Genomic DNA, 57,671 nt, shown 5'->3' with positions numbered 1-57,671 from the left:
CGCCTTCCTTGGTAAGGGTAGCTTGTAGAACCATGGTCTCCCAGGTTTTAGGCTGTGTTGCGCGGGTAAAGATGAAATTCCCCATGCTATATGCGATCCATTTCCCATTCAGCTGCTCAAATCCTTGTAACACATGAGGATGACCACCGACGATTAGATCAGCGCCTGCGTTCACGAGAGCTTGGGCTAATTCTTTTTGGTGCTCCACAGGAAAATCTACTTTTTCCTTTCCCCAATGAGCGATGACAATGACTAGATCAGCTTTTTTCTTAGCAGCTTGTACGGCTTCCACTGCACGTTTGGAATCATACATGACCGCTAGTCCTACCTTATTTTTTCCTGCGTACCAACTGGTTTCAGGAACGACACGACTGAATCCGAAGAATGCCATTTTTACACCATTCCGTTCCACAAAAACAGGGGAATAGGCGCGGTCTGCGTTTACGCCAGCTCCTACATACTCCATTTTCTCCTTGTCTAACGTGTACATGGTGTCTAATAACCCGTCTTCTCCCTGATCCATAGAGTGATTGTTGGCTAGATTCACTAGATCAATTCCTGATGCTTTCATAGCAGTAACTGCTTCTGGTGATGATTTATACACAAACTGCTTGTTAGCTGCTGGAGTACCTTTTTCAGTAATAGGGGTCTCCAGATTACCGATTGTGTAGTCATCTGCTAAAAATAGATCTTTTACATGCTTGAAAGCATAATCGTAGCCTTTATCTTTTAATAAAGTCTCTACATGTCCAGACATCATAATATCGCCTACAAAGGTAAGACGAACATTCTTGGAAGTAGCATCTGTTGAATCCGAAGAAGCATTGTTTTGAAAGGAGAAGAATTTGTCAATTTTTCCCGGTAGATAGATACAAGCGACGACGAGCAGACCTACTGTTAACAGGATGGTGTTTATCAATATAATTAGGCGGAGTCGCTTCCGTTGCTCTTGCTTTTTTTTGTTACGTTTGATTTGAAGACGACTCAGTTTTTGTTGATCCATTATTCACCTCAGGAACTAGATTCTTTGTCTACATATAAGACGGTAAAGATAAGAAAAAGTGACAAATTAAGGGGTGGAGTCAAGAGTACTCAGAGGAAAAAATAAATGAACAGAATAATCAGTTGATTGGAACATTTAATAACTCAACATAAATGTAGAAGCATTTTGGGTTACCTATTTATTCTAAGAAAAAATGTGTCCCGAAAGGTTACAAATACCTTACAAAATGCCTGTATATAATATAGAAAAACATAAAAAGAGGCTATGGGTAGCCTCTCCCTTGCATGATTTTATCATGCATTTTTCATATGGTTTTCTAAACATCCTTCTTTAATCTTGCATCCAAAACAAAGGTTCCAAATGGAATAACGGATGCAAGCACAGCGCCAATCACACGTATGAACGACCATCTTAGAGCAAAAGTAGCATGTGCCACAACAAATAAATAGAGAACAAACAGAACACCATGCAAGGGACCAATCACTTGTACTCCAATTGGCAAGTCAGCATAATATTTTAATGGCATCGCGATAAACAGCAGGAGTAAGAAGGAAAGACCTTCTAAAAAACCAATCACACGAACACGTTCCAAGGGAGTTTTTAACATAGATTGATTCGACCCTCTCTTTCAATATAAACAAATGTTTATTAGTTAAGATAGTTAACACTATTTTATTACAGTTTTCTTTAGAAAGTCCACGTGTTGTCCAGTCAACTTGTGAAGATTTGGTGATCGGAAAAATAGAAATCCAGATAAGAGCAGCAAAATGAGGCAAATACCAAATAAAGTTTGCCCACCAAAAGTAAGCAGGACGACACCGCCTAAGAAAGGGCCAAATGTGCGAGAGATATCCCAGTGAATTCCGTGCAAAGAAAAGTAACGGCCACGTTCCTCTGGCGGAGCTATCTCTGAAATGTACGTATGCAAACGCGTTAACCCGATTGTTTCTCCTACGGTCCAAAATAATTGCACCACGATAAGTACAACGATACTTTTAGAAAAACCATAGGCAAGAGCGGTTACCATAAAGCAAGAGCAGGATAACAACATTACTCGTTGAAAGGAAATATGCTCAGTTAATTTGACTAATGGGAGTTGTAATGCCACGGCTAAAATTGCTTTAATTGTTGAGAGAGTCGCAATAATGGACACATAGTTAACAAAGCTTTCTTGTAAATATATCCGAAAGGTAGTCTCGGTTTGAGCATAAAAAAAGCTGATCGGTAGCGTGTAGACCATTAGGATTAGGACGTGTTTATATCTAGTGATTAGTGCAGTAATTCGATGAGACGAAAAGAAGCGATGCTTACCCGCCGGTACAGGAGGGACATGGCTTGATGCACCTGAACGCTGGGAAGATCGTGTTTCTTTGTTTTTCGTTTCCAACGCCTCAGCTTGATCAGATGATGAACGAAAAGCAGAGGAGACAGGAGCTGTTTCGGGTAATTTCCACCAGCAAACAAGCATGTAAATAAATAATGAAAAGGCTTCTATACCAAACAGCCAACTAGGATCATAGTGGAATAATAGCATTCCGCCTACAGGACCTAATGCAAGACCAATATAGCTAATGGTATTGAGCAATCCGAACACTTCCACACGTTGGCTATCTGTCGTTACATCAGCGATTTGAGCACGTTGAGCAGGAACAAATAGAGATTGACCTGCCCCATGTAACATGTAAAGCAGGGCAAAACTAAGAACAGAGTCGGCCAACATAAATCCAGACATTGCTATACTTTGCATGGTTAGGGCAAGTAACATCACGGGTTTGCGACCTAAACGATCGGTAATACCGCCTCCGAGCAATGTAACAATGATGTCAGTCAACGGTTGTAATCCGACGATAAGCATGGGTACTAGCACAGCCCCGTCTAATTTGTCGTGTAAGTATAATAAGAAAAATGGGGCAAGCATCGAGCTCGATAGGCTGGTGATGAATGCTCCAAACATTCTGATCCAGATGGTGATATGATAACGTTGAGTCCAATTTTTTTTCATTGGGTTAGTAAATTTCATGACTTGATCCCCCTTTGTTTTGCTGATTGTATGGCATGCGGGGAACAAGAAAAAGAGAAGAAGAGGAAGCTCTATTTTTTCCTCTTTTATAAAGGGGCACATCTGAGGAGAAATAACTTGTGGGGGTAACTCAATAGATAGTAAAAAAATATTGATATAGTAATAGAGAGTGCATGAAAAGGAAGAAGAAATATGTATATTATAGATGATTATATTAGGTTTCGAACTGAACTGGTTCATATTCCATTGAAAGAGCCTGTTTCAATTTCCCTTGAACAAATTTCTACTCTATTATGCTGTACAACTCGTAATAGCAAGTTTATTTTGCAAAAATGGATTGCTCTTCAATGGATTACATGGATACCTGGCAGAGGAAGGGGAAACCGTTCCAAGCTTACTTTTCTAGTCGAGCCAGATGAAGTATTAGTTAGCCACGCACAACAGATGATTTATTCAGGGCAGGTAGCAGATGCCTTGTCACTCATGCAAAAATTTACGGCTACTCTTCCAAAAGCTAGCGAGCGATTTCAGCGCTGGTTTCGAGGACAATTTGGATTACAGTGGGAAAGGGAACAGGATAAAAGAATAGAGACGTTGCGCCTTCCCCTAGGCGAACCATTAGCTATAGTCGATCCTATCCATGCATATTTACGGACAGAATGCCATATCAGTCAGCATATTTGTGAAACGTTGCTTCGCTATAATAAAACATCGGGCAGTATGGAACCACATTTGGCATATCATATCGAAAAAAATGAGCTTGGGGATCGTTGGTTGATTTATTTACGCAAAGGGGTCCTATTTCACCATGGGCGGGAAATGGTAGCAAGTGATGTAATCTTCAGTCTCAATCGGTTAGCTAGGGAAAATTCCCCTTATCAGTGGCTAATGCGAGAGATAGTAGAGATTATTCATCATAATGAACGTGTTATTGAGATAAAACTCTCAGGTCCTCAACATTTATTTGGACATTATTTAGGAAATGAACATCTAGCAATTGTACCAAAGGATTACGTAGAGCAAGTGGCTGAGGACTTTGCTAGAATGCCTATAGGGACTGGGCCATTTAAACTTATCCGTAACGATGATGGACTAGTAATACTTGAAGCATTTGAAAACTATTTCGGAGTGAGACCTCATCTCGACCGTGTGCAATTCATTTCTATGCCGAGGAAAGTAGTTGAAATAGAGCCAGAGAAGATAACAACATACGGTATGTGGTACGAGCTGGATGAGCCAGAGGAGCAGTCAAAAAATCACGTAGGCAATTGGCAACGGTTAATCAGCAATGATTGGTGTGTCCAATACTTGAGCTGCAATCAACGAAAAATAGGTCCGATTACATCACTTTCATTTCGCCAAGCTTTGCAATTGATCTTGTCGCCTGAACAGATGGTATATGATTTGGGAGGGGCACGTCATGAGATAGCTATGTGTTTTGCTCCGTGGAAGCGAGATAGCTTATTTTTTGAAGAGAGGCAGAGAAAATCTGATCTACATCTTTATGAACGTGTACGGCTTTTACTCCAACAGAGCAACTATCAAGGAGAGGTCATACGCTTGCATACCTTTACAGATCGAGATCATGTGGAAGATAGCGAATGGATTAGAGAGCAGTGTGGGATGTACGGCATCGTTATTGAAATCCATTATTATCACGTGGGTGAGCTACTTCAACCAGCCACTATTGAGCAAGCGGATTTAATTCATGATAGCGCCACGGTAGGGGATGATACAGAGCTATCTTTACTAGAATTGTTTTTATCACATAACAGTTTTGTCTATGCTCATTTAAAGGATGAGGATCGGCAAAAAGTTGACATAGCTATCACTCAACTACAAAGCCTTTCCTCACCAGTAGATAGACAGCAAGCGATCACCAAAATAGAACAAATGTTGCAACAAAATACAACTTATCTACCCCTTTACCGTAATCGGATAGGACTAGTGTTTGACCCGCGGTTACAAGGAATCAGAATAAATCGTCAAGGGCACGTAGATTATCGTACATTGTGGTACAAGGATTTGGGTTAAGAGAACAGGGGCAAGATAAAAAAGCTTGTAATCCCCTTTTCTCTTGTAGAAATGTCATGAGAACGACAGCAATGGTAAAGATAATGGTATATCTCGCCACACGTAAAATGTATTCCATCCAACTAAGCTCTTGGGTAGCAAATCCACCTGAAAAAAGATGGATTTCACGTTTCTCTGGCACAAATAGAATCATGATGGCTAAACCAACAAGAAAGCCGTATTTTGCACTTTTGACCAACTTATTTTCCATAAGTGAGCCTCCTAGCCCTATTTTTTCCACTGTTATTTTAACAGTTTTTTCCTCATAACTCGTAGAAACATGCAAAAAAGATCATTTTTTGTAGAATTCGAAGTGGAAGCACGGGTGCTAGGAAGGTATGATGGAATGGACATTGTTATTGATGCAGTGCCTGATGCCTGAGAAGGAGGACTTACCGTGGCGAATTTTGCCGAAAGACGAATTTATTCCCCTTATATGATTTTTTCTAGGGATGAGTGGAGAGGGCTACGAAATGAGACGCCTTTATCCATCTGTGAAGAGGATTTAGCCGAACTAGCAGGGCTTAATGAGAAACTGTCACTACAAGAAATAAGTGAAATCTATCTGCCTCTCTCCAGGCTGTTAAATTTATATGTAGCAGAATCACAGGAGTTGTATAAGGCTGCCGATACCTTTCTTGGAAATCGCTCAGAAAAGGTTCCATTTATCATTGGTATCGCTGGCAGTGTAGCCGTTGGAAAAAGCACCACGGCACGCGTTCTGTTATCCTTGTTGAAACGCTGGCCTAATCATCCTAAGGTGGAGCTGGTTACTACGGATGGCTTCCTTTATCCCAATGAGGTATTGGAAGAACGTGGTCTGATGCAGCGAAAAGGCTTTCCTGAAAGTTATGATACAACAAGGTTGATAAATTTTTTAGCAGATGTAAAATCGGGCGTTAAAGAAGTGAGTTGTCCACTCTACTCCCACTTGACCTACAATATTTTGCATGACCAAGAACAAATCGTTTCCCAACCTGATATCTTGATTGTGGAAGGGTTAAATGTCTTGCAGGTGGGACGAACGATGGATAATATGCCACAGGTGTTCGTTTCCGATTTCTTTGACTTCTCTATCTATGTAGATGCAAATGAAAAAGACATACAGGAATGGTATTTAAATCGCTTTCTGTTGTTAAGACAGACGGCTTTCCAGAAACCAGCCTCCTATTTCCACCGATATGCAAAGCTATCCGATCGTGAGGCGTTGGAGGTAGCGCAAAACATCTGGCGGGAAATAAATGCTGTTAACTTACATAAAAATATTTCACCTACACGCTATCGAGCTGATTTGATTTTGACTAAGGGTAATCAACATGCTATTGAAGAGGTAATGCTACGGAAGTTATAGGCTGACGTAAAGATTTGTCACAGAGAATACAACTGTATACCGAAGACTAGCAAATCATTGTCTTTTCCAAAAGTTATCAGTAAGATAAAGAAGGACAAGTCTCCTGAACGAAAAAAGAGGCTTTTCGCGTATGTACATAGGCGGAGCAAATGCTCACGCTAAACCATAAGAAGGAGTTGTGTCACATGTCAGCCAATGAAGCATTGCTCACGTTGGAAGGATGGTTTACCTATCATGACTTCCGTAAGATCAACTGGGAAAAATGGAAAAAAGCATCTATCGAGGATCGCCAAGCAGCCCTTGACGAACTAACTTCCTTAATGCGCGTATGGAATGATGCAGAATCCGAGACTGATGGTAGCACGGCTGTGTATTCTGTGCTTGGACATAAAGCTGATTTATGCTTTATCTTCCTACGCCCAACAATGGGTGAGTTGGATGAGTTAAAAACAGCGATAAACAAAACCCGTTTTGCCGATTATACAAAGACGGATTACTCTTATATTTCCGTGGTAGAGTTAAGCAACTATGTGAACAACCCTGGTCAAGATCCTAAAGCGAATCCGCATGTGCGTGAGCGTTTATATCCAATTTTGCCAAAATGGGATCACTTCTGCTTCTACCCTATGAACAAGAAACGTGGAGAAAAAGATAACTGGTATTCAATGACGATGGACGAGCGTCGCGAATTGATGCAAACTCACGGTTTGACTGGTCGCAAGTATGCCGGTAAGATTAAACAAATTATTGGTGGTTCTGTGGGTTATGACGATTGGGAATGGGGCGTTACTTTGTTTGCTCATGATCCAATTGAATTGAAACACATTGTATATGAAATGAGGTTCGATGAAGTAAGTGCTCGTTATGGTGAGTTCGGTATCTTCTTGGTTGGTAACTATGTAAATGAAGAAGCGCTACAGAAGATGTTTGCGCTGTAACAGAAATAAATGAGTCTTGAGAGAAACCGGTGAGCAATGGCTTATCGGTTTTTTGCTTTTTTACCTTTTTGCACAATTTCAGATGGTCAGACCTGTTGGAATGAGGCAAACTGGTATATGATAGATACAAGAGTGAACTGACAATGAATACGGCTCTGTATGAGCGATCATAGACGGGGGACTAACGATGAGTATCATTCAAGAAACACGTCAGGAGAAAGATTTTCTTGGAACAAAAGAGGTACAATTGCATGCTTACTATGGCATTCAAACATTGCGTGCTGTAGAGAATTTTCCGATCACAGGATATCGTATCGATGGTGAACTAATTAAAGCGCTAGGTTATGTAAAAAAAGCAGCCGCTCTAGCCAATATGGAAGTAAAACAGCTTCATTCCAAATTAGGTGATCCAATCGTACAAGCTTCTCAAGAATTGATTGATGGCAAATGGCATGAGCAATTTATTGTCGATCCCATCCAGGGTGGTGCGGGCACTTCTATTAATATGAATGCAAATGAAGTGATTGCCAATCGTGCGTTGGAGATTATGGGTGCCGTGAAGGGCGATTATTTTACACTTAGCCCAAATACGCATGTAAACAAAGCGCAATCAACGAATGATGCAATTCCAACTGCCGTTCATATTGCCGTTCTGCGTTTAATCAATCAGTTGCTAGGCACCATGGAGTCATTGCGGGATGCCTTCTCAGATAAAGCAAAGCAATTTGACCATATTATTAAGATGGGCCGCACTCATTTGCAGGATGCCGTTCCTATTCGTATGGGCCAAGAATTTGAAGCATATAGCCGTGTTTTGGATCGAGATATTAAACGAATTGGGCAAACACGTCAGCACCTTTATGAAGTAAACATGGGAGCAACAGCAGTAGGAACGGGTCTAAATGCCGATCCAATCTATATTGATCGCGTAGTTAAAATTCTTGCGGAGTTGACCGAATTACCACTGGTTAGTGCAGAGAATCTGGTGGATGCTACGCAAAACACTGATGCTTATACAGAGGTGTCTGCGTCTCTAAAAGTTTGCATGATCAATATGTCTAAAATTGCTAATGATCTACGCTTACTAGCATCCGGCCCACGTGCTGGATTGGGTGAGATTAGCTTACCTGCTCGTCAGCCGGGGTCTTCGATTATGCCAGGCAAAGTAAACCCAGTGATGGCAGAGGTGGTTAATCAAGTGGCATTCCAAGTAATCGGGAACGACCACACGATCTGTCTGGCGTCTGAAGCAGGTCAATTGGAGTTAAATGTGATGGGGCCTGTGCTAGTATTTAACCTGATTCAGTCCTTGACTATTATGAATAATGTATTTACAGCGTTCCAGAAGAATTGTCTGGAAGGTATTGAAGCAAATATAGAGCGTTGCCGCCAATATGTAGAAAATAGCGTGGGAATTATTACTGCACTAAATCCGCATTTGGGTTATGAACCAGCAGCACGTATTGCAAGAGAGGCGACACTAACTGGCAGATCAGTACGTGAGCTTTGCTTGGATTATAATGTGTTAACAGAAGAAGAACTCGATATTATTTTAGATCCTTATGAAATGACGCATCCGGGAATTGCTGGTGCATCCCTATTGGATCGAGAGTAAACGACAGTAGAGAAACGTCATAGAAAAAACAACGTAATAAAAGGATGGGCGGTCAATTCCGATAGCATATACGGAATGATCGCCTATTTTTCTACCTGTTTGAAACACAGGGATAAAAGGAGGAACTCAATGCTAACTCAGCAACAAGTAGCAGCTATACAGGCAACATTTGCCCATGAATTAATAGCAGGGACAATAGTACATGAAGCAGAGTTTACGATGAGACAGCAGCAGTTACAGATGACAATTCATCCTGAGCTTGCACTGGTGGTATCTCTCGATCGTTATCCTGATTTGGCTACAAGCTATCCTTTCGTCTGGCGGCAAAAGATTGGACAGCAATTACTTGAGGTGTTGAATCAAGCTTTGTCTGTTCCATTTGTGTGGTGCTGGGTTTCAGAAGGGGTTATTGTGGTTCTGATTGAGTTGTTAGATGATGGGTGCAAACTACAGGCTACTGCTGATCAAAAGGCTCGTCAGATAGCTTCTGAGATTGTTCAACATGCCGATGAAAAAGGGATATCGGTCTCCATTGGTATTGGGAGCGCTTATGAGAATCCGCTTTTCATGCAACATTCTTATGAAGAAGCACAGATGGCTTTAAAAGATCGTTTTTTCCAAGGGAATCAGTTGATATTACCAACAACGGCGAAGCAAGATAGGGCAAGCAAAAGTGGAAAAAATCCCTCCATACCGAGCAAGAATCGCGCAGATGTCATTGCCAGTGTGAGAATTGGTGATGAACGAGCTACCATCGAAGCCTTGCATACATTACTACATAACATGACGATTATGGAGCATCAGGATGTGGAGAGCTTTCAATCGGAAGTGGTAGAAGTAATAACAGCTATGGCGAGGACGGTGCTGGAGCTCGGTGCAGATGCTTCGACCATTTTAGCCGAGAATGCGAGATTCATTCAGGACCTCTATAAAACGATTCGCTACGATACCTTCTTACAAAAAGTGGAGCGGTATAGCATAAGCTTAGTTCAACAAGTGGAACAACTGGACATGAAAAGATATTCACCAGTGATTCGCAAGGCGATTACTTATTTGAAGGAACATGTTAGCAAAAAAGTAAGACTGCAAGAAGTAGCACAAAATTGCTGTTTGAGTGTTTATTATTTTAGCCATCTTTTTCAACGAGAGACGGGATACAGCTTTATTGAGTATGTTCATCGAATTAAGCTGAAAAAAGCTGTTATCTATTTAGAAACAACAGATTTATCTATCCAAGAAATTGCTTTTGAATTAGGATTTGAAGATGCTAATTACTTTAGTCGTTTGTTCAAAAAGCAAATGAATATGAGTCCACGTGAATATCGCACAGCAAGATTGTGCTAGTTTTTCGCAAATTACACTAGATGAATCGTAAGCACTTTCCGTTAAAATGAAGAAAATAAACAGTTTTTTGGGAAAAATCACGTAGTTATAGAGAGTAACATCTTGGTAATGGAACAGAAGCCATCTATGTGACTGTCGATATGGATGTGCTAGATCAATTCTATGCGCCAGGAGTGCCCGCGATGGTACCCGCTGGAATGACCACGTGGCAATTGTTATGCCGTCTATTTACTAAGGATTCATCCTAAGGTAAAAGGCTTTGATATCGTCTGTGTTGACACGTTGCAGGATCTGCGGCGAGCAACGGTACGAGCTTCTTTATATACGATTTTGACTTTTTTAGCAGGATATGCCAATCGAATTCACAACTAGAGATCCCATTGTGTTTGTAAGAAATGTTTGCCTATACGAAAGGGGAATGTAAGATGACATCAACCAACAAAAGAGTAGTGCGAGCTCCACGTGGCAATGAGTTAAGTGCGAAAGGCTGGGAACAGGAAGCGGCTTTACGCATGCTCATGAACAATTTGGATCCAGAGGTTGCAGAGCGTCCCGAAGATTTGGTTGTATATGGTGGCATTGGCAAAGCAGCACGTAACTGGGCTAGTTTTGACAAAATCGTTGAATGCTTAAAAGAATTGGAAGCAGACGAAACGTTGTTAATTCAATCGGGTAAACCGGTGGGAATATTCCGTACACATACTCAAGCTCCACGTGTGTTGTTGTCTAACTCTATGCTGGTTCCTGCATTTGCAAATTGGGAGACATTCCGAGAATTAGATCAAAAAGGCTTAATGATGTACGGACAAATGACAGCAGGTAGCTGGATTTATATTGGAACACAAGGAATTCTGCAAGGGACATACGAGACTTTCGCAGAAGCCGCACGCCAGCATAATAACGGCACACTGAAAGGTACGATAACACTAACAGCAGGTTTGGGTGGAATGGGTGGAGCTCAACCGTTAGCTGTCACAATGAACGAAGGGGTGGTCATCGCAGTTGATGTTGACGCTACTCGCATTCAACGGCGCATTGATACTCGCTACTGCGATGTAATGGTACGTGACTTAGATGCAGCATGGGAGATGGCGACAGAAGCGAAGAACGAAGGCAGAGCACTGTCCATCGGTTTGGTCGGCAATGCCGCAGAGATTTTCACAGAGATGGCTACACGTGGCTTAACCCCTGAATTCGTCACTGATCAGACTTCTGCACATGATCCATTGAATGGATATGTACCAACTGGTTATGAATTAGATGATGCGTTAGCATTGAGAGCGAGTGACCCAGATCAATACATCCGATTGGCAAAAAGCTCAATGGCCACCCATGTACAGGCAATGCTTGATTTGCAAAAGGCAGGTTCGATCGTTTTCGATTACGGCAATAATATTCGTCAGGTTGCTTTTGATGAAGGAGTAAAAGATGCTTTCAACTTCCCAGGCTTTGTACCAGCCTATATTCGCCAATTATTTTGCGAGGGAAAAGGGCCTTTCCGTTGGGCAGCTTTGTCAGGTGACCCAGAAGATATCTATAAAACAGATGAACTTGTGTTAAAGCTATTCCCAGAGAATGAACATCTCCGTCGCTGGATTACCATGGCTCAAGAAAAAGTAGTATTCCAAGGCTTGCCAGCCCGTATCTGCTGGCTGGGATATGGAGAACGTGTCAAAATGGGGCTTGCCATTAATGAAATGGTGCGAAGCGGAGAGATTTCTGCACCAATTGTTATTGGACGAGATCATTTAGATTGCGGTTCGGTTGCTTCTCCTAATCGTGAGACGGAAGCCATGAAGGATGGCAGTGATGCGGTAGCAGACTGGGCGATTTTAAATGCGTTGGTAAATACTTCAGCGGGAGCTAGTTGGGTATCCGTGCATCATGGCGGCGGTGTAGGCATGGGTTATTCCTTGCATGCTGGAATGGTAGTTGTGGCAGATGGTTCCCTGGAAGCAGAAGAACGACTGAAACGTGTACTTACAACCGATCCGGGTATGGGAGTTATCCGCCACGCTGATGCAGGTTATGATTTGGCAGTTGAAACTGCAAAAGAGCGCGGAGTACGAGTACCAATGCTAGACATTTAATAAAGGCAAAAAGGAGCAATTGGTAAATAGGAGGGGAAGCAGGATGTCGCAAATCGACTTGCTCGTTCATAACATCAAAACGCTCGTTACTATGGCTGGGCCAGCTCAGGCACGTTGTGGAGCTGAGATGAAAGAAATCGGATTGGTTCAAGATGGGGCGATAGCCATAGCAGATGGACGAATCGTGGCTGTCGGAAGGGAACAGGACGTTTGGCAACAAATCCAAGGTTCTGTCATTCGAAATGAGTGGGATGCTGACGGCAAACTCGTTACACCTGGCCTAGTCGATCCGCATACGCATCTTGTCCATGGTGGCTCACGGGAACATGAATTGTCTCTCAAATTAAACGGAGCAAGCTATCTGGAAATTTTAGAACAGGGTGGGGGCATTTTAAGTACTGTGCGTGCTACTCGTGCGGCTACGGAGCAGGAGCTTTTTCTGAAGGCGAAAAAGAGTCTGGATCAAATGCTACAATTCGGGGCAACTACAGTAGAAGCAAAAAGCGGTTATGGACTTAGTGTAGAAGAAGAACTAAAGCAGCTCCGCGTAACCCGTACATTACAGGAAGCGCATCCGGTCGATTTGGTTTCTACTTTTATGGGAGCGCATGCAGTACCAACGGAATATAAGGGCCGAACAGATGAATATGTTGCTTTGGTCATTAACGAGATGCTACCTGAAGTAAAACGTGCTGGATTGGCTGAGTTCTGTGACGTTTTTTGTGAGCATGGGGTGTTCAGTGTTGAACAATCCAGAGCCATTATGCAGGCAGCCCGTAAGCTCGGTTTTGGACTGAAGCTGCATGCAGATGAAATTGAGCCGTTGGGTGGAGCAGAATTAGCCGCAGAGCTAGGCTGCATTTCCGCTGAACATTTGTTAGCCGCAAGTGATGAAGGCTTGCAGGCGATGAAAGAAGCAGGTGTTGTAGCAGTTTGCTTGCCAGCTACTTCCTTTAATCTTCGACTGACGAAACATGCTCGTGCAAGAAAAATGATCGAGCTAGGTGTACCTGTTGCACTCTCCACTGATTACAATCCGGGCAGTTCACCTACAGAGTCTTTACAACTCGTCATGACACTGGGGTGCCTAAATCTTGGACTAACGCCGGAGGAAGTACTGACGGCCATGACGATAAATGCCGCCCATGCCATTGGACGTGCAGAGCAGGTTGGTAGTCTAGAGGTAGGTAAACAAGCGGACTTGGTTATCTATGATGCGGATAACCTCAACTATTTGCCTTACCACTTTGGCATTAATCATGTCAAAACGGTTGTGAAAAACGGGCAGATTGTGGTACAAGATGGAAAAGTGATGTATGAGTAAAAAATAGTAACAACAAGTCCGGATAAAAGACGTCAATTCTCAAAAAGAGGATTGATGTCTTTTTGCATGAGAGAAGCCAATAATGATCACTAGGAAAAGGATATGAAAAAACCGGACTATCAGGTGTTTGTGCAGGACAGTACTAAATGATAAACTCATGAGGTTTTTCATGTGAGAAAATGTGGGATTTTCACATGCGCTAATACAACTACTTCCCCAGCAGGTTGAGATGAATCGGCTTCGGGCAAAGCGTGTCTTCTGACATGTTAATTGTCCGACATATGTTGACTTGGTGATCAATAAAAACGCTGATATTTAGACAGAATAATTTATTTTGACATGTGCTATCCTATCATTGAGGTGAATAACATGGCAGGGGAAATGTGTACTCTATCCAATACCATATTGTATGGTGTGTAAAATATTGCCATAAAGTGTTGCTTGGAGATGTAGATACAAGATTAAAAGAAATACTGAATCAGCTTGCTACAGACAATGATTTCACGATTTCAGAAATCGAAAGTGATTGTGATCATGTTCATCTCATGATTGATTGTAGTCCGCAACATTCAATTCCGAGTATCATCAAAGCGTTAAAAGGCGTTTCGGCAAGGTTGCTATTTAAAGAGTTTCCCCAGCTTAAAAAGAAGCTATGGGGAGGGAATCTTTGGAATCCTTCTTATTTTGTGGCAACGGTTAGCGAACACACAGAAGCATAAATACGACAATACATTCAAAATCAGGTGCATAACAATGGCAAGTTCGCAAAAATTGGAACAATGAACTAATGTAAGAAGACAGAGCTCATCTTTCATAGGGCTTTTAATAAATTCAAATGAACTTAACAAAACACCTAATAAAAATCCATTTTCAAATTGTGAACATTATGAACGAAAGTGTTCACTCCTATAAGAAATAGGTAATAGGAAACTGCGAGAGAAGGATATATAATCTTACTTATATCTCTTGAACATAAAGGAGCGTTTCAGTGAAAAAACAAATTGCCTGGGTAACTGACAGTACGGCTTATATACCGGCTGACCTTCGGGAGAAGCACGATATTTACGTCGTGCCACTCGAAATTATTTTCACCGACGGAACCTACCGCGATGGCATCGATATGACGCCGGAGCAAATGTACGAAAAAATAGAGAACACACGAGAAGTTCCGAAGACCTCACAACCTTCGCTAGGCAAATTTGTGGAGCTATATGAGACCCTAAAACAAAAATATGATTGTGCGATCGCTGTTCACGTATCTAGTAAACTAAGTGGTACACTTAATGCTAGCCATAGCGCTGCAACGATGGCGGAGTTTCCAGTAGAAGTAGTAGATTCGAAAACCATGTCCTATCCGATTACACATATGATTTTACAAGGAATGGAAATGGCGAAGAAGGGGACTTCACCCGTGGAAATCGCTAAATCGTTGCGTCACGTAGCTGATAAAGCAGAAAGCTATATCTTACTTGGGAGTCTTGATCAATTTTATCGTGGAGGACGAATGAATGGAGTACAGTTCTTTGTAGGCAATCTCCTTCAGATCAAACCAATTATTCGTATTAGAGACGGCATATTTGAAGTGTATGAAAAAATCCGAACAGAAAATAAAGCTATTGTTCGCATGCTAGACCAACTCGATCAAGCGATGCAGAAACAAACCATTAAGGATGTACAGATTTTGCATGGGAACGTATTAGAAAAAGCACAAGCTCTAAAAAAGCGAATCAACGAGAAATATCACGATTTAGAAGTTATTATTGGGCCAATTAGTTCAACGATTGGTGCACATGCTGGGCAAGGTACAGTAGCTCTATCTTGGATTAATGAATAGTCTGAATAAAGCATTTTCATGAGTAATATAGGGAGCGGGTACGCTCCTTTTTTGTTTGTTTTATATGTAACTGTATTTTTATCATTCGATATTTTATTGGATAGATGGTAGCTACTGAAAGCAGTTTCTACCATTATTCACTTTCTCTTGACACCCTATCCATGAGCGAGTATATTTGTGTTGTAAGGTTATGAAACCGGTTACAGTTTTGAATAAACTGAACAATACGAGATTTTATGCTTTTGTTTCCAATATTTATATGATTTTATGTATTTAGTGTGAAACCGGTTACACATTAGATGGTTACGAATGTGGAGTGACGCATGATGGCAACGATTCGCGATGTAGCAAAGCTGGCAGGTGTTTCTGTAGCAACTGTTTCACGTGTGCTCAACAAAACGGGCTATGTGAATGTGGAAACAGCTCGCAAAGTTGAAAAGGCAATTCAACAGCTTCAGTATGAACCCAACTCGGTAGCGCGAGGATTGGCGGGTAAACGGACCAGTACGATTGCGTTTATCTTGCCGGACATTACGAACCCTTTTTTTTCAGAAATGGCGCGTGGCGTAGAAGATAAAGCTAGAGAATTGGGCTATACGGTCATCCTATGTAACTCTGATGATCAGGGGCAAAAGGAAAAAACATATATAGAGGTTCTTAAGAGAAAATATATTGATGGTATCATCATTGCTTCGCAAACCTTAAGCAGTGAAGATATCCAAAAGATGCAACAGGATCAGATTCCCTTAGTGGTCATGGATCGCGCTCCAGAGAATCAACATTGCTCTGTAATCAGATGTAACAATTATGCGGGAGCGAAGGAAGCTGTTGCTCATTTAGTTGAGCAGGGGTGTCGTAAAATTGGACATATCTATGGCCCACAAGAATTAATAACTGCCAGAGAGAGAATGCTTGCTTATGAAGAAAGCGTCCAAGGATTATCCTGGTATTCGCCAAGCTTAATGGAGCCTGGCTACTTCCAATTAAATGGGGGACAGGAAGCGGTTAAAGAACTACTGAGAAGACATCCAGATATTGATGGCATTTTTGTTGGAAATGATTTGATGGCCATTGGGGTGTTAAAAGGATTAAACCAACTAGGGAGAAGGGTGCCAGAAGATGTAGTGGTATGTGGTTTTGATGGCATTGCACTAGCTTCCATGACTATCCCAGAATTAACAACGGTAGCTCAACCGATCTATGAGATGGGAGAGCTAGCAGCACTTACTTTAACCCAGCAAATAGAAAATACGAAACCTTTACCGAAAGTATATGAACTAGAACCTACTTTTATTGAGCGCAGTTCAACCAGGAGGGAGCCATTAGCATGAGACAACCGCGAGTAGCTGTCATTGGCAGCCTTAACATGGATGTTGTAGTGGAAGCACCGCGTCAGCCCAAAATGGGAGAGACGATTAGTGGAGATAACGTTCATTTTATCCCCGGTGGAAAAGGCGCCAACCAAGCGGTCGCCGCCGCGCGTCTAGGTGCCCAAACTTCGATGATTGGTTCTTTGGGAAGAGATGCGTTTGGAGATTCGCTTGATAAGGCGATGCAACAGGAAGGAATCCAAGTCAACACGATAAAACATGTTGAAAATGTGCCGACTGGCATCGCATCTATCTTGTTAGCAGAAGGGGATAACCAAATTATTGTGGTAGCAGGTGCCAATGCCCATACCTCTCCAGCAGATGTTGACTTACATGCTGATACGGTGAAGGCGGCAGATATCGTGTTGTTGCAATTGGAGATTCCTATAGAGACGGTTGTTTATGCGGCAAAGCTGGCAAAAGAAGCTGGCAAGATGGTCATCTTAAATCCAGCGCCAGCGCAGCAGCTTCCTGACGAATTATTTGGTTACGTTGATGTCATGACGCCCAACGAATCGGAATTGTATCTATTAACGGAGACGGCACATGAGGGAGCGAAAGCAGACCAAGTAGCTACTCTACCTGTCGCCATGAAAGCACTCCATGCAAAAGGAGTTAAACACGTCATTACCACACTTGGGTCCATAGGTTCTGCCTACTTAATGGATGGTGAGACATTTGGAACGATCGCTAGTCATAAAGTGCAAGTCGTAGATACCACAGGAGCCGGAGATTCTTATAACGCAGGTCTTGCCTATGCACTAGCCTCTGGACAAACCATTCCAGAAGCAGTTGCGTTTGCAAGTGTTGTATCAGCGCTTGCCGTGACTAAATTGGGGGCACAAAATGGAATGCCTACAATGAAGGATGTACTAGCTTTTCAATCCAAGTGATAGCTTACAAGTAAGTCGCGACAGTTTAAGACCGTGACAGTTACAGCTTAGAAAATTACTGCACAGCTAAAGGGTGAGAAACATGAAGAAAATTGGCATCATGAATAGTGACATTTCCGCTATTATCAGTAAGCTGGGACACACAGACCGCATTGTGATTTGCGATGCTGGCCTGCCGATCCCAGATGGTGTACAACGAATAGACTTAGCTCTCAAAGCAGGTCTTCCAAGCTTTCTGGATGTATTGCAAGTAATTTTAGCAGAAATGCAGGTGGAGCGTATCCATTATGCAAAAGAGATGAGCGAAGTTAGCCCCGCTCTTTATGAAAAAATGAAGCAAGAGCTCCCAAATGTAGAAGAAAGCGTAGTGAGTCATGAAGAATTTAAAAAACGGACGAATGAAGCGAAAGCGATCATACGTACCGGAGAATGCACGCCATATGCCAATGTGATTTTAGAAGCTGGAGTTACTTTTTAAAGGCGGTGTGAACGTATGACAGATTTATTGTTAGAAATGAAGGGGATCTGCAAGTCGTTTCCCGGTGTCAAAGTGCTCGATCAGGTTGAATTGACGGTGCGCCCAGGTGAACTGGTAGCGCTAATGGGTGAGAATGGAGCAGGTAAATCTACTTTCATGAAAATCCTTGGCGGTATTTATACCAAAGATAGCGGCACTGTCACAGTAAAGGGTCAGCTTGTACCAGAGATGACCACGAAACTGGCAGCTGAGCTGGGAATTGGAATTATTCATCAAGAATTGAATTTAATTTCACATTTAACAGTTGCCGAAAATATCTTTTTGGGACGCGAATTTACGTATGGAAAAACGAAATTTATCAATTGGCAAAAGCTCCGTCAGGAAGCAAAGATATATTTAGATCAATTGGGTATTCAAGTTGATCCCGATACAAGAGTGGGCGATTTATCTGTTGGTCAGCAACAAATGATCGAAATCGCTAAAGCGCTTTCATTACAAGCGGACATCCTAGTACTGGACGAACCAACCGCAGCTCTTACCAATCGTGAAATCGATGCATTGTTTGAAGTTATTTTTGCCCTCAAGAACAAAGGAGTAGGTATGATTTACATCTCGCATCGGATGGAGGAAATCTTTCAGGTCAGCGATCGTATCACGGTTCTTCGTGACGGTCAGTATGTTGGCACGAAAGTAACAGCTGAGACTAACATGGATGAGCTGGTTAAAATGATGGTAGGTCGGGAAATTACGGACCGCTTTCCAAAAGTGGAAGTGACTCTCGGTGAAGAAAAATTGCGAGTAGATCATTTGTCGATCAAAGGAAAACTGACTGATGTCTCCTTTACAGTACAAGCTGGCGAAATATTGGGATTTGCCGGATTAATGGGGGCGGGACGCTCGGAAGTGGCCAAAGCCATTTTTGGACTCGAACGACTGGATTCAGGAAGTATTAAGGTAGAAGGCAAGCCTGTGAGCATAAAAAAGCCGAAAGATGCGATCGCGGCAGGAATTGCCTTCGTAACAGAAGACCGAAAAGAAGAAGGCTTGGTACTTTCCTTATCCGTTCGGGAAAATATAGCATTACCTAATCTGTCCAGCCTCTCATCTATGGGGGTCCTTCACAAGCAGAAGGAACAGCAATTAGCAGACGATACGATTAAAAAGCTGTTGGTCAAAACGCATAGCAGCGAGCAGAAAGTTGGTTCGTTGAGTGGTGGTAATCAGCAAAAAATTGTCATTGGAAAATGGCTGGCAGCTACTCCTAAAATTTTAATTTTAGACGAACCGACGCGTGGAGTGGATATAGGAGCAAAAAAAGAGATTTATGACTTGATGAACCGTTTGGCACAAGCAGGAGTAGCGATCATCATGATCTCATCGGAATTGCCCGAGGTACTGGGAATGAGCGATCGAATTATCGTTATGCATGAGGGGAAAATGACGGGTGAGTTCTCACGAGAAGAAGCCACTCAGGAAATCATTATGCACGCGGCAACAGGGGGAGGTCATTCACATGCAAGCACAAGCGAAACCAGCGCTTAAATTAAAAGGGAATTTTTTGCAACAGATGGGTCCGTTATTAGGTCTGTTGCTGCTGGTCATCATATTGTCTATCGTCAGCTCCGATTTTCTAACGGTAAGTAACATTTTTAATGTATTACGCCAAGTGTCAATTAATGCTCTGATTGCCTTTGGAATGACCTTCGTTATTTTAACAGGTGGGATTGACTTATCAGTAGGTTCTACTTTGGCTTTATCAAGCGCGTTGTCAGCGGGGATGATGGCCAGCGGTAGCGATCCGTTCTTAGCAATCGTGGTTGGACTGTTGGCAGGTCTAGTAATGGGTGCTTTCAATGGATTTTTAGTAGCAAAGGGCAATGTAGCTCCATTTATCGCAACACTGGCAACCATGACCGTGTTCCGAGGATTGACGCTTGTTTATACAGAGGGAAAACCAATTACAGGTTTACCAGATAGCTTCGGAATGGTAGGGAAAAGCTTCTTTTTACAAATTCCGATGCCGGTTATCTGGATGTTACTTTCCTTTATCGTGTTGTATTTCATCTTAAAACATACGACATTTGGTCGTCATGTATACGCTTTAGGGAGCAATGAAGAGGCAACCAGATTATCAGGAATTTCCACCACTAAGGTAAAAATCTGGGTGTATTCTATCAGCGGGTTGTTTGCATCCTTAGCAGGTATTATTTTGACCTCACGTCTTAACTCTGCCCAACCAACGGCAGGTACGTCCTATGAGCTAGATGCCATCGCGGCAGTCGTTCTGGGGGGAACCAGTCTCTCTGGTGGTAAAGGCTGGATTGTTGGTACCTTGATCGGTGCCATGATTATCGGTGTGTTGAATAACGGTCTTAACCTGTTGAATGTATCATCTTTCTATCAACTGGTGGCTAAAGGGGCAGTCATCCTGATTGCCGTTTTGTTGGACCGTTCTAAAAAATAATAATGAGTAAAAGGGGAGATTTCATCATGAAGAAGTACGTGAAAGTAGCTTTGGCATCCACAATGCTTTTATCTGTACTAGCAGGCTGTTCGACTCAATCCAGCTTAGAGGATAGCAAGACGCCAGCATCTGATGCGAAGAAAGAAGGAGTCACCATTGGACTCTCTATCTCTACATTAAATAACCCATTCTTTGTCACGCTAAAAGAAGGAGCAGAAAAGGCAGCCAAAGAGGCTGGGGTTAATCTGATCGTCGTGGATTCCCAAGATGATACGGCTAAACAAATTAGCGGGGTTGAGGATCTCATTCAGAAAAAAGTAGATGTCATTTTGGTTAACCCAACCGATAGTGCAGCCATTTCCACAGCGGTTGAATCAGCAAACGCAGCAAACATCCCAGTCGTTACTGTCGACCGTGCTGCAGAAGGTGGTAAAGTAACGTCACACATTGCTTCCGACAACGTAAAAGGCGGAGAAATGGCTGGCCAGTTCATCATGGATTCTCTTGGTGGTAAAGGAAACCTGATTGAGTTGGAAGGTATTCCGGGCTCCTCTGCAGCACGTGATCGAGGCAAAGGGTTCCACAATGCGGTAGACAATAAAGATGGTCTAAAAGTAACAGCTACTCAGCCAGCAGATTTCAATCGTGCAAAAGGCATGAGTGTTATGGAAAATATTTTGCAAGGCAACAAGGACATCCAAGCTGTTTTTGCCCACAATGATGAAATGGCTTTGGGAGCCCTACAAGCTTTAGAAGCAGCTGGTTTGAAAGAAGTGAAAGTCGTAGGATTTGATGCTACCGAGGATGCAGTGGCAGCTGTTAAAGATGGAAAATTGACAGCAACTGTTGCTCAAAAACCAGCAGAAATCGGTAAAAAAGCTGTAGAGACTGCTATTAAGGTAGCCAAGGGTGAAAAGGTAGATGAATTTATTCCGGTTGATCTGGAATTAATCAAAAAATAGAAAACACATGATCCTTGAAGCTTACAGCGATGAATAAAGACGAAACACCAGGTGAATGCACCTGGTGTTTTTTATTTTTGTGTAAAATGACCCTATTTTTGTTCGGCAGAAAATTCGATACATAACGTATATACAAGAAGTTAGGAAGGGAGAAACTATTATACGAATGGAGTGTCAAACGAGGAATAATCTATTGAATGATGCGAATAGTCAAAAATGTGATTATGATTTTCAGGCATTAGAAAAAATCATGCTAGACATTTCTAAAATAACAAAAGAAACACAGCGATTGGCCAAGGAGACTGTGTTGAACAGTGAGCAGATAATAAAACACAACGATGGAGCTTCCTTGGCTATGAAGGAAACTGTGAAGCAATTGATGGAGCAATCTGCCACCATCTGGCATGAGTGCGACCAGTCCTTTAGAATGATTCAGCTGGAAATACAAAAAGTAAGCGATCAAGTAGAACCGATGTATCTGAACGGAAATGATAGTACGAATCCAAGCTTTCATCATGGAATTACAATTCACTTGATACATGAAATGCTACGAGAAGCCTATTGGGAAATAGAGGGAATATTTCTATCTGTGCAGAATATAACCATTAAAACCAATATTTTGTTACAGTTGACGGAGTTAAGTCAGCGAGCAGCTAAGCTTAACAGTAGGAAAAGAGAACTGATTGGTGCGGAAGACGTGAGTCTAAAAGATTATTAGTAAATAGTGCTTATCGGTAATGACGAAAAAATTATTTCAGCAGTAACCAGATTTTTTATAGAGAAAAAAGGAGTGGTGTGTATGGTAACTTGGCTACGACAATCTCAGAGTGCTTCCGTTGTTTTGTTGTTAGTTCGTCTTTATTTAGGCTATACGTGGCTTGTTTCTGGTTGGGGTAAGCTAAGTGGTGGGGGATTTGCAACAGAAGGCTTCTTAAAAGGTGCAATTGCAAAAGCTGGTGGTGACCACCCTGCTGTACAAGGCTGGTGGGCTGCCTTTCTTGAAAATATAGCGTTACCCGGTGCTTCCTTTTTCAACTTCTTAATCCCTTGGGCAGAAGTGTTGGTAGGGCTTGCTCTACTATTAGGACTATTAACTACATTCTCTGGACTCATGGGAATTATCATGAATTATGCATTTTTATTTAGTGGTACGGTAAGTGTTAATCCTTATTTGGTTTTATTAACCACCTTTATCTTAGTAGCAGGCCGTAATGCTGGCTACTTTGGCTTAGATCGGTTTGTCTTGCCTTATTGGGATAGAAAATGGGGAAACAAACGAGTGAGGCTTCACTAAGGCATATGGTTAGATAGAAGGTCCTTTGAACCTCTCATGGCTAAAGCCACGAGATTCCTGCGCTATCACATCCAACGAAGTGAGAATTAGCAGGCTATCCCCGTAGTCCCTACGGTTATTGAAAAAAAGTGTACGTTGGACTCTTCTCTCTGACCTACTGCTTGGTTTTCGCTTTTCGGTCAGAGAGGACGAAGGTGCTTGAATGTTTTACGCCACAAAGCATTCCTTATGGCAACCCCATACATTCAGTTTTCAATGAGCAATCTGTACAAGATTAGTATACCTGTTCTTGTTAGTTATTCAAAGAAGTAGTCGGACAAGTAACGTGTCAGAAGACACGCTTTGTCCGAGATTCATCTCATGATTAAAATCACGAGTGTTCTCGGCTAATTCATAAAAATGATAAGTTATGATTGACTTTTATCAACTTTATAGTAAAATGTACATGAAGCGAATAATGCGTTTACAGGCGTGTTACTGTTATAAACAGGCATGAGCCACAAAGGATTTTTCTTTCTTGTTTTTTCGTGGAGAAAATCTGATGTTGGCTCTTTTTTGACTTTTTATCTGTTGCAGGATACGCAGGGATTCTCATTACAAGTTCGTAATTCTGACCTATGGTGGTGTCTGCGTGTACAAAAGCCAAGATTATAACATAAGTCGAATTTTAAGTAATAACGTCGTCTTGGTAAGCGATCCAACTGTGAATACAGAAGTGATCTTGCTTGGCAAAGGTCTTGGGTTTGGGCAAAAAGCAGGCTATACGATTGCGAAGAATGATGAACGTATTGAGAAGCGCTTTCGAATGGAAAATGAGCTTCATTTAAATCAGTTTCAATCCCTTTTGACTCAAATTGACCAGTTGGTTATTGATATTGCTGAAGAGATCATTTCATGGGTTTGCGATGAAATGACGCCTGATATTAATGAATTGATTCATGTTGCTTTACCTGACCATATCCAGTTTGCTGTGCATCGCTTGTCAAGTGGTATGGAAATTGTAAACCCTTTCCTGTTCGAGATTCAGGCGTTGTATCCGCAAGAGTTCGTCCTCGCTGAACGAGCGGCAGCCCTAATCGAAGATGCATTCACTATTTCTGTTCCAGAAAGTGAAATTGGATTCTTGGCGTTGCATATTCACTCGGCTGTTAGCTACATCCCAGTAGCGCAGACAGTGAAGCATACCAACCTCATCCTTGAGATGATCCAAATGGTGGAAGAGAGTTTAACCTTGAAGGTAACAAAGGAAAGCTTACACTATACTCGAATGATTACGCATTTCCGCTTCGTTCTGGAACGATTGAAGGAAGGCAAAACAATAGAAAATCCCTTGTTGGATCGCGTAAAAACGATGCTTCCAGAGGCGTATGAACTGGCCTCACAATTAGGAGAGCTTATCTCACTAAAGTTAGAGGTTAAAGTGCCAGATGACGAGGTCGGATACATGGCTATGCATTTGTTCCGTTTGTTTCAATTAGTAAAAGACAAAAAAGAATGATTATCTTTTCACAGCGTGTTACTAGTTCGACTAGGCATGAGCAGTGGAAGATGGAGCATCCTAAACGATATCAATTTGTTTAGGCATCCGTTTTCTATGCTCATGCCTTTTCTATTGATAAAGTCAGTGAACACCTAAGGAGGATCAACATGTTTAGTAAATTATTTTCTCGTAAAAAAGAAGTTCAACCAACTCTACTGCTAGCACCCCTAACAGGTAAGGCAGTTAACTTAGAAGAAGTACCAGATCCTGTATTCTCTCAAAAAATTGCTGGTGACGGTTTGGCTATCGAACCAACTGAAGGCGTGTTGGTAGCACCTGTTGACGCGGAAGTAGTTCATTTGTTTAACACAGGACACGCAATCGGTTTGCAGACAGCTGATGGAGCTGAAATCTTGATGCATATTGGTATCGATACCGTTAACTTAAACGGCGAAGGGTTCTCTGCGAAAGTAACGACGGGCCAAAATGTCAAAGCGGGCGATACTCTGATTGAATTTGATCTAGATATCATTAAAAAAGCGGGCTATCCTGCGATCACACCAATCATTATTACAAACAGCGATGCCGTAGAAAGCATGAAACACTTTGTAGGTGCTTCAGTATCGCGTGGTCAGGACAAAGTTCTTGAAGTAACCCTTAAAGCCTAATCCTATCAAGAGCAACTATACATCATGAAGAGAGAAACAATCACATCTAGTGGATAGTGAGGGATAAGACATGAGAGTAATCGTATCTGAAAATTATCAGGAACTAAGTAAAAAAGCTGCTGAAATAATGGCGGAGCAGCTAAAACAAAAGCCGACATCCGTACTTGGCTTGGCTACAGGAAGCACGCCGATAGGCATGTATAAAGAGTTAATCAGTATGTACCAAGCAGGAAACATTGATTTTAGCAAAATCTCAACGTTTAACCTGGATGAATACGTAGGACTGACAGCTGATCATGATCAAAGCTATAGTTACTTTATGTGGGATAACTTGTTCTCTCATGTAGATATTAAAAAAGAGCAAACGAATATCCCATCAGGTATGTTTTCTGATGCAAAGGTAGAATGTACCCGTTACGAGAAGGCAATGAAAGAAGCAGGTGGCATAGATATCCAAATTTTGGGTATTGGTCATAATGGACACATTGGTTTTAATGAACCAGATCAAGCGTTCACGCTATCTACTCATGTGGTGGAACTAGCACCTGAAACCATCGAAGCAAATGCTCGCTTCTTTAACAATAAATCCGAGGTACCTAAACAAGCGGTGACTATGGGTATTGGTGGCATCATGAAAGCTCGCCATGTCCTGTTGATCGTAAACGACAAGAGTAAAGCTGAAGCTGTACGTCATTTGTTCACAGGCACGGTAGATCCCCAAGTACCTGTATCAATCTTACAGCTACATCCCAATTTGACCTTATTGGTCGATCGCGCAACGGCTGACTTATTGCCATTGCAAACTGAATCAAGAAAAGCCGTTCTTCAAGGCTAAAACCTTTGTGCAAGTACAACAAGCGATATGATGTGAAACCTTATGCATGCCATGAGGTTTCACTACTCATATATAACATCAGAGGAGGAAACGATATGTTGGCTTTTCTTCAAAAGATTGGTAAAGCTTTGATGCTTCCAGTCGCAACGTTGCCAGCTGCAGCCCTATTGCTACGTTTTGGAGCAATTGACTATGTTAAAGATTTTAACATGGGCACAACAGGCGAATTCTTAAATAATTACATTGCTCCATTCCTAGCAGCAGGTGGTTCTGCCATTTTTGATAACTTACCTTTAATCTTTGCTGTCGGGGTAGCCATTGGTTTGGCAGGAGACGCAGTTGCAGCTCTAGCAGCTGTAATCGCACAATTGGTTTTACTTAATGTGTTGAAAGCGGTTCCAGGTGCATTCTCTTTCATTGATGATGCAATGAAATTGGATATGGGTGTACTTGGTGGTATCATGTCTGGTGCATTGGCAGCTTTCTTCTACAACAAATACCACAATATCAAGCTTCCAGATTGGTTAGGATTCTTTAGTGGTAAACGTTTTGTTCCAATCGTTACATCCTCTTCCATGGTAATTCTAGGTCTATTATGTGGTCTAATATGGGGTCCTGTACAAGAGGCGCTTAATTCATTTGGTAATACGATTGTAAGCATGGGGGCTGTAGGTACTGGTATCTTTGGTATCGCTAACCGTGTACTCATTCCATTCGGTTTGCACCATGTAATTAACGCGATAGCTTGGTTTGAAATTGGAACCTTTACAAATGTAGCTGGTGAGATTGTAAAAGGTGACTTAAACCGCTTCTTCGCGGGCGATCCATCTGCTGGACTATTCATGACAGGATTCTTCCCAATCATGATGTTCGCAATGCCAGCGATCGCACTCGCTATCGTACACACAGCGAAGCCTGAAAATCGTAAAACGGTTGCATCCATCTTCTTAAGTACAGCAATCGCAGCGTTCTTGACAGGTATTACTGAGCCAGTAGAATTCGCATTCATGTTCGCTGCTCCATTACTATATGGTATCCATGCTGTTTTAACAGGTGTTATTGGATTTATCATTGTTGAATTGGGCGTACGTCTAGGCTTTGGGTTCTCTGCTGGTCTTATTGATTATCTTGTTAACTTTAAATGGTCGCAAAAACCACTTCTGCTTTGGCCGATCGGTCTTGCTACCTTCGTGATTTACTACTTCTTGTTCCGTATTATGATTACGAAGCTTAACCTGAAAACTCCAGGTCGTGAAGATGATTTCGTAGCGGCAACAGATGGTGGTACTGCTAAAGGTAACGATGCTATGAAGGAAAAAGCGGAAAAAGTTTTAGCAAACATCGGTGGTAAAGAAAATATCAAGAACATTGACGCGTGTATTACTCGTTTGCGCTTGGTAGTAAACGATGATCAAAAAATAAATGATGCAGCCCTGAAGCAACTAGGTGCAGCAGGTGTTATGCGTCTGGGTCAAGGTAGTGTGCAGGTAGTCTTTGGTACACAATCTGAAATTCTAAAAGATGAGATTAAAAAACTGTAACAAATCGTAAATGAACATAGCACGACAAGGATGGCATGATCCGATGAGGGTCCTGCCTTATCCTTTCGTAATATTTATCATAATATTCAATTATATAAAATAAGTAAACACTGATAACCTTATCTACTTGCAAATGCTACTCACAACTAGACCTACTAGAAAGATAGAAAGAACGATGGTCTGATCGTGTAGTACGGTAATAGCTTGTAGAAAAGGTTTTTCTTTTTGTAATCTTTTTATTGGTAGTTCAGTAGGAGCAACAAGTCAGGCAACCTAGAGGAAACCTACGTTCACATATCATTCATGTGTAAGGGGGAATCATCATGCTTGCTTTTTTACAAAAGATTGGGAAAGCTTTAATGCTTCCGGTAGCTGTATTGCCGGCTGCAGCTATCATGCTTCGCTTAGGGGATATCAACTATGTGACTGATTTTCATCTAGGTGGGTTTGGAGAATTTTTAAATCAGTACATTAAGCCGCTTCTCGCGGCTGGTGGGGATGCTATTTTTCATAAGGAGAACCTCCCGTTGATTTTCGCTGTTGGTGTGGGAATAGGCTTGGCCGGTGACGCGGTAGCAGCATTAGCTGCAGTTATTGCTTATTTGGTATTAAAAAAGGTATTAGCTGTTGTTCCTATCATATTTTTGTACATCCCAGATGACATGAAGCTAGATATGGGCGTGCTTGGGGGGATAACAGCAGGCTTAGTCGCTGCTTATTTTTACAAGAAGTATCATAATATTAAGCTACCAGATTGGTTAGGGTTCTTTAGTGGGAAACGTTTTGTACCAATTGTTACTTCTCTTTCTATGGTGATTTTAGGTTTAGTGCTTGGAATGATTTGGGGTCCTGTACAAGAAGCACTTAGCACGTTTGGCAACTGGATTGTTAGTCTAGGAGCTGTGGGCTCTGGTCTGTTTGGTTTCTTTAACCGTCTGTTGATTCCAACTGGCTTGCATCATATTATAAATACGATTGCTTGGTTTGAAATTGGTACTTTTACCAATGCGGCAGGCGATGTGGTAAAAGGTGATTTGCATCGTTTCTTTGCAGGTGATAAATCGGCGGGGCTATTCATGACCGGATTCTTCCCTATTATGATGTTTGCTGTACCTGCAATCGCGCTTGCTATCGTGCATACGGCTAAACCTGAGAATCGTAAGACTATTGCCTCTATCTTTTTGAGTACGGCTATTACAGCCTTTTTGACAGGGATAACAGAACCAGTAGAATTTGCCTTTATGTTTGCTGCTCCCGTGTTATATTTCATCCATGCGATTTTAACGGGGATTGCCGGAGTTATAACCATTTTGTTAGGCATGCGATTGGGTTTTGGTTTCTCAGCTGGTTTTATTGATTATGCACTAAACTATAAATGGTCACAGAATCCCTTATTGTTAATTCCAATTGGTTTAGCGTTTGGGATAGTATATTACTTCTTATTCCGCTTTGTTATTGTAAAATTTAATTTGAAAACACCGGGTCGTGAAGAGGAATCCTTCCTTTCAGCTGAAACAGAGGTGGCGGCTGGTAGTGAAGGAGCCGTAGGAACAATCTCTTCGATGCGAGAAAAAGCAGAGAAGGTTTTGGAAAACATTGGTGGTAAAGAAAATATCAAGAGCCTAGATGCTTGCATTACCCGATTGCGTCTGGTACTGGTAGATGATCAGAAGGTCAACGAAACGGCTTTAAAACAATTAGGTGCAGTAGGTATGATGCGTCTGGGGCAAGGCAGTGTGCAAATTGTGTTTGGTACTCAATCCGAAGCGTTAAAGGATGAGATTGAGAAGCTGTAAGCATCCAAAAAAACATCTAAGATAGCGTTTATATCCATAAGAACGAGAACGGTAAGGCCTGAGATGCCTTACCGTTTTTGATGCATCCAGTCATTACACATGCTAAAGTAAAAGTAATAATGAATGGAATGTACCAAAAGGAGCGAAGGCAGCATGATACTCGAAGTAATTGCAACAACATTAGATGATGCGAAACGAGCAGAAGCAGGTGGAGCAGATCGATTGGAATTAATTACAGGTATTGTGGAAGGAGGGCTTACTCCTAGCTATGGTCTTATAAAAAATGTGGTCAATCAGGTGAAAATCCCTGTACATGTGATGGTGCGTCCTCATAGCCAATCCTTTGTATATACGTCAGATGATATAAAAGTGATGCAACAAGATATACAAATCATCCGCGAATTAGGTGCGACAGGTGTGGTTCTTGGGACTTTAACACGAGATAATCAAATTGATTTCCGGGCATTAGAGACTTTATTAGAAGAAACTGGTGACATGCATGTTACATTCCATCGAGCTTTTGATGAGGTAGAAAACCAACTAGAAGCGCTTGAACAATTACTTGGTTATAAACAGATTGATCACATCTTAACATCTGGTGGCCAGTCAAGTGCGCTACATGCGGTGGATCAGATTAAAACATTGGTAGAGCGAACTACTTCTACACACCTAACCATTTTGGCAGGGGCTGGTTTAACGATAGATACCGTGCCTACTTTTGCGAAAGAAACGGGTGTGAGGGAAGTCCATTTTGGTACTGGTGTGAGGGAGAATGGACAAGCATTGAAACCAGTGGATACAGAATTTGTTACTTTATTGAAAAGCAGATTATAATAGCACTTCATGAGAAAAGAGGGAGGGATACGTAATGAAGGAACGACCGTATAACATAGAAGTAAGACGACAGATGATGGGGGATGATATCGTCTATCTGATCGGTGGAGGCGTGGTACATATTGGTGCAGTAGCTACAGCTTACTGGCAGGATGAGAAAGTCAAAGTAGAGCTTATAACATTACCTGGCCATAAGGAAGATCAACTGGCGATTGAATGTGCGAGCTTAGCTTGTGAGCATAAAAAATGTACCGTGACCACTATTGTAGGAATTCATATCGATCAGGCTAGCAAGGAAGAAATCATGCTGGCAGTGGAAACAACTCGTGAAGCGATGCGTAAAGAGCTTTTTGGAGAAGAAAGGTAATCGAGTATTTTTACCCCCTTCTTTCAACTGTCATAGAACTGAAAAAAGTTTGTTCATTTTTTCACGTTATAATAGACGGATGCGAAAGGGGGATTATGTTTTACATGAATGCACTATTTTCCAAGATGAAAAGAGGAAACAAACATCCAAGAGAACTGAACGTCTTCGTCTTGTTGCTAGGCATTCTACTTTTGGCAACCGCTCTTACTTATGTAGTACCTGCGGGAGAATATGGTCGAGTTGAGGTGGATGGGCGTAATGTTGTCAATCCAACTAGCTTTCATTTTCTCCCATCTGAGCCTGTTCATCCATTTGATATGCTGATTAGCATTCATAAAGGAATGGTGGAGACAGCCGACATTATTTTCTTTGTCCTCATAGTAGGGGGAACATACGGAATCATTACATATTCCGGAGCAATGGAAGCTTTGGTGCTGGCCATGGCACGTAGGCTGGGGAATCAAGAGAAGTGGCTGATTCCAATAATGATGTTATTTTTTGGTGTCTGCGGTTCTTTGATGGCAATGGCTGAGGAGACATTGCCATATCTAGCGTTACTTATTCCTCTAGCTTTAGCATTAGGTTTTGATGTGATTACAGGTGCAGCAATTGTACTCGTAGGAGCCCAAATTGGTTTTAGTACTGCTCTTATTAATCCTTTTACTATTGGTGTAGCTCAGAAGATAGCAGAACTTCCTCTGTTTTCTGGTATGAGCTTTCGAATTGGGCTGTTTGCGGTTCTATATGTAGTTAGTGTTACCTTTGTGTATCGCTATGCGATGAAAGTTAAGAAAGACCCATCTAAGGGGTTTTTTGTAGAAAATGGCTTCGGCAAGGAACTATCTCATAGTAGTGCCCCCGCATTCGATTTGCAAGCTGTTACGACACAAAACGTAATGGATAACAAAAACAAAGTATTTCTAATCCAGCACAAGCTTGTTCTCCTTAGCTTCATGCTTACGTTAGGTACGATTGCCTTTGGTGTTATGAAGCATGGGTGGTTTATTTCTGAGATTGCCACCATCTTTTTATGTCTGGCGCTGGTATCCGGTTTGATTTGTCGTATGAGTGGGAGCAAGTTTGTTACTTGCTTTATCAGAGGTGCGGCTGATTTATTAGAGGGAGCTTTAATCATTGGGATGGCTCGGGCTATATTGCTGATTCTGACAGAAGGACAAGTAATGGATACGATTTTGTTCTATTCAGCTCAAGCGATTCAGCATATACCGTCCTCTTTAACTGCTATGGGCATGTTTATCCTTCAATGTTTCTTAAATGTCATTGTTCCGTCTGGTAGTGGGCAAGCTGCACTAACAATGCCGATCATGACACCATTAGCTGACTTGGTGGGCGTTACTCGTCAAACAGCAGTATTAGCGTTTCAGTTGGGAGACGGTTTTACTAATATTGTGACTCCTACTTCTGGCTATTTCATGGCTGGGCTAGCCTTGGCAAAAATTCCGTGGGTTCGCTGGTTTAAGTGGATCATGCCTCTAATTGGATTGCAAATATGTATTGGGGGTATTGCTATCATCATTGCACAGGTGATTGGATACGGACCTTACTAACGAACAAAAAAGGTAGCTAAAACAGAAATGAGGGCAGTTCCAAAGTGAGAAAGTCACTTTTGGAACTGCCCTTTTTAAGATTAGTGAATGAAACACTATCTTATTGATTTTGTTTATTTTTGAATGCAACCGCGACTTTAGCCGCTACTTCTGCGTTGTGATATACAAGTGCAATGTTGGTTTCCAAGCTTTTGCCTGCTGTTAGTTCTTTTACTTTTGAAAGCAAAAACGGTGTTACTTTTTTACCAGCGATGTTATTTTCTTTGGCTTCAGCTAAAGCTTGCAGGATTACAGATTCAATCTGATCATATGGAAGAGCAGATTCTTCTGGTACAGGGTTGGAGATTACCATTCCACCATGCATGCCTAGCTTCCATTTCATGTCCATCACTGCAGCTACTGAATCTGGCGTGTCCAATTTGTAGTCTACGCCGTAGCCACTCTTACGGGAGTAGAAGGAAGGGAACTCGTCTGTTTTGTAACCAACAACTGGTACCCCTTGCGTTTCTAGGTATTCTAATGTACGTCCGATATCTAGGATGGATTTGCAACCTGCGCAAACCACGGCTACGCTAGTATTAGCTAGCTCTGTTAGGTCAGCAGATACGTCCCACGTAACTTCTCCATCGCGGTGAACCCCACCAATACCACCTGTAGCAAACATTTCGATACCAGCTAGTTCAGCAGCAATCATAGTTCCTGCAACAGTTGTCGCTCCAATTTTACCTGTTGCCAAGACGTAAGGGAAGTCACGACGACTTACTTTTTCAACGGATTTGTTAGTAGCGAATTCTTCTAATTCTTGATCGTTTAGACCAATTTTAATTTTACCATCCATGATACCAATAGTAGCTGGTACGGCACCATTATCGCGGATGATTTGCTCTACTTTTTTAGCCATTTCAATGTTTTGTGGGTAAGGCATTCCGTGAGAGATAATAGTTGTTTCCAAAGCGACGATCGGTAATTTATTTTCTAGGGCGTGTGCAACCTCTTCAGTAAAAGTTAGGTAGTTTTTCATTGTGCATTCTCCTTTACGAACTGATATAGTTTTTCCGGTTGTAATTCGGGAGAGACCGATTGTTCTGTTACTAACGTAAGAGCTGATGCAGCAAGACCTAAGCGGCAAGCGTCTAATATTTCTTCACCATGTAGAACACCATGCAACAGACCCGAGGCGAAGGCATCACCAGCACCGGTTACATCAACTACATCAACTGGATATGGTGGAAGTAAAACTTCATGTTCAGCGGATGAGACAAAAATACCTTGTTCACCCATGGTTACGATGACATGGAGAACACCACGTTTTCGAATCAACTGGCATGCTGTTTTGACATCTTCTACATTGTTAATTTTCATACCAGATAGAATCTCAGCTTCTTCCTGATTAGGTAAAATGCTTGTGACACCCTTGAGAGAATCTGGTAGTTTCATTGCTTTGGCTGAAGAGACGGGATCGATATACAAAGTGATGTTCTCATCATGGCAACGTGTAATCATGTATGCCAAAACTTCCTCAGGTAAGTTCGTATCTAGAAGCACAATGTCGGAAGCAACGATATGAGTCCATTTCTCTGCAATCATCTCGGTTGTTACTTTTTCATAAATATCCATGTTGGCAAGGGAGACGAACATTTCACCATCTACATCAAGTAGAGCTGTGTAAGTACCTGTTTGTTCAGCAGAGAGCATCCAGGATTGACTAACGTCTACGCCGTGTTGTTTGGTTTCGGCAAGAACCCATTCGCCCTCCTTGTCGTTACCTACGCTTGTAATAAGTGAGGTGACACAACCAAGGCGACCCAAATTTTCGGCAATGTTTCTGGCAACCCCTCCACATGATGAAGAGATGCTGACTGGATTGGAAGAGTGCAGTTTGACGTGTTGTTTACTGCGAGCCTTGCGATCCAGATTGGCTCCCCCAAGGCAAGTGATGGAAGCTTCTTCTTTTAAAACGTAGGCTCTTCCTTTAATCTGGCCTTGTTTCATCATTGTGGCAATATACCCTGCTACCGCTGAACGGGAAATGCCCATTTTATTCGCTAAATCTTGTTGACTGATGAAGGGATTCAAACGGATATAGTGCAAGATTTTTTGTTCTTTATCCATGTGACACTCCTCCTTTCAACAAAAGTTTATCATTTAAACAAAAGTTTGTAAAGCGATTATTTATGAAGTATGATAGGAAAAAAACATCATAACGATGATCTGCTGGCTCCTTACAGTAGGAGACGCTCTACTATCTAAGCAAAAGTCTATCAGAAAAACAAAAGTTGAGTTACAATAACAAAAAGAGGCGAAAAGGGGCGGTTTGGTGTGTCTTTAATAGGAGAGGAACGAAAGGAGCTCATCTTAGCATTACTACAACAAGAAGGAAAAGTAAAAACAATAGAGTTAGTAGAAAAGCTACAAGTATCCTCAGAATCAGTACGTCGGTATTTAGAAGAGCTAGAACAGGAACAGAGGCTCAAGCGTGTCTATGGAGGAGCCGTAAAAATGGGGGGAGACGTTGAGTTACTTTCTTATAAAGATGACCCAGAAATTTGCCTCAGTAGTGTAAAAGGAATAGCGCAAGCAGCAGCGCAAATGGTTCAACATGGTGAGAACGTAATACTAGATGATGGAATCATTTCACTATATATGTTGCCCTATTTATTAGAAAAACAAAACGTGACGATAATCACCAGTTCCGTTCGATTATTGCAAGCCTTTTTTATTCATGAAAAGAAGGATGATTTTACAGGAGATATATATTTTTTAGGTGGAAAGGTACATCCGAAGCATGCTCGTGTATGTGGACTAATGACCGAGAAAATGATGGACTATTTTCATGCAGATAAAGCTTTCTTGTGTGTAGATGGGCTATCCTTACAAAAGGGCATGAGTCATCATGATGCTGAACGAGCCTTTTTAGTTCGCAAATTTTTGGAGAATTCAAATGAGTGTATTGTGTTGTGTGATCAGTCCAAATTAGACGTACAAAGTTTTATTAAAATTACAGACATAAAAGACATCCAAACGATTATTTGTGATAGAGAAATACCAGAGGATTGGGCAGATAAATGTCAAGAATGGCAAGTGAAGTGGTTGGTTGCTTCCCAGGTGTAACCGGTTACACAGCTCTTTTGTACATATTTTTAATGTGCTGGAACATAATAACAGCAACATGAGAGTTCAGGAGGCACAACATGTGGTATAGCAGTTGGATACTAGCAGTATTGATGCTTGGAAATTCAGAATGGGGGGAAGCTGTAGGGAACACCCTTCATCATGCACATCACACGCAGGTTATCCAGAACGAAGGAAATATCCGTTCTGTCAAAGAACTAACCAGTCTGTCTCAGGCTATTATTTACGCAACACCTCTGGAAAATGTGAATGAACAAGCTACCGATCGTTCTGTACAAGGAAGAAAGGTTGTCAAATATATACAAACCTTTCAAGTGAAGACGGCAGTGAAGGGGAGCGTTGCGAAACAAGTTAAGATTGTATTTTATGGATTGGAACCTAAACCTGAGGCTCGTGACCCACTAAATTTACAGTATCCAGGGGCACTTGGGGATGGTGAGTATTTTTTGTTTTTAAAAAAAATAGATTCTAACAACTTCACCACCGTGGATATTTGGCAAGGAATCTATCCTGTGTTTGAGGGGAGAACGGTAGCCCTAGAGGGGTATGGGATTGCTGAATTAAACGGATTAACACCGAATCAGATGATTGATAAAGTGAAACAGGTAACAAGACAATAGAAGAAAAAGCCGTTTTCTGTATGCAGAGAAAACGGCTTTTTTGAGCAAGCTTCTATTTAATAATTAATCTAGTAATCCAAGCATGGTTAACCCTTGGGCAATTCCATCTTCATTGCAGCTTGCTGTTACGTAACGTGCTTTTTGCTTGGCTTCTGGGACGGCATTACCCATAGCTACACCATGTCCTACGGTTTCAAGCATTTCTAAATCATTTAAACCGTCACCAAAGGCATAGGTGTGCTCTAGAGAAAATTGCCCGTGTTCCAGCATTTTTTGAATTCCGACTGCTTTAGAACAACCCAATGGAATAATATCTAGCGCATAATCATGCCAGTGAATAAAGCCCAATTGCGGAAAGCGCTCTAGATACTCTTTGGCAGGCTCTGGTGAGCAGAAGATGATGCTTTGATAAATCGGGTTTTGTTTGTAGTAGTCAGGGTCAAGTAAGGGTTTAGCCAATTGTAATTCCCCGTAAATTTCATCCAAACGAGGATCATCAAGATGATTGGCACATAGTATTTCATGATTTACATAAGTAAGAACATGTCCGTGGTCGTTAGCAAGTGTGGTTAAATCAGTTAATTGTTCAAGTGGAATCGGGTTGCTATAGATTTCTTCCCCTTCAAATACAACATATTGACCATTTATGGAAACATAAGAATGAATATCCAATTGGCTACATATCTCTTCTAATTGCTTGGGCATGCGACCTGAAGCGATAGCTGTATAGATTCCATTTTCACGTAATCGACGTACAGCGTCACGGGTGCTTGCTAGCAATTGCTTATCTTCTGTTAGTAAGGTTCCATCGACATCAAAAAATACGATTTTTCTCTCCACTTGTTTTTCCTCCGCTTTTTCTAGTTGGTCGTAGGTGAAACCACTACGCCGTAACGCCCAAAGGTCACGCCGACGTCAAGTGGTACTGACAAGACTAACCATACAGTATGAAAAGCATTTCAGGTCAAGAGAATTCTTTACATTTTTTATAACAGAGAGAATGTTGGCATCTAGAAAAGGCTTATTTTACAATGGAGAGAGGGGGGATGACACATGGCTAATATAAAACAGATAGCCGAGCTTGCAGGTGTATCAATCACAACCGTTTCACGGGTTCTTAACAATCACCCCTATGTACAGGAAGCCAAGCGTCAATCTGTCTGGGATGCTGTGCATAAGCTAAATTACTCGCCTAATAGTAATGCTGTTCATTTGGTAAAAGGAAAAACAGGAATGGTAGCGGTACTATTACCGTTTGTAAATCATCCCTTTTCTGGAATGGTGTTGGAAGGAATCGCTGAGCAGGCATTATTGAATAACTACCGATTAATTTTATGCCAAACAAATTATGTTCAAACCGAAGAAAAACGTGTGTTGGATATGCTGAAATCCAAACAAATTGACGGAGTGATAATCGTTTCTAGAAAAGGCGAGTGGGAGATGGTGGAGCCGTATGCATCGTATGGTCCTATTGTTGCTTGTGAGAAGGTAGATAGCGAAGTCATTTCTTATGTGCATGTTGATCGGTATAAAGGCACGAAGGAATGCTTTCGTTATTTAGTAGAGAAAGGTTATCGACATATTGGTTTTTCTCTGGGTACTAGTGGCACGCATAATGGCCAAAAGCGTATGCAGGCTTATATAGAAGGTGTAACAGATTTGGGGGAACGCGTTCGTCCGGAATGGGTTTTTGAAAATTGCTATCAGATGGAGGATGGTTCGCAGGTGGTGCAACAATTAGCTCAACTAAAAGAACGTCCACAAGCGATATTAGTTGCAGGAGATTTGCCAGCAGCAGGTATGATAACAGAAGCAAAAAAGCTAGGATGGCGCATTCCGGAAGATTTGGCTATCATTGGCTTCGATAATTTGCCATTGGCTAGTATTCTTGATTTAACCACCATGAGTGTACCCAGTTTTGAAGCAGGAAAGGTTGCTTTTCAGCTATTTATCGAGCAAATTCCTATGCGTGGACAAGAGCCAACAGATAGCCCAGTAGTCCCTAAAAAGGTAGAGCTACCGTTGAAATTTATCACACGAGGCAGTGCGTGATCATTTCTGCTGAAACGAATGAAACAAAAGGTTCGTCAAAGCAGTGATTTAGTTAATACGTAGATTAGCAGAATGCTGAAAAAGAGAGCGGAGGAGTGAAAGGTGGCAATGATTATGAGAAAAAAGGCAATGAATAAAGTAGTGGCGTCCTTTCTGACGGTTGGATTATTAACAGGGGGGAGTTTATTCGCTTCTGTACCTGCCGCACATGCTCAAGAGGTACAGGTAACCCGTAACATTAGTGTTACAGGGATAGGTAGTATATCCATTGATCCAGATGTGGCCTATCTCCAAGTAGGAGTAGAGACAGACGCTAAAACGGCAAAGGAAGCTCAAGAGAAGAACGCAAAGATTTTTGCTGCAGTGGAAAAGGTGTTGAAACAGGATGGATTATCTGAAAAGGAAGTTCAAACCATCCAATTTTCAACCAACCCACAATACAATTATGATGATAAAGCAGGCCCTGTTTTGACTGGTTACAAAAGTCAACATATCGTAAAAGTAACGTATCGTAATCTAAATAAGATTGGTAATTTACTTGATAAGTTATCGGAAGCGGGAGCGAATCGAATTGATACGGTTCAGTTGAGTACAGATAAACAAGCACAATATGAAGGGCAAGCCTTAACGCTAGCGGTGCAAAATGCAAAAGCTAAAGCAGAAGCTTTAGCAAAGGCAGCTGGTGTGACAGTGAAAAAAGTACTGACCATTTCTGAAAGCAATGCTGTAGAGCGTCCATATATGCTGGCGAAGAGCGAAATGTCTCTACAGGATTCACCGAGAGGAAGTTCTATTTCTACCGGACAGATTAAAGTAGAAACTACTGTTACTGTGCAGTTTGAAATTGAGTAGAATCCCATAAGAAATGAAAATCGGAGGAGACTTTTAACAGTCACTCCGTTTTTTTATTTTACTCAAAAAAAGATTTTACGATTAAGTTTAGAAACTGCTGCTGGCTTTGCTTTTAAAAATGGAGAAAGTTATTTCTCGGGTGATGTAACAGCTGCTGGGGATCGATTTAGGAGACATCCAAAGGCTAAAAAGACTTACCATTCATTGATTTGTGTACCTATAAAATGTGATAAAATAGTTATAGGAGTCCTTAGTATTGATGGTGAGGAACCAAATTCATTTGTTAAAGATGATCAGGACTATCTAGAATATTTTGCGAATTCATTATTTGGTCTTCTGCAAGACGAACAGATGATGGATGCCTTGTGTCAACGAGAGAAAGGTGGTGAAATCAATGGGGATAGCAGCCAAAAAGAGGAAAACACTTCATGATATGTATCATGACGGTTCTAAAACTGTAGAAGAATTTCTTGATAAACTTCTAAACAGTAAAGATGGAGACAGGAAGCGAAGACGCATTGAAGAAAGCCACAATAGACTTTTCTCTCAACAAAAAACCAATAAATCTACAGATTAATAAAGTAGGTCTATAAGTGCAGAACTTATTGGGGCCACTAGAAGTAATTGATTTGTATATGAAAACTCTCCTTAATCGGGAGGGTTTTCATTCTTTTTCTTGACAATCATCTCTGCAACCATTTTGCTTATTTTCATGAAATTTTGCAACCAAACTTCATAGTAATCCCCTTTTTATTCTGTGATTTTACCCATTGCTTCTTAGTAGTCATAGCCTTTCAAACGGTTCGGCTTATTCATTGCGAAGAATATAGTAGAGCAACACAATGGGACGATTACTCCTGAAAGTAATTTAATACGCACTATATTTGAAGTCCGTTTACCAATGGAGGATTCCCAAAGAGATTAAGTGTAAAATCCAAGTAAAAAATTTAAGAAAAATTTTATATTTACCCCACTTTTTATTTTAAAAGTTTTTCCTATCCTATAAACAAGTTACATCAAGGAGGAGACTAAAAATGAAAAAGTGGGGATTTTTATTGGTTTTTGCATTATTTCTAGTATTTATTTTTAATATATTACCGATATCCCAAGATAAAGTAGAGGATCAAATATATGAACAAAATGATAATACAGCTACTGAAAATACCCAAAAGATTGAGATTACAGAAGAGCAGATCTATCAAGGGAATCTGCTTTTGGTTAACAGTGAATATGCTGTTCAACAAGCAGGTATAAAATCGGATATTGTAAATTTATTTACGCACAAAGAATTGACGAAGGGGTATGGGTTACTTGATAACGAAATTAAATTGTCAGAAGAAATAGCTGAAGAATTTTCGGAGATGATAGCTGCTGCCGAAGAGGATGGGGTTAGTAATTTTTTAATTAGTAGTGGTTATCGAGACTTGGATGAGCAAAGCAGATTATACGAAGAGATGGGAGCTGACTATGCTTTGCCAGCTGGTCATAGCGAACATAATTTAGGATTAGCACTTGATGTAGGATCTACTCAAATGAAGATGGATAAAGCACCTGAAGGAGAGTGGATAGAAGAAAATTCTTGGAAATACGGCTTTATATTACGCTATCCCTTGGATAAAACGGATGTTACAGGAATTCAATATGAACCTTGGCATATTCGCTATGTCGGCTTGCCTCACAGTGCGATTATACGGGAAATGAATTTAGCTTTGGAATATTTGGATTATTCAAAAGGAGAAAAGAGTATTTCTGTTAGTGTTGATGGGAAAAAATATACAATTTCATATTATCCCATTTCTCAAAATGAGACAATTGAAGTTGAAGTACCAGCGAATGAACAATATGAAATATCTGGTAATAATATAGATGGAGTGATTGTGACCACATTTTCTTGAATTAGGTTCTAAAATGATAAAGTCATAGGTTTAATGTAAAGTTAGGAGATTCAGCAAGGGGGATTATTATGTCACTATTTCAGTATTTATATGTTTATACTCGTATATGTATTATGTATGTTGTTCATACGGATTTATTAATTAACATTATTTGCACATGTATTTTATGTATTATATTTCAAAAAATATTTTTTCTAAGGGCTAAAAAGAAGGAAGGAAGAGTTTCCCGCAAGCATTTTTTAGGGGTATTTATTTTTTTAGTGTATCTGGCAGTTGTTTATGGTGTAACAGGTATAGGAACAATTTGGGATGTGCAAAGGTTTGTTACCGCATCTACATCTGAATTTAATCGAATTTATTTAGTTCCATTCTCTAGTTCTGAGGTAACTATGCCGTATGTTTTAAATATTATAATGACGATACCATTAGGATTCTTGTTACCATTGATTTGGAAACAATTTCGAACAATAAAAAAGGTTGCCTTGTCGGGATTTTTGTTATCTTTATGTATTGAATTAAGTCAGTTGTTTACTCAAAGTCGAAACACAACGACAGATGATTTAATTATGAACACACTAGGCGCTATTATTGGATATTTCATCTTTAAAGCATTCTTTCACGTCTTCTTGAAAAAAAATAGCAACGAAAAAGATGAAATAACATCATCTTCAGTTGTCATCAAACACGAAGCAATCTTTTATTTAGGTTTATCATTTTTGGGGATGTTTTTATTTGCTATTTAGGGCTTTTCGCCATCAATAATGCTTGACAAAAAATAAAATTTAAAGATGATGAAAAAACGTCTGCTTAGCACTCTTGCACAAGGATAAGGAGTGTAACAGTATGGCAAAAGATCTATTTAAGATGCTCTGTAGATGGTTGTTGAAATACTTTCGAAAACCTACGAATCAGAACTAAACATACTTCGATTGTAATTTCCTTAACGTTGTAAATCCGCATTTTCCTGACGCTACCCCTATTATAAGCATACTTCTTAGGATTTCTGAGCCATCCCCAACCTCTTGGCATCCGATGCACTAGCTGTCTTTTTAAGCTTGTCCTAGCTGCTACACGCTTTTTGAAACTTGGTTTACGCATTCCAAACTTCATAGCAACCACCCTTTTATTTTAATTTAGCAAGCAATAGAACAACACAGCCTCCTGTATAGGGGCTTTTGACCGTTATCTGTTACAAGTGGTTAATCTAAAAAATATGAAATAATTCACCAAGAAAAATATAATATCCGTATCAAAATAAAAAAGGGCAGAGAAGATTCTGCCCTTTTATCTGCTTGGGTTGCGGAAATCATAGTTGATTACATTAATTTTTTTGCTTGTTTTTGGATTTTCAATAAAACTAATAGTCGCATCATACTCGTTATATATCCATATATCCCCAGATTGTGTTGTTGAAACGTGGACTCGTGATTCCTTAGAATCCTTAACATAAACCGTTTTATCTACTGGGTTAACGTGTAAAAATAAATACCAAGTGGCAATCAATGCTAAATATGCTAACAATACCAAGCCAAGTAGAGAATAAAGTGTTGGTTTTTTCTCCATATGTATCGCCCTCCCTAATTAGTTAATTGATTCCATAATAACAAAATTAAGAAAAACAAAAATGCGCCAGAAGGCGCATTCTCTTTATTATTTATAGTCTTGCGACCATTGTAACCATCTTGTGGGCTTCTTATAATTACCTTTGTGAGTAGCAACTAGATTATCAGTAAAGCGATTTCTCTCGTCCATTGTCCACGTGCCTTCGTCATAGAAGCCAGTCCAGTAAAAGACACGAGTGTTATATGCGGAGCCTTCTGAAGGTCCTTTGAATTCTTCTTGTACAGTGAACTCTTTGGAAACTTCTACTGCAATTTGTGATTCAACTTCGCTAGCTACTGATGCTGAAGTATTCCCTCCTGCTGAAGCGCTTGACTTTATTCTAGTTTGAGAACTTACCTTACTTGCCTCTTTTGAAGTAAGGGTTATTGTTTGTCCTCTCGCCACCGAAATAATTTGTATTGCTTGGGTTGGTTGATCGCTTCGGGTCGTTCTTAACACAGGAGAATCATAATAAGTAAACACCCCTTGAGGAGCAACATTGCTTTGGTTGGTGTTGCTTTTGGGAGTAGACCGAGGAGTAGAATTTTCAGCTTCAAACGCATCATGAATGGTAATTTCAGAAGCATCACCTGCTTGCTTTACAATCGCATTAATTTCTTCTTCAGAGACTTTACCACGGAGGCTATCGGGGATATTCACACGAATGTCTTGATTATTTTCCCCTTTCAATTCTACTGCGGAGTTGGATTCTGCATAAGCACTAGTAGGAAGTGAAATAGAGAGAAGACTAAGCACACTCATAGCTGTAACTACAGTAGTTGCAAACTTCTTCATAAACATATTACCTCCATATTAAATATTCTAAATTCAAGAATATTTTACAATATATGGATAAATTTATACAACGGACTAAAGAACCATTTTTATCCATTGCATAATCTCCTTATCATCAAATAAAACAAGAACACATATTCGTATTTGAGGAGATGTTTCGATGGCTTCTAAAATTCTTGACACTTATAACGAAATTTGTTTTGCCTGAGCATGCCGAGATGTTACGACAACTTCACGAGGATAAGAAACTGATCGAGAAGCCGATCATTGAAGAGGATGAACTAGCCGAGTTTTGTTACAGGATATCTGACTCGCGTCAGTATGATTACACCTTGACCATTAGCTGGTAGAAAGAGACAAAAGAAGGTAAAGGAGTAATTGAATCTACTTGGGGATGGGTAGACAAATTTGATTCAACGTTTAAACAGATTAAGTTAAAGAACGATGAGGATTTCTGGTGGATACCTGTTGAGGATGTAGTGAAGGTTGATATGTAATTTAATTAAGAAAGTCGTCTCCTTAAATTCAGGAAACGACTTATTCTTTCGCAAACATTGCAAACCATTTTGCAAACCAACTTCAAGTTACGCAAAGGTACGTAAAGTACATAACAGTATCTAAAATATGTAAGAAGTGGCTTTTGATCTGACACCAAGGTACGTAAAGGACATAACGGGATGAAATAAAACGATTTTTCTGTTCTTTTTCAAATCAAAGATAGAAAGCTTATAGTATAGTGAGGAGAAGGGGAAGAAAGGAGGCAATAGATGCCACATATTGGGTACCGAACACTGAAAACAGCGATTGGCGCTGGACTATCCATTTTTCTCGCTCAATTACTTGAACTAGAGTTCTATGCTTCAGCCGGTACATTAACCATCCTATGTATTCAAATTACTCGGAAACGTTCGCTAAGCGTCTCCATCGATCGATTTATAGCATGTTTACTCGCAATGATTTTCAGCTTTCTCTTTTTTAAGCTGGTTGGATTTCATGCACTCACCATTACCATGATGATGTTGATATTTATTCCGACACTGGTACGCTTAGGTGTGATAGAGGGATTTATTTCCAGTTGCGTCATCATGCTACATATTTATTTGAAGCAGGATTTAAGCTGGGGCTTCTTATGGAACGAGATTCAATTGGTTACGATCGGGATAGGAATGGGGCTCCTTATGAATTTATATATGCCTAACAAAGATAAGGATTTGTGGGAGCTTCAGCAAAAAGTGGAAAAAAACTTCTCTGTAATTTTAAAGGAGTTGGCAGGCTACTTACGGCATGGTGAAGATGGTTGGTCTGGATCAGAAATGGTGGAAACACCTGTCCTTATAAAACAAGCAAAGGAACTCTCCTTGCTGATTGTTGAGAATAATTTGTTGCGACCGGAGTCGACCATCTATCGATATTTTGGAATTCGTGAGAAACAATTTGATATCTTAGAGCGCATGCTACCTATTGTTTCTAGCCTTTCCTTACAGGTTCCTCAGGGAAAACAGATTGCTGACTTTCTTGATGAGTTGAGTGCAAAAATCCATCCGGGCAACACCTCATATGTATATTTGGATGGCATTAGAGAGATAAGGGAACGCGTTCGTCAAGAATCCTTGCCTGTTACACGTGAAGAATTTGAAGTGAGGGCATCGCTTTTTTATCTATTGAGTGAAATTGAGCAATATTTGCTGCTCAAACATAATTACATTCGTTCAGAGCGGGAAGAAGAGCGAATGCATGCACGTTTAAAATTGGGGAAAGACAAAGCCAAGGCAAAACAAAAAGATTAATTTTTTGACCATATGGGAGAGGTTCTAATGAAAAGAATGATTTTGTTTCTGCAAGTGTTTGCGGTAATTGTGATGCTTCCTGCTTCTGTGGGAGCTGTATACTCAATGAAGGGAGTTCCCGTACTGATTTATCACTCGATCGCAGATAAGCCGGATAATCCATACTGTGTACCCCCAAAAGAGTTTGAGGAACAAATGAAATGGCTACATGATGAAGGATATCAAACACTGACAGCAACTGAACTACTGCAGTACTATCATACAGGAGAGCCTGTTCCAGACAAGGCTGTAGTGATAACCATTGATGATGGGTATGATGACAATTATCTAATTGCCTATCCAATTTTTAAGGCCTATAAGCAAAAGGCCACCATCTTTGTTACGGCTGGCTCGATAGGAAGACCTTCCTTTATGAACTGGGATCATTTGAAAGAAATGCAGGACAGTGGGCTGATTGATTTTCAATCCCACACGATGACGCATGCTCATCTCGATAAATTGCCACCTGATGTTATTTATCAGGAATTAGCTCTTTCCAAAGCATTGTTGGAAGCTAAGTTACATAAAAATGTAGATATCCTTGCTTATCCATATGGGGGATTTAATCGTGCTATGTTGCCAACGGTTAGAGAGGTAGGATACAAAATGGCGTTCACGACCGTACCTAGCATGACAACTCAAAAACAAGGCATGTATACCCTTCATCGCATGGAGGTTCATCCTAAAGCTTCTCTACAAGCTATGTTTCAACCAAAGCCAAAACCAACTACTCACATTACATTTCTAAACTCTCTGTCACGATAATTGACGGAGAGTTTTTTTCTAAAAAAATGGGTGTATTTTTCTGTCCGTTTTTACCATCCGTTCCAATTCCCCTGGCGTATGATGAAGGAGAATTGACAGATTGGATGTGATTCTTTTGAACACGGAGTTAAGGAATGCCGTGGAACTTACGTATTGTTTGCAAATCTTAGAAACGGACACTTTGCATGATACGGGGAGAACGATCGTAATCCATTTGAAGACGACAAAGGGAGACTACGTCCTTAAGAGGATTATTTTGGAAGAGGAACGTTTGCTGTTTATTTTGGCAGTAGAGGATCGAATTCGGAGCACTGGTATTCATATTCCAATTATTTTACCTACAGCAGATGGAAAACGCTATTTTAGCTGGGGCAATCAATACTATCTAATACAACAATACATTTTGGGAGATCCGTCTAATGATCCGCACATGGGTGATACCAGTGTGGATAACATATGGGAGCGTGGTGCTTTACTAGGCCAATTGCATAGTGCTTCTTATGGCTTTACCACACCAATGAGCCAAAAATACATGGGATTGAACCATTGGGATGAACATTATCAATCAGGACTTCATTATTTGAAACGATGGTATGAAAAAAGCAGGCATAGCTCTTCACAACGAAAAAAAATGGTGTGTAAGTATATCCCGTATTTTCAGAAGGTTGGTCAACAGATTTACCAAGCATTACAAAAATCTAGCCATTATGCTAGTTTGAAACAACGACCAGTTGACGAACAATGGATTTGCCACGGTGATTTTCATCGAGGAAATGTTTTTCAGCGGAGAAATAAATTTTGGGTGATTGATTGGGAATTTACCCGTCATGATTTTCCTTCTAAAGATTTGGAACGTTTGGTTAATTTACTGGTAAAAAAACAGAGCAAATGGAGTGAAAAAGCGTATACTACCTTATTAGATCAGTATTTGTCCCAAAACGCTTTATCGCAAGCCGACCAATGGGTACTGTATCATGATCTAGCTTTTCCTCATGGGGTACGAAGACTGATTCGACACGGACTTTATAAAAAGGGTTCTGTTGGTGAGATGGAAGCCCTTTTACAAAAAGAGTGGGATCGCAGCGAGCATCTAAAACAATGGTTAGAATAATTGATTTGGGATTTATTTGGTGATAAATCGACAAGAGAGAAAGTGTCAAAAGTGTCTGTTTATTAGAAATGCTGGCGCTTTCTCTCGAAAATAGGTAAGGCATTACAATAAACTTTTTTTGATTAAAGGAATACGAGTAATTATGACAAGCTTACGCATGTTTTTACACGGAAAGTCGAAAGGTTTTACTAGTAAACAATGGGAATTTTACCTATACTTATTAGGGAAAGCATATGTGTGGAGGGTGTTATGGAAGAGGTAACGTTACAATCAACAATTGAAATACTAAGATCAGATATGATTCGGGCTTATAAAGAAAAAGGTAATTTTGTCGATTCACGGGTAGTAGATATCAGCCAACAGCTAGATACCTACATTGTTCAACTTCAATTGCTACGTCGCCACTCGCAGGATTACAGTATTTCCTAAGAAAACATACATGGAGAAGTTTACACAACCTGACATGGTTAGGTTGTTTTTTGTTTGAGTTTCTTACATCGATTCCATATTTTTTACACAAGTTCTAGCTTCTTTTATGTTAAACTAGGTGAAGAATATGAAAGAAAGCATAGAATGGCAAAAGGAGTAGAATGATGAAAAAATTTGACGCAACTATGCTTACTATTGCAATCCTAGTAGTGGGTTTAGTGATACTAGGCGCGACAGGAAAGCAAGAAACAAAAGAACCAGCAGTAGCTATTGTAAATGGTGAAGCAGTAACTAAGGATCGTGTGATTAATGGCATTACCCCTAAAGCTCAGCAAAAAGTTATGGAAAATGCAATTAAAGAGTTAGTTATCAGACAAGAAGCAAAAAAGCTAGGCGTACAAGCTGACCTGAAGACAATAGATGCTGAAGTAGAACAGATTAAAAAGAGTTGGGGTACCAAAGAAGAGTTTGAAGATTTCTTAAAACGCAAGAAAATTACTGAAGAGGATATGCGCAGAGATTTAGAAATGAGCGAGCTTTCTGAGCAAGCCTTTGCTAAATCCATTCCGCTCAAAGACGAAGAAATTAAGAAATACTTTGACCAGCATAAGACCGAATTTGGTACCAATGCGGTTTATGAGAATGTAAAAGATAAAGTGAAAGAGAAAGCGATGCTCCAGCACAAAAAAGAATACTTTGATCAATGGATTCATACGCTAGTGAAAAACGCAGATATTAAATACATCAGTAAGATTGAACAACCTACTTTCGAAGAGCAGGAAGCAGAATAGTTGATTGCACTAAGCTTAATCACTCCCTATTAATAATGATATAGGGAGTGATTTTTTGTGTAACAAATATACATGGGAAGGGTAGAGAGAGGTCCCTATTTTTATTGGTGAAAGAGCCTCATATTCTCTAGATTTCTTTTATCAATGACAACATGTAGGGTAACGTAATCTCAATGGTTGTTCCCTGATTCATTTCACTTAGCAACTGTAAGGTGCCATTGTGTTCACGAATAATTTTGGAACTGATCATGAGCCCTAGTCCTGTTCCAGTTTCTTTGGTTGTGTAGAAGGGTTTTCCGATTTTTTCAAGAGTAGACATAGGAATACCGCAGCCTTCATCTGAAAAACGGAGCAGGACATGTTGTTCTTGCTTTTTTACCTCAATATGGATGCAGCCTCCTGTTGGCATGGCTTCTACACTATTCTTAATAATATTGATAAATACTTGTTTTAACTGACGTGCCTCACAGAGAAGGAAGGGAATATCCGTTTCCCAGTGAGTAGAGATGGTGACATTAGCTAATATAGCTTGTGATTCTAGTAGCGTAATAACATCCTGCAACAAGGAGCAGATATCATTTACAGCTAATTGGTATCCCTGCGGTTTTGCTAACAGTAATAACTCGTTTGCAATAAAATGGATACGATCTAATTCATTTAACATGATGTCAGTATATTTACTACTGTCTTCGGGATGAGTTTGCAAAAGCTGAGTAAATCCGCGCAAGGCCGTAAGTGGATTGCGAATTTCATGAGCAATACCCGCAGCCAATTCTCCGATGAGGGATAGTTTTTCAGATTGGCGCAAGAGGTTCTCTGTTTGCTTTTGATCATGAATGTTCTCTCCGATAATGGCAAAGCCCAGAATATCTCCATCTTTACTAAGCATAGGAACACAGGAGACTCGAATATACAGATAGTGTCCATCAATATGTCTGGCTCTAAATTCTGCGGGATCAGCATTAGGTTGTTTTGATTTATAGGAGTTATAAAACCATTTGCGCAAATGAGGGATATCGTCAGGATGGAGATAGTCAAATGGATGATGCTGATAGTAGTCTTGCAGCGGATGTCCAAATACACTTTCATGAGAGGGTGAAACAAAGACTACTTTACCACGTGAATCTAGAAAAGTGATTAGATCAGACGAATAGTCAGCTAAAATTCGATACTTGAGCTGACTTTCCCATAAGGCTTCTTCTAACAAATGTTCGTGTGTAATCTCTTTTGCGATTCCATACATACCAATCATTTGATTTAAGGCAAGCAAGGGTAGAAACATAACTTGTATCCATAAGGGATGCCCCTTTTTATGTCGGATTGAAAGAGTAGTGGAAAAAGGTGTCCCTGTTCGGAGGCGTTCATAGATATACTTTGCTTCATTCCAATAATCTGGTTGTAATAAATCGTAGATGTTTTTTTGTAATAATTCCGATTCAGAGTAACCGGATAACACACTGCATGTCTCATTTACAGCCCGAAAAGCACCTGTAACATCCAAGGTCATGTAACCATCGTCAGGTGAATGAAACAGATGTGAGTGATTTTGTTTGAACTTTTCGAATATTCTGCGCCATTTGGTTTTTTTGCCCAACTTTCTTATGAGAAGGAGATGAGCAGTTTGTCCCTGTTTCATGTAGGGTTGAATCAATGTTTTCACATATAGGAAGCCGTTATCTATCGTGTTGATTTCATAATGACGTTCAATAGGAGATGTCTCTTCTTCACAATCTGCCAGTGTAAAAGTAAGAAAAAATTCTTGCAATGGCCTACCAATCAATTCTGTGTCTGCATCTGCATACCCGATCCATTGGAGAAAAACGTTGTTCATATAAACGATGATTCCTCTACTATCAATTTGAATGACCCCTGTTGGTAGATGATCAAGGATATCCTGATGCGATACAGAGGAAAAGAACGGGAGAGCTTTCATGTTACTCATTCAAAAAACCACCCTACCTTCTCAAAAACTGGAGGACATTCTTCCAATTAAATCAGAAAAAGGAAAACATTATCTTTACTTTAAGTCATGAAAGCTTTTTGTTCAATACTTCTTCGTACTTTACTTATGAAGGGTGATAAAAAATAAGAGCCGTTTCTCTTACTCTTACAAGGTTGGCGAAGCCGGCTCTAATGAATTGATTGTAGAGGAAAACACCTCAGGAGAATGTGTTTCTTATATAACAGGGGGGTGAGCGAGTGGCAGTCGGATTGTAATTGTTGTTCCTTTGCCTACTTCGCTAGTAATAGATAAATTACCACGATGCTCTTTAATGATTTTTTGAGTGATCATTAGGCCCAGACCAGTTCCTTTTTCTTTTGTGGAGATGAATGGTTGCCCTAATTGAGAGATAAGCTCATCAGGAATACCGCACCCCTGGTCAACTACTTGAATATAAGTACTTTCTTCTTTTGTGCTTACTGTAATTTGTATAATGCCACCACTATCCATTGCTTCCAAAGAGTTTTTAAGTAAATTGATAAAAACCTGCTTTAATTGGTTTTCCTCGCATTCTACATAAGGATCATCTTCACCAAATTCAAGTAGTACTTGTACATTACTAATAATAGCTTGCGTCTGTAAAAGCAAAACAACGCTGGTCAACAATTGATGTAGGCTTTTTCGCTGTAAACGTAATACTTGTGGTTTTGAGAGAACTAATAGTTCGCTAACAATCATGTTAATACGATCTAATTCGGTCAGCATAATTTGAAAATATGGCTGGTAGTCTTTTACGGATGAGCGTAGCAATTGAACGAACCCGCGCAAAGCTGCTAAGGGATTGCGAATTTCATGGGCTACCCCAGCAGCTAATTCACCTATAGCAGATAATTTTTCAGAGTTAAGCAATAGTTGCTCTGTTGCTTTTCGCTCCGTAATATCTCGAGAAATAGTCGCTGTTCCCACAATTCTTCCTGTTGCATCATGAATTGGAGATAGGCTCAAGCTGACATAGATTTTGCTACCATCTCTTCGCTCCTGAAGTGTTTCATAGCTGGTGATGTAGTCATTCTCCTGCTTATCACGGCATACGAAAATCATCTGCTGTGAATCATTTGGCACAAAATCATGCAATGGGCGACCAACTACTTCATCGCTACTCCAGCCATACATTTTTTCAAAGGCATGATTAATACGTAATACAGTACCGTCTAGATCCAAGACATAGATCGCATCGGTTGAGTTGGTAAATAGAGATTCGAGTAAATCCTTGGTTGACCGCAGTTCTTCTTCTGCTTTTTTTCGTTCTGTAATGTCGATACATGAAGCAATAACCTCTACCACACGATCATTACGCATAATAGGACGCAAGGAGGCTACATAGCAGACTCCTATCACATTTTCTTCATAGCTGACAGTCTCTCCTTGCCAGGCTTTTTCGTAGTAACTGCGTTTACTTTGTAGATAAGGGAGCACATCTTGCATACGTCGACCTACCACATATTCTGGTGTGAGACCAAGACGATACAACAGTTCTCCATCTGCCATTGTATAGATAAATTCTTTACCTGATTTGATAAACTTAAAGGTCATGCCTTTTTGCATTTGAAGCGTGTTTTTCAAATCTTCCTGAGCCATCATGAGAGCACGCTCTGTTTGTTTTCGAGCCGTAATATCAAACCCCATAAAATACACGCCTACTACCTGTGACTCAAATACTTTAGGAAAACTGATCAGGCAAATGTAGATCAGGTGCCCACGTTTATTGCAAAAGGGGATTTCTAGCTTATAATGCCCTCCTTGAAGAACACGACGGAATCGTATACTTTCGGCAGTTCGATCTTCCTCAAACATCATCAAATCTTGATAAGAACGGCCAATTAACTCATGTGCGGAGTAGCCTAGAATCTGTTCGCTTGCATGGTTTAAACTGAAAATTCTGCCTTGTAAGTCCGTAGAATATACAAGGAAAGGATTCTGCTCAAACAGGGACTGGTAAAGGTCCGATTTTTGACTCTGATTTTGTTTGACATAGATGGCAAGAATTCGAGGAGTACTGTTTGTAATGATTGTTGTGTGTACATCTATGGAAAAGCTAGCTCCATTCTTGTGTAAACCAATCCATTCCTGATTATATAAAGGAATGGATTGGTTTCCTTGTTGAAATAAAGAATGAAAGGTAGATCCATGAATGGTTGGAAATAAGATAGGAAAGGATTTGCCGATGATCTCTTCTTCCCGGTAGCCAAATGTGCTACTGGCTGCATGATTGCAGCTAAGGATGTGACCAGTATCCGCCACGCTAATGATGCCTAACGGAGCTTCGGCAATAATGGACTGAAATAACGTATCGTTACCGGAAGAAAATAAATTCATATCATTCACGACCTGTCTCATCCAGTGTTAGTAACGTTGATAACGCTATTGTTTACCTTCTTCGTTACGCTTCATATACATCTCAAATTGAGCCAATGCACTTATTTCATCGGCTCCCTCCTGCTTGATTTCAGTGTGTATGGTAAAACGTATCCGATCGTTGGGCTGCAAAAGTGTGTTGCGAACCAATTGCTCAGTCTCTTTGGAAATGGAAGCGATCGCTACAATATTACCTTGAGCTGGTGCGGTGTATTCGACAGAACTTTTGGTAACCAGTAGCAAAATATGAGGAACTAAGTCAGAAAAGGTAGATAAAATGGAAGCAGCAGCGGCTGATTCAGCTAATGTAAATAGGGCACCAGCATGAATGGTGCCAACATGATTTACATTAGAAGGAGAAAAAGGGAGCTTGGCACATGCTTCTCCAGATGATGTGTGTGTGATGGTAACTCCAATTGTTTGGGCAAATGGGACTTGCTTGACAAAAAATTGTTGAACGGGGTTCATCCTGACACTTCCCTTCTTTATAACTAGACTTTCGTTACAAGGAAGAAAGTTCGGCAGGTAGGGAAAAATATCCTTTTTTGTCAGATGAAAACGATATTACTCGAATGACGGCATCTACATTGAGGGGGCCATAAATATGAGGATACAATTGTCCGTCTTTGGCTGGATCATATTTTAATTCCGCGCTAAGTCGAGTAGGATCAATCACTAAGAGTAGTAAATTGTTTTGTCCTTTGTATATGCGATTAGCAACGCCTTCAAATTGATCTGGCGTTGAGCAGTGAATAAATCCTTCTGTCTCTAGGGATGGATGTAGATATATACCTTGTTCCTTGGCAGTATTCCATTGCTGTTCTGTAGATATTTTTACAATAATTACCATATATGATATTCTCCTTTATTAAGACAGAAATATACAATTGTTTATTTGTACTATTTTACAACTTTCTTTGGGGCTTGGGAAAGGAAATACAAGAATTAGCAAGAATGAATATTCAGAAGCAAACGTTTTCAGGCGGTTCGTGCAACTAGAATAGCTCCGGTCCCAAAATATTGAAAAAAAAGAGGGGGAGTTTGCAATGATGAATGCACAGTTAACACTTGCGCCTATGATGGAAAGAGCAGAAAAAATGTTTGGTAAAAAACAGGTAATATCACGTACGTCTACAGGTATCTATCGATTTACTTACCGAGAGATTGGAGAGAGAACACGACGTTTGGCTAGTGCGCTTGAATCGCTAGGCATTAAACGTGGAGAACGAGTAGGGACTCTTGCATGGAATCATCACCGACATTTGGAAGCTTACTTTGCCATTCCTAGTATGGGGGCGGTTTTGCATACCATCAATATCCGATTATCTCCTGAACACATTATCTACATCATTAATCACGCAGAAGATCAGGTATTGTTGGTGGACGATGATATCCTTCCTTTACTCGAGCAAATAAAAGATCATTTACACAGTGTAAAGGCCTATGTACTGATGACAGATCATGATCAATTGCCTGCCTCATCCCTAGAACCTCTATATTCCTATGAACAGCTGCTAAACCAAGCAGATCCTTCCTATCAATATCCAACTGACATCCAAGAGAACGATCCGGCCGGTATGTGTTACACATCTGCTACTACAGGGAATCCAAAAGGTGTTATCTATACCCATCGAGGAATTGTGTTACACTCCATGTCCATAGGGCTAGCAGATACATTAGCTTTATCTGAACAAGATATCACGATGCCGGTAGTGCCCATGTTTCACGTGAATGCATGGGGTTTCCCTTTTGCTGCTACATGGTTTGGGTGTACGCAAGTATTGCCTGGCCCACGTTTTACCCCTCAAATCTTAGCTAATCTGATTGAAACAGAAAAAATAAGTATCACAGCCGGGGTACCCACGATTTGGCTAGGGCTTTTACAAGAATTAGAGCATGGTCGATACGAAACATCCAGCTTACGAGCGGTTGTCTGTGGCGGATCTGCTTCCCCACGCAGTCTCATAGAAACGTACCGCAACAAGTTTAACATTCCCTTCTATGTTGCATATGGAATGACCGAAACTAGCCCATTGGTAACATGCTCTAAGCTAAAAAGTTACCAGGAAGCAGAACTATCCGAGGAAGAAAAATTGGGTTACCTCAGTAAACAGGGAACGTTGGTTCCTGGACTTCAGATGAAGATAGTAGGTCCAAATGGTGAAGTGAAGGCAGATGGGGAAGAGATGGGAGAGTTGTTGATCCGAGGGCCTTGGATTGCGGATAGCTATTATAAAGATGAGCGGAGTGAAGAGACATTCCAAGATGGCTGGTTACATACGGGGGACGTAGCGACCGTGGATGCAGAAGGTTTTGTGAAACTAGTTGACCGGACAAAGGATTTGATTAAGAGCGGTGGGGAGTGGATTTCTTCTGTAGATGTGGAAAATGCTTTAATGGGACATGAGTCCATACTTGAAGCTTCATGCGTAGGTGTACCTCATCCGCAATGGGGAGAACGCCCAATAGCGTGCGTGGTAGTAAAAGAAGGACAGAGCGTTTCTAAGGAAGAGATTCTTGCCTTTTTGGAACCGAAATTTGCTAAGTGGTGGTTACCAGACGATATACTGTTCGTGGCGGAGATTCCTAAAACATCTGTAGGCAAATTCCTAAAACGAGCTTTGCGTGAACAGGTGGTTGATCATTACTCTAAGGAACCGCAAGCGTAACAGACAAAGATAAGTGTGCCTTATCTGTTAAACGTCCAGCCCTTCCTTTTCTCTGGTACATATGTTGAGAAGAAGGGGGACTTTCTATGGAGTGGCTACGCACCCAGTGTCAGCGGTATGTGCAACTTTGGTGGAGAGAAAGTGATCTAGACGTACAAGGAATTACTTTCGTATTTGGTTTAGGTATTATCAGTATTTTTGGGGTAATTTATATTATTTTACTATAGTCATACAAAAGTCTTCTCTGACATCAAGGGGAAGGCTTTTTGTTTGTAAAAATTCCTTCCCAGATTTTCCTGTACTTCACAGGCAAATTTTTCGAAGTCAACGGAAAGTCTAAGTATAGAGGTGGTATCGGTGAAGGAATTTCTACGAAAAAGCATGTGTATGTTTTGTGTACTAAATGTTTTTCTAATACAACAGGTTCACGTGCCAACTATTTACGCTCAACAAAAACAAACAAATCAGCAGCTAAAACAAGCGATGGAGAAGGCAGCTACTTTTATTAGACAACAACAAGATGAGCAAGGAGCAATGAACGAATCTGGCTACATCAATACAGATTCCAATATGCTGTATGCCATGATGGGACTTTTAGCTGCATATGATCTGACAGGAAAGAAGGAATATCTTGAAACGGTCGAGCGAGGTATGCAATGGCTTGTTGAGGTACAAAATCGGGAGGGGGATTGGTATTTATCTTATAAAAAAGTGGGGAAACGCTATCTGCCCACTTTGCCCGTAAGTTATTCTGAGTTTGCTGCTATCCGTGGAGTAGATACTACAATGGCACTGTTTATTCATGTTACCTCTGAGTTAAAGGAACGATCATCAAATAAGTGGTTGATACAAAAAACCAAAATTGCTTCCAGTCGCGCCTATACATTCCTGATTCGCCATAATCGTGATACCAAAGACGGACTATTTTGGAGCTCCTACCAAAAGAAAAAGACAGAGAAGAATACAAATCCAACTGAGCTCAGCCTGACCGAGTATGACAAGCTGTACATAAAATTTGCAGCAGATAATGCTGAAACATATATTGGTCTACGAGCTTATGCTAAGCTATATCCGATGAGTAGTGCCAGTGTGTATGCAAAGGAACTAAAAGAGAATTTTTCCCTTTTTTATGATGATAAAGAAAAGCGCTTTGCTGTGATGCTGGATAAAGAGGGGAAACGAAAGATGAATCCTCCTTATGCAGAGTATTTTGCTACTGGTTGGTCTGCATACCTTATGCAAGAACCGGATCTGTTCACAGAAGCCTTGATCTCTTTAGGTGATAAGATGAAAGAGGACGGTTCCTTTAAACTTGCAGATGGTACCTATGCTCTATCCAGTCTTTCCTTTTTACTTGGTGTAAAAGGAGTGAAACGAATAGACAGAGAGAAAGTAGATAGAGCCTCTAGTTTTTTATTTACACTTCAACAAAGTAATGGTGGTATTGCTGATGATATCGACAGTAAAAATACGTATGTTAATATGGCCGGTATCTTTTTATTATACGTGGTAGATGAGTTGCGTTTAAAAAAGGGATTACTTCTTTTAGGATAACCTGTCGACTTTTTCTATAACATCCTATATGTTTGATAGAGATACGCTGGTCCTCGGGACAGCGTACTTTGTTTTTCTTTTAATAAACATTGTTGGGATAGATTTGTTGTGATAGTCTAAAATAATGGGAGATTGATATACAGCTCAATCAATAGGTGAGGGATTCAATTTGCGAAAATTAAAACCGAAGTATAAAAAAATTATAGAGGCTGCAACAGTGGTTATTGCCGAAAACGGGTTTCAACAAGCCCACGTTTCAAAGATTGCCAAAAGGGCTGGTGTTGCCGACGGTACGGTCTATTTATATTTTAAAAATAAGGAAGACATTTTGTTGTCGTTATTTGAAGATAAAATTACAGAGTTTCTAGAAGAGATGTCACCTGATATAGATCGTGAGGTTAAGGCGTCGGATAAGCTACGAGTATTTGTAGAAGGTCATTTTTCGCTATTTTCTACCAATCCACATTTTGCTGTAGTAACCCAATTAGAATTGAGGCATTCTGACAAGGAAGTACGCCGCACAATTAATAAGATCCTAAAAGATTATCTTTCGATGATTGATAAGATATTAAAATTGGGTATTGAAAACGGAGAATTTGACTCTCAATTAAATATGAAAGTAACTCGTAGAATGGTTTTTGGCGTTGTGGATGACTAATGACTAATTGGGTGATGAACGACCAAAGCTATGACATTATGGAGCTTACGGATAGCGTTTATCAATTTGTAAGCCGTGGTTGCGGAGTTGTTCAGCAGGTGTAGGCAGTTGAATAGTCAGAAAGCAGGGAAATATGGGAAATCATATTCCCCTTTTTATTTCAATGAGCTGGATATTTTGTAAAAGTTATGTTCCCAGCATGCTTCTAATCCGCAGTAGCTGAAACAAAATTATTGTTCAGATTTTTTTGATAAATAAGTTTTTTCATCCGATTTAGTTGAACAAAGAACAATCAAATGAGAGAATAAAATTGTTTTGTACGTTAATGTCAAATTTAAAAGCATCGTTTCGTTTGAATTTGCTTAGTATTTATTAAAGGGGGATGAAAATGGTTACTTTTAAACGATTGACCGAGCTGACT

Annotated in this window: 53 protein-coding genes and 5 pseudogenes (2 of these 58 cut by a window edge); 44 read left to right on the top strand and 14 right to left on the bottom strand. The window is 40.6% G+C overall.

Going from position 1 to position 57,671, the window contains the following annotated elements; genetic code table 11:
• The 3 genes from EEL30_01950 to EEL30_01940 all read right to left on the bottom strand — a co-directional run.
• Positions 1-1,003, bottom strand: partial view of a CapA family protein gene (locus tag EEL30_01950; protein ID QDX91251.1) — the 5' portion only. Its footprint begins 155 nt before the window's first position; the window shows 1,003 of its 1,158 coding nt (coding positions 1-1,003); its start codon is at positions 1,001-1,003; its stop codon lies beyond the left edge, outside the window.
• 316 nt (positions 1,004-1,319) lie between these two features.
• The gene (locus EEL30_01945; GenBank protein ID QDX91250.1) at positions 1,320-1,610 is read right to left on the bottom strand and encodes a DUF3817 domain-containing protein; all 291 of its coding nucleotides are present in this window, start codon (positions 1,608-1,610) and stop codon (positions 1,320-1,322) included.
• Positions 1,611-1,670: 60 nt separating this feature from the next.
• On the bottom strand, positions 1,671-3,023 hold the full coding sequence (locus EEL30_01940; GenBank protein ID QDX91249.1) for an MFS transporter: 1,353 nt from the start codon (positions 3,021-3,023) through the stop codon (positions 1,671-1,673).
• A gap of 192 nt (positions 3,024-3,215) precedes the next feature.
• Between EEL30_01940 and EEL30_01935 the strand changes: the two genes are divergently transcribed.
• Positions 3,216-5,057, top strand: coding sequence for a hypothetical protein (locus tag EEL30_01935; GenBank protein ID QDX91248.1), 1,842 nt, complete (start codon positions 3,216-3,218; stop codon positions 5,055-5,057).
• Between the two features lie 31 nt (positions 5,058-5,088).
• Here EEL30_01935 and EEL30_01930 read toward each other — a convergent pair.
• Positions 5,089-5,307, bottom strand: a pseudogene (locus EEL30_01930) (hypothetical protein).
• 186 nt (positions 5,308-5,493) lie between these two features.
• Between EEL30_01930 and EEL30_01925 the strand changes: the two are divergent.
• The 25 genes and pseudogenes from EEL30_01925 (at position 5,494) to yfcC (ending at position 32,142) form a co-directional block, all read left to right on the top strand.
• Positions 5,494-6,447, top strand: coding sequence for a type I pantothenate kinase (locus EEL30_01925; GenBank protein ID QDX91247.1), 954 nt, complete (start codon positions 5,494-5,496; stop codon positions 6,445-6,447).
• Between the two features lie 185 nt (positions 6,448-6,632).
• Positions 6,633-7,385 (top strand): heme-dependent peroxidase, encoded by a 753-nt coding sequence (locus EEL30_01920; protein QDX91246.1) that lies wholly within the window; start codon positions 6,633-6,635, stop codon positions 7,383-7,385.
• 187 nt (positions 7,386-7,572) lie between these two features.
• Positions 7,573-9,000, top strand: coding sequence for an aspartate ammonia-lyase (gene aspA / locus EEL30_01915; GenBank protein ID QDX91245.1), 1,428 nt, complete (start codon positions 7,573-7,575; stop codon positions 8,998-9,000).
• A gap of 129 nt (positions 9,001-9,129) precedes the next feature.
• Complete coding sequence (locus EEL30_01910; protein QDX91244.1) at positions 9,130-10,344, top strand: AraC family transcriptional regulator; 1,215 nt, start codon at positions 9,130-9,132, stop codon at positions 10,342-10,344.
• A 140-nt stretch (positions 10,345-10,484) separates the two neighbouring features.
• Positions 10,485-10,716, top strand: a pseudogene (locus EEL30_01905) (hypothetical protein).
• 53 nt (positions 10,717-10,769) lie between these two features.
• The gene (hutU, locus tag EEL30_01900) at positions 10,770-12,434 is read left to right on the top strand and encodes a urocanate hydratase (protein QDX91243.1); all 1,665 of its coding nucleotides are present in this window, start codon (positions 10,770-10,772) and stop codon (positions 12,432-12,434) included.
• 43 nt (positions 12,435-12,477) lie between these two features.
• On the top strand, positions 12,478-13,758 hold the full coding sequence (locus EEL30_01895) for an imidazolonepropionase (GenBank protein ID QDX91242.1): 1,281 nt from the start codon (positions 12,478-12,480) through the stop codon (positions 13,756-13,758).
• A 383-nt stretch (positions 13,759-14,141) separates the two neighbouring features.
• Positions 14,142-14,477: an IS200/IS605 family transposase gene (gene tnpA / locus EEL30_01890; protein QDX91241.1), complete on the top strand. Its 336-nt coding sequence runs from the start codon at positions 14,142-14,144 to the stop codon at positions 14,475-14,477.
• A 269-nt stretch (positions 14,478-14,746) separates the two neighbouring features.
• Positions 14,747-15,592, top strand: a complete 846-nt coding sequence (locus tag EEL30_01885; GenBank protein ID QDX91240.1) for a DegV family protein — start codon at positions 14,747-14,749, stop codon at positions 15,590-15,592.
• A gap of 326 nt (positions 15,593-15,918) precedes the next feature.
• Entirely contained in the window at positions 15,919-16,923 is a 1,005-nt protein-coding gene (locus EEL30_01880) for a LacI family transcriptional regulator (protein QDX91239.1), read from the top strand.
• Positions 16,920-17,855 (top strand): ribokinase, encoded by a 936-nt coding sequence (gene rbsK, locus EEL30_01875; protein QDX91238.1) that lies wholly within the window; start codon positions 16,920-16,922, stop codon positions 17,853-17,855. Before EEL30_01880 ends, rbsK begins: the two co-directional genes overlap by 4 nt.
• A gap of 82 nt (positions 17,856-17,937) precedes the next feature.
• A complete protein-coding gene (locus EEL30_01870; GenBank protein ID QDX91237.1) occupies positions 17,938-18,333 on the top strand; it encodes a D-ribose pyranase in 396 nt (131 codons plus the stop codon).
• 15 nt (positions 18,334-18,348) lie between these two features.
• Positions 18,349-19,875: a sugar ABC transporter ATP-binding protein gene (locus EEL30_01865; protein ID QDX91236.1), complete on the top strand. Its 1,527-nt coding sequence runs from the start codon at positions 18,349-18,351 to the stop codon at positions 19,873-19,875.
• A complete protein-coding gene (gene rbsC / locus EEL30_01860; protein QDX91235.1) occupies positions 19,847-20,797 on the top strand; it encodes a ribose ABC transporter permease in 951 nt (316 codons plus the stop codon). The genes EEL30_01865 and rbsC overlap by 29 nt, the downstream gene beginning before the upstream one ends.
• Before the next feature lie 26 nt (positions 20,798-20,823).
• Positions 20,824-21,759, top strand: coding sequence for a ribose ABC transporter substrate-binding protein RbsB (gene rbsB / locus EEL30_01855; protein QDX91234.1), 936 nt, complete (start codon positions 20,824-20,826; stop codon positions 21,757-21,759).
• Between the two features lie 166 nt (positions 21,760-21,925).
• Positions 21,926-22,477, top strand: coding sequence for a hypothetical protein (locus tag EEL30_01850; protein ID QDX91233.1), 552 nt, complete (start codon positions 21,926-21,928; stop codon positions 22,475-22,477).
• 81 nt (positions 22,478-22,558) lie between these two features.
• Entirely contained in the window at positions 22,559-23,053 is a 495-nt protein-coding gene (locus EEL30_01845; protein QDX91232.1) for a DoxX family membrane protein, read from the top strand.
• 631 nt (positions 23,054-23,684) lie between these two features.
• On the top strand, positions 23,685-24,551 hold the full coding sequence (locus EEL30_01840) for a PRD domain-containing protein (GenBank protein QDX91231.1): 867 nt from the start codon (positions 23,685-23,687) through the stop codon (positions 24,549-24,551).
• 149 nt (positions 24,552-24,700) lie between these two features.
• Positions 24,701-25,201 (top strand): PTS glucose transporter subunit IIA, encoded by a 501-nt coding sequence (locus EEL30_01835; protein ID QDX91230.1) that lies wholly within the window; start codon positions 24,701-24,703, stop codon positions 25,199-25,201.
• Positions 25,202-25,271: 70 nt separating this feature from the next.
• Positions 25,272-26,036 (top strand): glucosamine-6-phosphate deaminase, encoded by a 765-nt coding sequence (gene nagB, locus EEL30_01830; GenBank protein QDX91229.1) that lies wholly within the window; start codon positions 25,272-25,274, stop codon positions 26,034-26,036.
• A gap of 95 nt (positions 26,037-26,131) precedes the next feature.
• Positions 26,132-27,577, top strand: a complete 1,446-nt coding sequence (locus EEL30_01825) for a PTS sugar transporter (GenBank protein QDX91228.1) — start codon at positions 26,132-26,134, stop codon at positions 27,575-27,577.
• Positions 27,578-27,900: 323 nt separating this feature from the next.
• Positions 27,901-29,373 carry a PTS sugar transporter gene (locus tag EEL30_01820; GenBank protein QDX91227.1) on the top strand — a complete coding sequence of 491 codons (1,473 nt, stop codon included), beginning with the start codon at positions 27,901-27,903 and terminating at the stop codon, positions 29,371-29,373.
• Positions 29,374-29,526: 153 nt separating this feature from the next.
• Positions 29,527-30,207: a copper homeostasis protein CutC gene (locus tag EEL30_01815; protein ID QDX91226.1), complete on the top strand. Its 681-nt coding sequence runs from the start codon at positions 29,527-29,529 to the stop codon at positions 30,205-30,207.
• Between the two features lie 34 nt (positions 30,208-30,241).
• Positions 30,242-30,574 carry a hypothetical protein gene (locus tag EEL30_01810; protein QDX91225.1) on the top strand — a complete coding sequence of 111 codons (333 nt, stop codon included), beginning with the start codon at positions 30,242-30,244 and terminating at the stop codon, positions 30,572-30,574.
• A 104-nt stretch (positions 30,575-30,678) separates the two neighbouring features.
• Complete coding sequence (gene yfcC, locus EEL30_01805) at positions 30,679-32,142, top strand: putative basic amino acid antiporter YfcC (protein QDX91224.1); 1,464 nt, start codon at positions 30,679-30,681, stop codon at positions 32,140-32,142.
• Positions 32,143-32,242: 100 nt separating this feature from the next.
• Here yfcC and EEL30_01800 read toward each other — a convergent pair whose 3' ends face one another.
• Together EEL30_01800 and EEL30_01795 are read right to left on the bottom strand one after the other, a co-directional pair.
• On the bottom strand, positions 32,243-33,163 hold the full coding sequence (locus EEL30_01800) for a pseudouridine-5'-phosphate glycosidase (protein QDX91223.1): 921 nt from the start codon (positions 33,161-33,163) through the stop codon (positions 32,243-32,245).
• A complete protein-coding gene (locus EEL30_01795) occupies positions 33,160-34,254 on the bottom strand; it encodes a winged helix-turn-helix transcriptional regulator (GenBank protein ID QDX91222.1) in 1,095 nt (364 codons plus the stop codon). Before EEL30_01795 ends, EEL30_01800 begins: the two co-directional genes overlap by 4 nt.
• Positions 34,255-34,461: 207 nt before the next feature.
• On the opposite strand from EEL30_01795, the gene EEL30_01790 reads away from it, so the two are divergent.
• On the top strand, positions 34,462-35,253 hold the full coding sequence (locus EEL30_01790; protein QDX91221.1) for a DeoR/GlpR transcriptional regulator: 792 nt from the start codon (positions 34,462-34,464) through the stop codon (positions 35,251-35,253).
• Positions 35,254-35,333: 80 nt separating this feature from the next.
• Positions 35,334-35,894: a hypothetical protein gene (locus tag EEL30_01785; GenBank protein QDX91220.1), complete on the top strand. Its 561-nt coding sequence runs from the start codon at positions 35,334-35,336 to the stop codon at positions 35,892-35,894.
• Between the two features lie 63 nt (positions 35,895-35,957).
• On the opposite strand, the gene EEL30_01780 is transcribed toward EEL30_01785, so the two are convergent.
• Entirely contained in the window at positions 35,958-36,734 is a 777-nt protein-coding gene (locus EEL30_01780) for a Cof-type HAD-IIB family hydrolase (protein ID QDX91219.1), read from the bottom strand.
• A 213-nt stretch (positions 36,735-36,947) separates the two neighbouring features.
• Between EEL30_01780 and EEL30_01775 the strand changes: the two genes are divergently transcribed.
• The 6 genes and pseudogenes from EEL30_01775 (at position 36,948) to EEL30_01750 (ending at position 41,436) form a co-directional block, all read left to right on the top strand.
• Entirely contained in the window at positions 36,948-37,946 is a 999-nt protein-coding gene (locus tag EEL30_01775) for a LacI family DNA-binding transcriptional regulator (protein QDX91218.1), read from the top strand.
• A 114-nt stretch (positions 37,947-38,060) separates the two neighbouring features.
• Entirely contained in the window at positions 38,061-38,798 is a 738-nt protein-coding gene (locus EEL30_01770) for a DUF541 domain-containing protein (GenBank protein ID QDX91217.1), read from the top strand.
• A gap of 6 nt (positions 38,799-38,804) precedes the next feature.
• Positions 38,805-39,230, top strand: a complete 426-nt coding sequence (locus EEL30_01765; protein ID QDX91216.1) for a GAF domain-containing protein — start codon at positions 38,805-38,807, stop codon at positions 39,228-39,230.
• A 373-nt stretch (positions 39,231-39,603) separates the two neighbouring features.
• A pseudogene (locus EEL30_01760) lies at positions 39,604-39,723 on the top strand (sensor histidine kinase).
• 109 nt (positions 39,724-39,832) lie between these two features.
• Complete coding sequence (gene vanY / locus EEL30_01755; GenBank protein QDX91215.1) at positions 39,833-40,693, top strand: VanY-A/VanY-F/VanY-M family D-Ala-D-Ala carboxypeptidase; 861 nt, start codon at positions 39,833-39,835, stop codon at positions 40,691-40,693.
• Between the two features lie 68 nt (positions 40,694-40,761).
• Complete coding sequence (locus EEL30_01750; protein QDX91214.1) at positions 40,762-41,436, top strand: VanZ family protein; 675 nt, start codon at positions 40,762-40,764, stop codon at positions 41,434-41,436.
• Between the two features lie 112 nt (positions 41,437-41,548).
• On the opposite strand, the gene EEL30_01745 is transcribed toward EEL30_01750, so the two are convergent.
• From EEL30_01745 to EEL30_01735, 3 genes are all read right to left on the bottom strand, one after another.
• Positions 41,549-41,803 (bottom strand): hypothetical protein, encoded by a 255-nt coding sequence (locus EEL30_01745; protein ID QDX91213.1) that lies wholly within the window; start codon positions 41,801-41,803, stop codon positions 41,549-41,551.
• Positions 41,804-41,977: 174 nt separating this feature from the next.
• A complete protein-coding gene (locus EEL30_01740; protein QDX91212.1) occupies positions 41,978-42,256 on the bottom strand; it encodes a hypothetical protein in 279 nt (92 codons plus the stop codon).
• Positions 42,257-42,343: 87 nt separating this feature from the next.
• Entirely contained in the window at positions 42,344-43,090 is a 747-nt protein-coding gene (locus EEL30_01735) for a hypothetical protein (protein ID QDX91211.1), read from the bottom strand.
• A gap of 160 nt (positions 43,091-43,250) precedes the next feature.
• Here EEL30_01735 and EEL30_01730 point away from each other — a divergent pair.
• From EEL30_01730 to EEL30_01705, 6 genes and pseudogenes are all read left to right on the top strand, one after another.
• Positions 43,251-43,587: pseudogene (locus EEL30_01730) on the top strand (YolD-like family protein).
• 270 nt (positions 43,588-43,857) lie between these two features.
• A complete protein-coding gene (locus EEL30_01725) occupies positions 43,858-44,877 on the top strand; it encodes an aromatic acid exporter family protein (protein QDX91210.1) in 1,020 nt (339 codons plus the stop codon).
• Between the two features lie 27 nt (positions 44,878-44,904).
• Positions 44,905-45,681, top strand: coding sequence for a polysaccharide deacetylase family protein (locus EEL30_01720; protein ID QDX91209.1), 777 nt, complete (start codon positions 44,905-44,907; stop codon positions 45,679-45,681).
• 100 nt (positions 45,682-45,781) lie between these two features.
• A complete protein-coding gene (locus tag EEL30_01715) occupies positions 45,782-46,792 on the top strand; it encodes a spore coat protein (GenBank protein QDX91208.1) in 1,011 nt (336 codons plus the stop codon).
• Positions 46,793-47,041: 249 nt separating this feature from the next.
• Positions 47,042-47,221: an aspartyl-phosphate phosphatase Spo0E family protein gene (locus tag EEL30_01710; protein ID QDX91207.1), complete on the top strand. Its 180-nt coding sequence runs from the start codon at positions 47,042-47,044 to the stop codon at positions 47,219-47,221.
• Between the two features lie 161 nt (positions 47,222-47,382).
• Positions 47,383-48,012 carry a hypothetical protein gene (locus EEL30_01705; protein ID QDX91206.1) on the top strand — a complete coding sequence of 210 codons (630 nt, stop codon included), beginning with the start codon at positions 47,383-47,385 and terminating at the stop codon, positions 48,010-48,012.
• 127 nt (positions 48,013-48,139) lie between these two features.
• Here EEL30_01705 and EEL30_01700 read toward each other — a convergent pair whose 3' ends face one another.
• The 4 genes from EEL30_01700 to EEL30_01685 form a co-directional block, all read right to left on the bottom strand.
• A complete protein-coding gene (locus tag EEL30_01700; protein ID QDX91205.1) occupies positions 48,140-49,954 on the bottom strand; it encodes a PAS domain S-box protein in 1,815 nt (604 codons plus the stop codon).
• Positions 49,955-50,188: 234 nt separating this feature from the next.
• The gene (locus EEL30_01695) at positions 50,189-52,330 is read right to left on the bottom strand and encodes a PAS domain S-box protein (GenBank protein QDX95641.1); all 2,142 of its coding nucleotides are present in this window, start codon (positions 52,328-52,330) and stop codon (positions 50,189-50,191) included.
• 45 nt (positions 52,331-52,375) lie between these two features.
• Positions 52,376-52,837 carry a DUF4442 domain-containing protein gene (locus tag EEL30_01690; protein ID QDX91204.1) on the bottom strand — a complete coding sequence of 154 codons (462 nt, stop codon included), beginning with the start codon at positions 52,835-52,837 and terminating at the stop codon, positions 52,376-52,378.
• A 34-nt stretch (positions 52,838-52,871) separates the two neighbouring features.
• On the bottom strand, positions 52,872-53,219 hold the full coding sequence (locus EEL30_01685; GenBank protein ID QDX91203.1) for a DUF952 domain-containing protein: 348 nt from the start codon (positions 53,217-53,219) through the stop codon (positions 52,872-52,874).
• A 196-nt stretch (positions 53,220-53,415) separates the two neighbouring features.
• On the opposite strand from EEL30_01685, the gene EEL30_01680 reads away from it, so the two are divergent.
• From EEL30_01680 to EEL30_01665, 4 genes and pseudogenes are all read left to right on the top strand, one after another.
• On the top strand, positions 53,416-55,038 hold the full coding sequence (locus tag EEL30_01680) for a fatty-acid--CoA ligase (GenBank protein ID QDX91202.1): 1,623 nt from the start codon (positions 53,416-53,418) through the stop codon (positions 55,036-55,038).
• 357 nt (positions 55,039-55,395) lie between these two features.
• Positions 55,396-56,592: a hypothetical protein gene (locus EEL30_01675; GenBank protein QDX91201.1), complete on the top strand. Its 1,197-nt coding sequence runs from the start codon at positions 55,396-55,398 to the stop codon at positions 56,590-56,592.
• A 169-nt stretch (positions 56,593-56,761) separates the two neighbouring features.
• Positions 56,762-57,354 (top strand): annotated as a pseudogene (locus EEL30_01670) (TetR/AcrR family transcriptional regulator).
• Positions 57,355-57,638: 284 nt separating this feature from the next.
• Positions 57,639-57,671, top strand: partial view of a GNAT family N-acetyltransferase gene (locus EEL30_01665; GenBank protein QDX91200.1) — the 5' portion only. The gene runs 861 nt beyond the window's last position; 33 of the gene's 894 nt are visible here — the first part of the coding sequence; the start codon lies at positions 57,639-57,641; its stop codon lies off the right edge, out of view.

Source organism: Brevibacillus laterosporus, assembly GCA_007833815.1.
Classification (GTDB): domain Bacteria; phylum Bacillota; class Bacilli; order Brevibacillales; family Brevibacillaceae; genus Brevibacillus_B; species Brevibacillus_B laterosporus_D.
Note: the sequence above shows the minus strand (reverse complement) of the source record. Positions and strands in the feature narration are given on the sequence as shown.

Excerpts from the sequence above, each read along its gene's own strand:
- EEL30_01720 (QDX91209.1), top strand. The coding sequence starts at position 44,905 with ATGAAAAGAATGATTTTGTTTCTGCAAGTGTTTGCGGTAATTGTGATG.
- EEL30_01800 (QDX91223.1), bottom strand. The coding sequence starts at position 33,163 with ATGAAAAACTACCTAACTTTTACTGAAGAGGTTGCACACGCCCTAGAA.
- EEL30_01865 (QDX91236.1), top strand. The coding sequence starts at position 18,349 with ATGACAGATTTATTGTTAGAAATGAAGGGGATCTGCAAGTCGTTTCCC.
- aspA (QDX91245.1), top strand. The coding sequence starts at position 7,573 with ATGAGTATCATTCAAGAAACACGTCAGGAGAAAGATTTTCTTGGAACA.
- EEL30_01795 (QDX91222.1), bottom strand. The coding sequence starts at position 34,254 with ATGGATAAAGAACAAAAAATCTTGCACTATATCCGTTTGAATCCCTTC.
- EEL30_01695 (QDX95641.1), bottom strand. The coding sequence starts at position 52,330 with ATGAATTTATTTTCTTCCGGTAACGATACGTTATTTCAGTCCATTATT.
- EEL30_01705 (QDX91206.1), top strand. The coding sequence starts at position 47,383 with ATGATGAAAAAATTTGACGCAACTATGCTTACTATTGCAATCCTAGTA.
- EEL30_01880 (QDX91239.1), top strand. The coding sequence starts at position 15,919 with ATGGCAACGATTCGCGATGTAGCAAAGCTGGCAGGTGTTTCTGTAGCA.
- EEL30_01745 (QDX91213.1), bottom strand. The coding sequence starts at position 41,803 with ATGAAGTTTGGAATGCGTAAACCAAGTTTCAAAAAGCGTGTAGCAGCT.
- EEL30_01815 (QDX91226.1), top strand. The coding sequence starts at position 29,527 with ATGATACTCGAAGTAATTGCAACAACATTAGATGATGCGAAACGAGCA.
- EEL30_01785 (QDX91220.1), top strand. The coding sequence starts at position 35,334 with ATGTGGTATAGCAGTTGGATACTAGCAGTATTGATGCTTGGAAATTCA.
- EEL30_01710 (QDX91207.1), top strand. The coding sequence starts at position 47,042 with ATGGAAGAGGTAACGTTACAATCAACAATTGAAATACTAAGATCAGAT.
- EEL30_01740 (QDX91212.1), bottom strand. The coding sequence starts at position 42,256 with ATGGAGAAAAAACCAACACTTTATTCTCTACTTGGCTTGGTATTGTTA.
- nagB (QDX91229.1), top strand. The coding sequence starts at position 25,272 with ATGAGAGTAATCGTATCTGAAAATTATCAGGAACTAAGTAAAAAAGCT.
- EEL30_01850 (QDX91233.1), top strand. The coding sequence starts at position 21,926 with ATGGAGTGTCAAACGAGGAATAATCTATTGAATGATGCGAATAGTCAA.
- EEL30_01920 (QDX91246.1), top strand. The coding sequence starts at position 6,633 with ATGTCAGCCAATGAAGCATTGCTCACGTTGGAAGGATGGTTTACCTAT.
- vanY (QDX91215.1), top strand. The coding sequence starts at position 39,833 with ATGAAAAAGTGGGGATTTTTATTGGTTTTTGCATTATTTCTAGTATTT.
- EEL30_01820 (QDX91227.1), top strand. The coding sequence starts at position 27,901 with ATGCTTGCTTTTTTACAAAAGATTGGGAAAGCTTTAATGCTTCCGGTA.
- EEL30_01940 (QDX91249.1), bottom strand. The coding sequence starts at position 3,023 with ATGAAATTTACTAACCCAATGAAAAAAAATTGGACTCAACGTTATCAT.
- rbsB (QDX91234.1), top strand. The coding sequence starts at position 20,824 with ATGAAGAAGTACGTGAAAGTAGCTTTGGCATCCACAATGCTTTTATCT.
- EEL30_01845 (QDX91232.1), top strand. The coding sequence starts at position 22,559 with ATGGTAACTTGGCTACGACAATCTCAGAGTGCTTCCGTTGTTTTGTTG.
- rbsC (QDX91235.1), top strand. The coding sequence starts at position 19,847 with ATGCAAGCACAAGCGAAACCAGCGCTTAAATTAAAAGGGAATTTTTTG.
- EEL30_01750 (QDX91214.1), top strand. The coding sequence starts at position 40,762 with ATGTCACTATTTCAGTATTTATATGTTTATACTCGTATATGTATTATG.
- EEL30_01725 (QDX91210.1), top strand. The coding sequence starts at position 43,858 with ATGCCACATATTGGGTACCGAACACTGAAAACAGCGATTGGCGCTGGA.
- EEL30_01895 (QDX91242.1), top strand. The coding sequence starts at position 12,478 with ATGTCGCAAATCGACTTGCTCGTTCATAACATCAAAACGCTCGTTACT.
- EEL30_01835 (QDX91230.1), top strand. The coding sequence starts at position 24,701 with ATGTTTAGTAAATTATTTTCTCGTAAAAAAGAAGTTCAACCAACTCTA.
- EEL30_01735 (QDX91211.1), bottom strand. The coding sequence starts at position 43,090 with ATGAAGAAGTTTGCAACTACTGTAGTTACAGCTATGAGTGTGCTTAGT.
- EEL30_01680 (QDX91202.1), top strand. The coding sequence starts at position 53,416 with ATGATGAATGCACAGTTAACACTTGCGCCTATGATGGAAAGAGCAGAA.
- EEL30_01945 (QDX91250.1), bottom strand. The coding sequence starts at position 1,610 with ATGTTAAAAACTCCCTTGGAACGTGTTCGTGTGATTGGTTTTTTAGAA.
- yfcC (QDX91224.1), top strand. The coding sequence starts at position 30,679 with ATGAATGCACTATTTTCCAAGATGAAAAGAGGAAACAAACATCCAAGA.
- EEL30_01770 (QDX91217.1), top strand. The coding sequence starts at position 38,061 with ATGAGAAAAAAGGCAATGAATAAAGTAGTGGCGTCCTTTCTGACGGTT.
- EEL30_01685 (QDX91203.1), bottom strand. The coding sequence starts at position 53,219 with ATGGTAATTATTGTAAAAATATCTACAGAACAGCAATGGAATACTGCC.
- EEL30_01810 (QDX91225.1), top strand. The coding sequence starts at position 30,242 with ATGAAGGAACGACCGTATAACATAGAAGTAAGACGACAGATGATGGGG.
- EEL30_01775 (QDX91218.1), top strand. The coding sequence starts at position 36,948 with ATGGCTAATATAAAACAGATAGCCGAGCTTGCAGGTGTATCAATCACA.
- EEL30_01910 (QDX91244.1), top strand. The coding sequence starts at position 9,130 with ATGCTAACTCAGCAACAAGTAGCAGCTATACAGGCAACATTTGCCCAT.
- rbsK (QDX91238.1), top strand. The coding sequence starts at position 16,920 with ATGAGACAACCGCGAGTAGCTGTCATTGGCAGCCTTAACATGGATGTT.
- hutU (QDX91243.1), top strand. The coding sequence starts at position 10,770 with ATGACATCAACCAACAAAAGAGTAGTGCGAGCTCCACGTGGCAATGAG.
- EEL30_01935 (QDX91248.1), top strand. The coding sequence starts at position 3,216 with ATGTATATTATAGATGATTATATTAGGTTTCGAACTGAACTGGTTCAT.
- EEL30_01870 (QDX91237.1), top strand. The coding sequence starts at position 17,938 with ATGAAGAAAATTGGCATCATGAATAGTGACATTTCCGCTATTATCAGT.
- EEL30_01700 (QDX91205.1), bottom strand. The coding sequence starts at position 49,954 with ATGAGTAACATGAAAGCTCTCCCGTTCTTTTCCTCTGTATCGCATCAG.
- EEL30_01825 (QDX91228.1), top strand. The coding sequence starts at position 26,132 with ATGTTGGCTTTTCTTCAAAAGATTGGTAAAGCTTTGATGCTTCCAGTC.
- EEL30_01690 (QDX91204.1), bottom strand. The coding sequence starts at position 52,837 with ATGAACCCCGTTCAACAATTTTTTGTCAAGCAAGTCCCATTTGCCCAA.